We start from the raw sequence: 50195 nt of genomic DNA on the forward strand, positions 1-50195 counted from the left end.
CGCGACGGGTGCGATTGAGGAAGCGCGGCGCCCGGTAGCGGGTTTTGCGGTGGCGTCTCGCGCGACGGAAGTTCCGGCGGGTTGTCAGCGCCTCACGAATCCGGGCGCCACGATGGGTCAGTTCCGCCAACCACAGCACAGGCGCGTCTCGGTACACCTCACCCGTGTCGGGGTCGATACGCTCAACATCGCGCACCAATGCAATCCCTGTGGTCTTGCTGCCCGGATCGAGCGATAGGCGCAGCGGCTGAGTCTTACCGCCGATGCGATCCTTGAGCCGAATGGTGAAGGGAGCCAGACGCACCACCACGGCACGTCCGTGCTTCAGTAACAGCCGCGCGCGTTTCTCCGTGCACGGCATCAGCGGACGCTTCTGTTTGTCGAGGACGAAGACAGCCATTTCAATTCCTGCCCTTACGGGCCTGGTGACGGAGCCTGACGGCTCGCTCCCCTCGGGAAGGTCGGCAACCGGCTCCCGCCTGGCGGCGGCGATCAAAACCTTCGGCGCTTTGCCTTTCGCCCGCATGATCCTGATCTTCCAGAGTCCGGGACTGAGGAAGCATCCCGGAGTGGGTCTTGACGACCTGTTGCAAACGCAGCGGATTTTCACCGCTTTCCCTGGTCAACCCAGCTCTTTCAAGCTCCGGCCTTCAGGCCGGGGTAGTTGACCGATCCTCAGGGTGCATAACGCAGGGTGACGAACAGCGTTCGCCCCGGCTGATTGTAATAAGCCGCTGTTTCATACGACTGATTGAACAGGTTTTCAAGGCGCCCCTGCAACCACAGCGTGCGGCTAAAAGCATATTGAGCGCGCAGATCCACCAACGTAAAGCCATCGAGCCGGGTCTGGTTGGCAAAATCATCATAGCGGCGCCCAGCATAGGTCAAGGTACCGCCGACCGCGAAGCGCCCCAAGTCCCGATCCGCATCCAAGCGCAAACTCTGCTGCGGACGGCGCGCGAGCTGCTTGCCATGATTGGCACCCGGTGACGTATTAAGCGGATCGAGCAGGGTCAGATTGGCCATTAGATCCCAGTGGGCCAGGCGCGCGCTAGACCACAGCTCCAGACCCCGAATGCGCGCCGAATCGAGATTCGCCGGCGCCGAGGTGGTGGCATCAAAGGCAATCAGCTGATCGACATCGGTCTGATACAAGCTCAGCCCCCAGTCGCCCCAGGGATGCAAACCATTGAGCCCCAGCTCGCCGCTCCAGGCGGTTTCCGGATCGAGATCCGGATTGCCAAACCCCGGATAATACAGCTCATTGAAGGTGGGCGCCTTAAAGGCCGTGCCCCAGGAGGCGGTGAGCTGCCAACCATTGGCCAGCCAATAGCCCCACCCCAGGCTGCCGGTCGTGTAACCGCCAAAGGCCTGGTTGTCGTCATGGCGCAGGCTCAGGTGCAAATCCTGGGAGCCAAATTCGCCCAGATACTCGCCAAAGACCCCGAGATTGCGCCTGGAGTTCTCGGTATACTCAGGTTCGGTATCGATCCGATCACGCTGATAATCCAACCCAAATCCCAATTGTTGTCCGCTGGCCAGGCCGAGATGATTCACCCAGCTCAGACTGTCGCGGCGCGTGTCATAGTGGTTGACTTGATCCGCATCGAAAAAAATTCTCGAATTGTCCCAGGTGCGGGCCAGTGACAGCTGACTCGACCACGACGCCAGCGGACGCAGCGCCAGATTCACCCCCGCCACTTGCAGCAGAGTTCGGTTGTCATTGCCGGCATAGGGACTGCCGTCATACTGGGTATCGCCGGTGGAGCGCAGCGCATGGATGTCCACTTCCAATGCCTCTGAAAAGCGATAGCCCGCCCGCAGCGAGGCATTGTCGTTGCGATAGCCATCGCGATCCGGCTGATCGACAAAGCAGCCGGCGAGATTCGCGACGCCGGTGCAGGCATTAAAGCCTTCGCTGCGCTCAACACCCAGACCAGCATCGAACCAGACGCCGGCGTGGCCGCCCGACAAACCAAGATGCCCCTGCAGCGACTGATAAGTGCCGGCACCAACCGACAGGCGCGCCTGGAGCGGGCCCCCGGTGGTACCATCAACGCCCTTGCGGGTAAAAATCTGCACCACGCCACCAATGGCCTCGGAGCCGTACAGGCTGGAGCGCGGACCGCGCACCACCTCAATGCGCTCGATCTGTTCAACCGGGATGTTCTGCCAGGGCACCGACCCCAGGGTGGCGGACCCCACCTTGACCCCATCGATCAGCACCAGGGTGTGATCAGATTCGGTGCCACGCAAAAACAGCGACACCGGCTGGCCGGGGCCGCCGGAACTGCTCAGCGCCACCCCCGGCAGACCACGCAACACATCGGTCATGGTGCGCGACTGGCGCTGCTCCAACTCGGCACGCTCAATGACGGTGACCGAAGCCAATGTCTGCTGAGTGGTTTCCGGCATGCGCGTCGCCGTGACGACCAGCGGATCAAGCGTGGTGGGATCTTCGACCGCTGCAAGGGTCATGATGGGTAGGATCGTAGTGGGTAAAGCGCTCACCAGCGCAACGGGCAGCCAGCGCCCGCCAAAGGAATGATTCATGGAGTTTTGGTCCCGCCCCGCGCTCCCGCTGGGGCTTTTGATACCGACATGCCTGGACGGCATCACGCCTCAAGGGGACACAAAAACGCCGCCATACCCCGAATGCAGGCCGGTCTCCGGGCTCTCGAGCTGGAACAAGTCCGACCAGGACAAGTCCGGATGGCGACGCCTTCCCATCGCGCCGGTTGTTACACCGGCTACCACAGTGGCCTCGGTCACCATCGCTGCTCGACTACCGTTGCGGGGGCAGCGCCGGAGTCGCGACAGGTCATATCGCTGAACCGGCTTCCCGTTTCAATTCGCGCTGCAATGCTCTCAGCAGAGTGCGAATCACCTAGCATCCATAGGGTTTTAGCCTAAGCCTTGGGGGTGTTGGGCGTCAAATGCCCTGCCCCGCCAATCGCTGCAACCAGTACTCCAGCAAGGCCAGTTGCCACAGCTTGCTGCCCTGGATGCGGGTGTGATGCTGATCGGGGGCGTCGAGCAGTTCATCAATCATCGTGCGGCGGTAGAGTCCGCGCTCGCGACAACTCTGTGAGTGCAAAATATCGCGCATAAAGTCGAGGAACTCGCCGCGCACATATTTGAGCGCCGGCATGGGAAAATAGCCCTTAGGCCGGTCGATCACGGCATCCGGCAGTCGGCCGCGCGCCACCTGTTTGAGCAGGAATTTGCCGTCATCCTGCAATCTCAGCCCCGGTGGACAACGTGCGGCCAGTTCCACCAGATGATGATCCAGGAAAGGCACCCGCGCCTCCAGCCCCCAGGCCATGGTCATGTTATCGACCCGCTTAACCGGATCATCGACAATCAGGGTGGTCACATCCAGGCGCAGCACGGCATCAATGATTTCATCCGCGTCCGGTTCGGCGAGCTTGGCTGCCAACAGCGCCTCGGTGTAGTCATCCCCGGCATAGGGCGCGGTGACCAGGCGCAGATACTCGTCATGATCGCGGTCGAAATAATGCCGCCGCAGCCGATCAACCGCTGAGCCTTGCGTCTCGGCGGCGATGCGCGGATACCAGAAATAGCCGCCGAACACCTCATCGGCGCCCTGCCCCGACTGCACCACCTTAATCTCGCGCGACACCTGCTCGGCGAGCAGATAAAAGGCCACCGCATCCTGGCCGAACATGGGCTCGGCCATGGCATCAACCGCCTCGGGCAGCCGTCGCAGCACCTCGGCATTGGGCACCAGAAAGCGATGATGGCGGGTGCCATAGCGCGCCACCACCTGATCGGAATAGAGAAACTCGCTGCCGGCCTCCTCAGGTGTGTCTTCAAAGCCGACCGAGAAAGTCATCAGATCACGCGCGCCGGCCTCGGCCAGCAGCGCCACCAGCAGACTGGAGTCCAGCCCACCGGAGAGCAACACCCCAACCGGCACATCGGCGATCTCCAGACGTTTGCGCACCGCCTGCATGAGTTGGTCATAAACCGCCGCAACCCAGTCCGACTCGCGGCGCGCCACCCGCTCGCGGGTTGCATTCAGGCGCCAGTAACACGCACCCTGCTCGCGCCCCTCGGCATCGATTCGCAGCCAGTGCGCCGGTTCCAGCTTGCGCACGCCTTTGAGCACGGTACGCGGCGCGGGCACAACAGCATGCAAGGTGAACAGATGATGCAGCGCTACCGCATCCAGTTCAGTATCCACCTCACCGCCGGCCAGCAACGCCTGGGTGTTGGAAGCAAAGCGCAGGCGGTGCGCATCGCGCGTCCAATACAGCGGTTTAATCCCGAAGCGATCCCGCGCAAGGAATAGCACGCGCCGGTTGGCATCCCAGAGCGCAAAGGCAAACATGCCATCCAGGCGCGCCACACAATCCTCACCCCAGGCGTGCCAGGCTTTCAGGATGACCTCGGTATCCCCGCCGGAAAAGAACCCATAGCCCAGGTCGCATAATTGCGCCCGCAGGTCCGGGTAGTTGTAAATCGTGCCATTAAACACCAGCGCCAGTCCCAGGCACTGATCCACCATCGGCTGATTGGCGCGCACCGACAGATCGATAATCGACAGCCGTCGATGCCCCAATCCCAGCGCGCCATCGCTGTAACTGCCGCCATGATCCGGCCCGCGCGGCGTAAGCCGCTCCATCATGCGCGCAATGCGCCCCAGGTCCGCTGGCGCCCCGTCGAAGTTCAATTCACCACAGATTCCGCACACAATCAATCACCCGCAAAGCTCGATCCACCGATTTGTCCGCCCGACCCTTGAGTTCCCGGCAGCGATACCTACCTTGTCAGCACAAAGATCATTTCACCCTCTGGAGGTCTATCATGGCACACGAACTGCCCGCCCTGCCCTACGAGAAAAACGCCCTTGAGCCGGTCATCTCCGCCGAAACCCTCGAGTATCACTACGGCAAGCACCATCAGACCTATGTCACCAATCTTAACAATCTGATCGGCGGCACTGAGTTTGAAAGTCTGGCGCTCGAAGACATCATCAAAAAAGCCTCCGGCGGCATCTTCAACAACGCTGCCCAGGTCTGGAATCACAGCTTCTACTGGCAGTGTCTCAGCCCCAACGGCGGCGGTGCTCCCAGCGGCGCGCTGGCCGAGGCCATTAACGCCAAGTTTGGCAGCTTTGATGAATTCAAGAAGCAGTTCTCAGCCTCGGCGGCCGGCAATTTCGGCTCCGGCTGGACCTGGCTGGTGAAGAACGCCGATGGCAGCGTCGAGATCACCAACACCTCCAACGCCGCCACCCCCATGACCGAAGGCAAAACCGCCCTGCTGACCGTCGATGTCTGGGAGCACGCCTACTACATCGACTACCGCAATGCCCGGCCTAAGTATCTCGAAGCCATCTGGGACAAAATCAACTGGGACTTTGTCGCGCAGAATTTTGCCGGCTGATCCCTCTGGCACGCGCATGGCGACTGCGACAGCAGTTGTCATGCCCGCTGTCTCCTGCTGAACGGCGTGCCAAACGGGCGCGCTTCAGGTCAACTGCTCCACCAAGGGCTGCGGTCGGCCAAGCAAATACCCCTGCCCATAGTCTATTCCGATGGCTCGCAGCGCCGCGAGCTGCTCTTCGGTCTCAACAAACTCGGCAATGGTGCGCTGCTGGCGCAAGCGCGCAATCTGATGAATATAGCGCACGGTTTCGTGATCGACCGGATCGGTGAGCATGTCGCGAATGAAGCTGCCATCGATTTTGATGCGATCAAAGGGCAGCGACTTCAGATACTCAAATGACGACAGCCCGGTGCCAAAATCATCCAGCGCCACCTTGATCCCGGCCGCACGGCAGCGGGCAATAAAATCCGAGGCTTGAGGCAGATTGCCAATCGCCGAGGTTTCGGTCACCTCCACCACCAGTTTGTGCCAGGGAAAGTCCTGCTGCGCCAGCAGATCTCCGAACCAGGCCTGAAAATCCGGGTGTGTCAGCGTACTGCCGGAGAGATTGATGCTGGCGAATCCCAGCGCCTCCAGATGGGCGGGATGCTGTTCCATGGCGGCAAAAAAGGCCGCAAAGACGTATTGGTCGATTGCACTCATAAGCTGATACTGCTCCGCCGCCGGCAGAAACAGCCCAGGTGACATCAGCTCGCCAGTGCTGCTGCGCAGGCGCAACAGGATTTCGTAATTGTTCCCGGTCGGCTCAGTCAGAGGCACAATCGGCTGGGCAAACAGCTCGAACCGCGCCGGCCCCTGTCGCAAGGCTTCCTTGATAGCGCTGGCGGCGAGCCGCTCGGCACTTTCGCGCCGCTGGCGCTCGGTGTCCGCACGATGGCAATCGATCTGATTATGTCCGCGCAGCCGCGCCTGTTTCAGCGCCGAATTCACCACCGTCATCAGCCCATCGCGGTTGTATTCCAACGGCTGAAACACCACCACACCAGCACTCGCGGTCATATCAAAGGCGAAGGCCTCCCAGCGAAACCGCAACTCGCCAATGCGATCCAACAGTCGGCGGGTATCCTGCCGCGCGCGGGTTTCATCACAGTTGGGCAGCAGTGCGAAGAACTCATCGCCGCCGATGCGCGCCAGGACGTTCGGCGCCGGCCAGTGATCGCGACACAGTTGTGCAACCTGTTTGAGCAGATGATCGCCCGCCAACTGGCCAGCACTGTCGTTGACCAGCTTGAACAGATCCAGGTCAATCTGCACCAGCGCATGCTCACCCTCCCCTTCGCCCAGCAAAGGCTCCAGCGCCTGGTTGAAGCCATAGCGATTCAGCAATCCGGTCAGGGTGTCGTGATAGCTCAGATAGCGCAGTTCCTCCGTGGAGCGGGTGATCTGCCCGATCATGGTGTTATAACCGGCGTACAGCTCGGCAACCTCATTGCGCGCCACGGTCTGCGCGGTGGTGAAGCGATTGGCACGCGGGTCATTGCTGCGCATGGTGCGCGCCAGATCAATAAACGGCCGGGTATAAAACCCTCCCACCCACAGCGCCAATAACAGCCCGAGCAGCAGCGCCGCCGGATACAAGACCAGCAGCGTCAGAATGCGCTGCCGCAGCCCGGTGTGGTAACGCGCCAGATCAAGGGCATAACAGGCCGTGCCCAAGCGGGCGGCCTGGTTCAGATGACCAATGTCCAGCGCTTCGCACAGCGACAGATGCGTGCGACTGATCCGAGGCGCGGCGGCAGCGAATGGATGCGCGGGCAGAACCGAGTTCGCGTCTTCGCGCAGATAGCGATAGACCGGCTGGTCGGTGCGATCAAACAACATCAGCTCATCGAGCGGCTGAAAGCCAGCAAGACGAAAGCTCATGTTGGCATGCTGATCAACCGAGGAATCCAGCAGCACCTTGATCAGATCCTGGCGCAACGCCCGATGCAGGGTGGTCGCCTGCTCAACCGCCATGGCCTGGCGATCGCGCACATCCAGCGCGTAAGTCAGCCCCAACACCAGCAGGGTGACCAGCGTCAGCAACAGCCCCACCAGCAGCAGCAGCTGGGTGCGAATACTGAGCCTTTGCCACATCGCCTTAGGGATCCGGCTGCCCGTCCGGTCCGATAATCGGCAAGCTCGGATCGTTGCCCCACTCCAGCCAGGAACCGTCGTAGTTCACAACCTGATAACCAAGCTCACGCAAGGCAATATAGTTGACCGACGACACGCGACCAATGTCGCAATACAGCACCAACGCAGAGTCCTTGGGCACCTTCGCATAGAGCGCCGCGAGTGCATCAAGATCCCGCAGCGCCGAGCCATCCGGCGCCGTTGCCAGATGCTCATGCACCGGCACATTGATCGCCGATGGAATATGCCCATAACGCTGCGCCTTGGACACCTGCCCCTCATACGCCTCGGACGTGCGCGCATCAACGATCAACTGCGCGGGATTGGAGATGGCCAGCTGCGTGGTAAAGCGCGTCGCAATGCGGCGCGGGTCGAGTTCGGCGATGTATTGACTGCGCGCGGGCCTCGCCTCAGCGGTCGAGAGTGGATACCCACTCGCCTGCCAACCCGCAAAGCCCTGATCGAGTAGCTGCAAATCCTTCAGACCATAGACCTCAAGTGCCCAAAAGACGCGCGCCGCCTCCAGCAGTTTGCCATCGTCGTAGACAATGGTCGGCGCATCCCGGGTGATGCCCAGATCACGCAGCTGCTCCTGCATCACCCGCGGCTCAGTAATACGCCCGTTGCGCTGGCGATCACTGTAGGTCGCGCGCTCGGGGAAATTCACCGCGCCCGGAATATGCCCCTGCGCATAGTCCTTCGGGGGACGCGCATCAATGATCACCAACCCCGGCTGATCGAGATGCGCCTTTAGCCACTCAGGTGCCACACGCAAGGACTCAGCCAAACCTGGCGCGGCCCAGCACGCAAGCACCAGGGCAACCCCCAGCCAGACCGGAACCCGCGCCCCGCGCGCCATGAAAACAGATACTGATGGCAGCATACAGACCTCCAGCGTTGATTTGCGAAGACCGAGACCCTAACCTTTAGCCTACTATAGATTCCGGTCACGAACAGCCGCAAAACAATGGTCTGACCCAATGAGGAGTCCTCGAATGAAAGCTTTACCCACACTAACCGCCGCCCTCGCCATCAGCCTGCTCGGCCAAGCCACACTGGCCGCAGACGACCCCATGACCATCAGCGTCAAACGGCTCACGCTCGCTAGCGCCCAACAGGTTGCCCAGGGCGCCATTGAGGCCTGTCGCGACAAAGGCATTCAGATCGGTGTGACCGTGGTGGATCGCGATGGTGTCATTCAAGCCCAGCTGCGCGACACCATCGCAGCCCCGATTACCGTGCCGATCAGCTATAAGAAAGCTTACACCGCCGCCAACTTCAACGCCGCCACCTCCGCGCTTGAATCCCGCGCTGACACCGGCGTGGGCCGGCAGCCGTTTTTGATCATGTCCGCCGGTGGCCTCACCATCGAAGCCGGTGGCACCCTGCTTGGCGCCGTCGGAGTCAGTGGCGCCCCCAGCGGTGAAACCGACGAAGCCTGCGCCCGCGCCGGTATTGCAGCCATTCAGGACGATCTGGAACTGTCGCTCTGACCCGTTCGCACTCTGCGGTGACTACGGCTCATCTGTTGCCACGCCCGGCCAGGCCACCCAATAGATGCGCGGCCAGTTCTTGCCCGTCACATACAGGCGGCGCTGTTCGGCATCCCAGGCGATGCCGTTCAGCACAAAACGCGGCCCGGTCCGACCGCTGCGACGCACAGCCTCGGACAAATCCAGCCATAGACGCACCTCGCCGGTGTCGGGATCGATCACGGCAATGCGCGGACGTTGCCAGACATTCGCCAACAAGAATCCATCCACCCACTCCAGCTCATTCAGCCGCGTGATCGGGCGGCCAGCGTCCGTCACCTGCAGCGCGCGCTGCGGCTCAAAGGTGTTGCGATCACGAAACCGCAGCGTTGCACTGCCATCGCTGGTGACCACTTGATCCCCTGTGCAGGCAATCCCCCAGCCCTGCCCCTGGTAGTGGAACGCCCCCGTCGGCCGCAAACGCCCAGCGTCAGCACCAGAATCGGAGTCAGAGTCAGAGTCAGAGTCAGAGTCCGAGCCCGCAGCCCCAGTCTCCAGAAGCTGGTAGCGCAACGCCCGCCCACTGGTCCAGGTCAGCTGCACCACCTCCTGCCCACAAAGATCCGCCCCCTCAGCAAACAGCATCGGCGGCAGCCAATGCACCGCAAGCAACTGGCCGCTCTGCGGCTCCGTCACCCGCAGATGCGATTGACCACGCAGGCCAGCGCTCTCATAGAACCGGCCCTGATGCAGAAAAAGCCCCTGGGTAAACACCTGCTCATCATGCGGCAGCTCCCCCAGAATCTCCGGCGCCACCACCGACGCTGCATCCGCCTGCACACAGCTAGGTAGAAGCATCGCGAGCACAAGAAGGTTGGCGAAGACCGGGCGATAGACCTGAAACATTTTAGAACTTACGCATTGACAGATACTTTAGAGCGACAATACGTTTCCGATTATCATCGCTCAGAAGCGATACGCCAATCGCAGCCCACCGCCGTGCGCGAGATAGCCGTCGCCGGACTGCAAGCCATACTCGACGCGCGCCTCGAACCCGGCATTCTGATAGATCTGCAAACCGAGATCAAACGTCGCTAGCCGCGTGGGCAGTCGGCGCTCAGTGGTGAAAGAGCCGGCCGCAATTGACCCGCCCATGAACCGGGCCTCTCGCTCCCAGCTCGGGTCATCCAGCCAGGTCATCCCGCCGCGAAGGTACAACCTGGCGATCCAGTCATCTTGAAGATCGATGCGCGCGCCGGCCTCAAGCATCGGAGACATCGCCAGGGTCGTCTTGCTGCTGGACTCAATGTTGAGCCCGTACCAGTTATCTCCCGACTCCCGAAAGGATGGGCTGTCGCTCTGGATCATGTCCAGGTCGAGGTAGGGCCGCAAGTACCAGCCCTCCAACGGCAGCGTATACGCCGCGCGCAGGCGCCCGGCGATGACCGTGGCATCGCTGCTGCTCGTCAACTCCGCCTGCTCGTTGTGCCACTGGAACCACCGCCGATTGTCGGACCACTGCTTGCTCAGGTTGAGCGCCGCCGCGAACAGCCAACGCTCCCACTGCTTTTTCAGCGCAAGGCTGAAATCGAAGGCTTCGCCATTGCTACGCGACGCGATGTCGTGCATCTCGGTCGTCGTCTCGCGATAGGCACCGGAGGCACCGAGGAACCAGCCATTGCCGAGCCCGTACTGTCCGCCGATGCGCAGGCCAGAGCTTCTAATGTCGTACTCGGGGCTGTGGGCATCACCGTCACGATGGATGTCCTCGCCGATGACGCTAGCCCAGGTACAGGTGCCCTCGGTCAGCAGCGTGCCGTCACCGGCAAAACCTGGGCAGCTCAAGGACGCCGACAGCCCGGCACGGGCGCTTGCGGCCAGGTCGCTGGCATCGGCGGCGATGTTCTGCGACGAGAGCTGCGCGAGCAGGTTGCTATAGTCGGTGCTGTTGTTGATCCCGGCCAGCGTGCCGAACACCGGCGCCCAGGTCTGCTGCTCGCTGGTGCTCGCGCTGCTCATCGCGTTCCACTGGCTACTGAGATGGCTCGCAACCGCGCCATCGGAGCCCTTGATCAGGCCGCTCCCGCCCTGGAAGTTTGCCGTCGGGACCAGCGTCAGATTGGCGCCATCCACGTTCAGCGCCCACTCGAATAGCAGGCTGTCCGCAAACCCGGGTGCGCCATTGATGGCCGGCGTGCCGTCGCCCGCCATCACCTGACCAATCAGATAGGAGCCTGGCAGTAGGCTATTGGCCAGCGGCACAATGGTGCCGCCATCGATCACGAGCTGCCCGTAGACCTGCAGCAGATCCGCGGTCTGATCACCGAGCGCGTCAAGATCGACATGCCAGTCGCCTTGGTTGCTGAACTGCGCGAACTGAGTGCCGTCGTCACTGTATGTTTGCACCAGGTTGGTGAGCGTCGTGGTGGCAACGGTGCCATCACCGCCGATGCTGAGCTGGCCGCCAGACGCATTGGTCAAGCCCCAGACGTGATTCAACGACGACCCGGCGTTGAAGGTGCCTGAGTTGTCGATCGACCCGTTGAGGTTTGGAGCTGCGGAGCCGGGCGCACTCTGCGAACCCAGATCGACGGTGCCGCTCAGGGTGCCGCCGGCCTCGATCGTGATATTGGTCCGGCCAAGTACGCTCTGGATGGCACCGCCGTCGATGCCGTCGACATTCCCGACGACGCCGCTGGATGCGATGGTGACGGTGTTGCCGGTGCTCTCGGCGATGCCCATGCTGCCGCCGGCGACCAGGATGCCCCAGCCGTTGTGGCCGCCGGTGACGGTGCCGGCGACGGAGACAGTGATGGGCGACGTGTTGGTATGGTTTCCGCCGGTGCTGGCTTGGGCGAGGATACCGTGGGACCCGGTCCCGGTGGCCTTCACGACGCCGCCGGCGCCGACGCTGATATCGATGGCCCCGTTGACGCCCCAGTGCGGCGTGGCACCGTCCGGATAGTCGCTTTCAGCGAAGGTCGCTTGGCCAACGTACTCGCCGGGCGCGATCCCGCCGCCGCCAGCGATGGACTGCGCAACGACGCCATGCGCGTTATCACCTTGGGTGACTACCTGTCCATCGATGCTAATGCTCAGGTCGCCGGCGTTGGCATCCTGGGTACCGCTGGCCGTCGGGCCGCCATTGGCCCAGAGTGCGCTGGCATCGAGCGCCTGGCTGAGATCGCCGAGCAGGCCGCCGCTGCCGCCGATGGACTGGGCGACGATGCCCCAGGCCCCGTCGCCGTAAGTGGTCACACTGGCGCCGCTGTCGAGGCTAATATCGATATCGCCGCCATTGCCGCTGATTTGCCCCGAACTCGGTGCCAGCCATCCGGCGGCAGACTCGTAGCTTTCTTCGTAGAGGGCGCTGACCTGCCCGCCGCCGCCGCCGATGGACTGCGCCAGGATGCCGACGGCGCGGGCGCCAGTGGTCAGCACTTGACTGCTGTCTTGCAGCGTGACCGTCACCGTATTGCCGTCGCCATAGGCACCAAGGGTGCCGCCGATGGATATGGACAGATCGCTGCTGTCGTCCCAGATCTTCGACGGGTCGTTATTGCCGAGACAGAGGCTGGCACTGTTGCCGAGGTCGACGCTGGCGACCGAATTGGTGCAGCCGGCGCTCGCGCTGCCGCCACCACCGCCGATCGACTGCGCCAGGATGCCGAAGGCGTCATCGCCGGCGGTCCAAGTCAGCCCCTGGCCGGACTGAGTGATGTTAACGCTGCCGCCATCACCGCCGGCCCCACCATTGCCATCCCAACCCGCGCCCAAGCCGATCGTCGAGCTGTTGTCCACGGTCCCCTCGGCGCCGTAGCCGCCGCCACCGCCGATGCTCTGCGCGAGGATAGCGTGGGCGCCGTAACCCGCGGTCTGGATGGTACCCGGGTTGGCGATGCCGACCTGGCCGCCATCGCCGGCGCTGCCGCCACTTCCGCCGACGCTGACGGTGGCCGTGTAGGTGCCGGCCTTGTCGTCTGTCGTCGGCCCCAGGAAGACCGAGTTGGACGACGAGGTCGCGGCACCGCCGCTGCCGCCGCCACCGCCGATGGATTGGGCGAGGATGCCGTGCGCACGTGTGCCCAGCGTGGTGAGGGTTGCCCCGCTTGCATTGGTGAGGCTGACAACACCACCGTTGCCGCTGACACCGCCGCTTCCACCGACACCGACATTGGCGTTGTAGCTGTTGTCCGGGGGATTGAGCCAGTCCTCGACCTGCCCCGCCTTGCCGATGCTGGCGGCCGGGTCGGCGCTGCCGCCGCTGCCGCCGCCAGCGCCGATGGACTGGGCCAGGATGCCGACGGCATCGCCACCGGTGACCACCGTCTGACCGGCGCTATTGGTCTGGGTCGCGCCAGTCAGGATGCTGCCGTTGTTGGCCACCGTGATGCTGCCGCCATTACCGCCGCCGCCGCCGCTGGCACCCACCGCGACGTTCACTTGCAGCGTATCGCCGCTGGCTGCGGCGCTGCCGCCCGAGGCATCGCCGCCGCCGCCGCCGATGGACTGGGCATGCAGCCCACGCGCGGTGGAGCCGGTGGTGACGATCCGGCTTCCGGCGGCATTGGTCAGCGTGACCGATCCGCCGTCGCCGCCGTCGCCTCCGGAGCCGCCGACGCCGGTGGTTACATCAATGGCCGGTCCGGTCTCACCGCCGAGGTTCGGGCTCGATGCGCTGGAGCTGCCGGTGCCGCCGGTACCACCGCCGCCGCCGATCGACTGCGCCAGGATGCCCGTCGCATGCTGGCCGTGGGTCTGGATGCTGCCATCGCAGCCGGGGCAATTCGTCGTCGGCCCGTTGCCCACCGTGACGGTCCCGCCGCCGCCTGCACCGCCGCCGCTGCCGCCGAGACTGACCGCGAGCTTGATCGTCGGCATCTCGCCCTCGATGGCATAGGACGCTGCGGTGGCGTCGCCGCCGCTGCCGCCACCACCGCCGATGGACTGGGCCAAGACCCCGTAGGAGACGTCGCCGGCGCTCTGGATCTGCCCGGCATTGCTGACCGAGATGGCCTGACCGCTGCCACCGTCGCCACCGCTGCCGCCGATGGCGAAGTCGGCGGTGATAGTCGGGATGTCGTCCGCCGGCAGCCCGAGCGACTTGGCCGCAGCACTGCCGCCGGTGCCGCCGCCGCCGCCGATGGACTGCGCCAGGATACCGACCGCGTCGGCGCCGTCGAGCCGTGGGCCGATGGTCGGTCCATAGCCGCAGCTGCTGGCCGAGGTGCTACAGCCAGTCTGGATGATGCCGTCGTTCTCGATGCTCAGGGTGCCACCCTCACCGCCGTTGCCGGCGTTGCCGCCGACCGCGATCGCAAGGGTGATGATGCCGACGTCATAGGTCGATGCCGCGCCACCGTCGCCGCCGCCACCCCCAATGCTGTGGGCGAGCAATCCGATGGCCTGGTTGCCGCTGGTCTGCAAGCGGGTCTGATTGGTGATGTCGATGGCACCGCCGTCGCCGCCGCTACCGCCGGCCCCACCGATCGCGACCGATGCGAGCTGATAGAAGCTCGTGGCGCTGCCGCCGTTGCCGCCGCCCCCGCCGATCGATTGGGCATGTACCGCCTTGGAGAACAGGCCGGCGGTCGTGATAGCGCCGCTGCCATCGTCGCTCAGCGTCACATTGACCTCACCACCGTCCCCGCCGTTGCCGCCTTGGCCCCCAACCGCGGCCACCAAGCCCCAGGCATTGGCGCCATTGCCGCCACCGCCGCCGATGGACTGGGCCAAAATGCCCTGGGCGTTGTGGCCGTAGGTCGTCACCGTGCCGCCGCTTGTCGTGTTCACATTGACCGTCCCACCGCTGCCGCCGCCGCTGCCGTCGGCATCTTTGGCGCCGACGAAGACCGGCGGCGCATTGGAGCTGCCGCCTCCGCCGCCGATCGACTGCGCGACGATGCCGATGGCCGCATCGCCACCGCCGGATGCGGCGCCCGTGGTGACGCTGCCGCCATGGGTCAGGTTGACCTCGGCGCCGTTGCCGCCCGGGCTGTCGGCCGCCGCCTGGCTGCCGAGGTAGGCCGACTGGCCGTCGCTGTCCTGATTCAGCAGCCCTCCGCCACCGCCGCCGCTGAGGGCCAGCAGGCCGAAGGCGCTGTCACCGCTGGTCTGCACGCTGCCTGTGTTGGTCAGGGTCACCGCCTGTCCGGAGACCTGGTCGTCATAGGTCAAGGTTCCGACATTACCCAGGGTGTTCTGCGCATTGGCATCGGCATTGGTCAGAAAGCTGGCCCCACCAACGCTGAGCGCAGCCAGACCGATACCCATGCTGCCAGTCGTGGTCACCTCGCCTGCACTTTTCAGCGTAACCTGCCCCGGGGTGCCCGGGGCGACGGCGTTCGCGGTGGTGACCGAGAACGGATCGATATCGGACAGGGCGCCGGCACTGATCGCCAGCGCGCCGAGCGAGAGGCTGGTGCCTCCGTTGACGCTGATGCTGCTGTCGGCGTCGAGATCGATGCTGACTGCGCCACCGGTGCCACCGAGGCCGGGTTCGGCATTGCCGGCGGCGCTGGTTGCCAGGATGCCAAGGCCACCGTTACTGAGCATGATCGAGCCGCCGGTCAAGGTCACTTCGACCTCGCCACCATTGCCGGGGCCGGCGCTGTGATCGCCGGAGCTGTAGGTGTACGCGTTGTAGTCGGCGCCTAAGGAGATCGCACGAATGCCGACTACCTCGGTCGCGGACCCGCTCAGCTCAATCTGCCCCTGATGATGGACCTGAACGCTTCCGCCATCGCCGCCCATCGCACTCGTGATGTGCCAGCTCTGACCCTGGCCGCCCTGGCTTAAGGCATTGAGTCCATAGGTTGGATACTCGTAGCTCCCGATGTCCATTCCGATACTGCCACCGGCATCCATGGTGATGCTCACCGTGCCGCCGTCGCCGCCGTCGCCGGCCATGTCGTCGTCATGGGTCTTGTTGCCGACGCCCATGCCGCCGATGGAGTAAGCGCCGATGCCGGTGTAGGCCATCGGTGTGTAGGCCGCGCCACCGGGCGGTGGCGCCACGCCCGATTCGGAGTTGTTTTGAACCTTGAGCTGACCGGCGTTGGTGATCGTGACCGTGCCGCCGTCTCCCCCGTTGAAGTCGGCTTGCACCGTCTCATCGGCGGGATAACCATCGGGTCCAACAGACGCGGCGGCGAGCACCCCGCCGCCGGCAAGCGCGGGACCGCCCTCAGGATTGGCCGTTAGCGCGAGGGAGGACGGCGTCTGGATGTCAATGGTCAGCGCGGCCTGATTGGTCAGCGTGATGCTGGAGCCGTTCTGCTGCCCCTGCGCCGGGACGAACTGCGTCCCGCCGGAGGTCGCGGGATAGGGAGCGGCGGACTGGCCCAGGGAGCCCAGGGTCAGATACTGGGCGGTTGCACCGCCTGCAGTTGCACTGCCTTGCAGCGTCACGTCGAGCGGATACTGATCCTGGAACGGACTGACGTTGTAGGTGACCGGATTGATCCCGGTCACATAAGTGTTGGATGGAAAGGCTGGCAAGTTAAGAGTGCAGTTCAGCCCGGTACCGCTCGCTGGCGTTGCACAGGACCCCAGCGCCCCTTCGGCGTCTACGACGCTCGACAGGTCGGGACCGCCATTGGCATTCGTGACGGCGCCCCCTGGCTGATCGACCTGCGCGCTCGTATCCGCCGACGCGCTCGTACCCGCCGAGAAGGCCATGCAGGTCAGGAGCAGCTCCAACCCCAGCAAGGGCCGCCGATCGGAGATCCCGAACGGAAATCTGGCACAATGATCGCGACGGTTGGCGCTAGTTCTATTGTTTGTCATGGAGCTTGGCCTAAATTAGACTATACGGATCGGTCTATTCTAGACCAAACGACGCATTCCGCAACAGGGCGAGCGCGTATTAACGCTAGAATTTAATACGCGCTCGCCCTGGTTCAAGGTTGCTCTTACCCTGTGGTACCTCTCCGGACTTGTTTGAAACTCCTGACCGAGACGGGCTGGCTATGCACAAAGAGATTCGATTCGGTGCTTTCGTGCGCGAAATCACGGTTGATCAGCAACGCATCTCATACAACAGCATTACCCCGAAAGTGTGGCACGATGCCGATGGGCGGGAGATTCCCTATCGGGCGCCGGATATCCGGCTGCGACCCATTGACGGTTATCGACTCATTGCGCCCTATGTGAGTGTGCGCTTCATGGAGCAGTTTCGTGCTGTGGTGCCGTTGGCAGTGTATCTCATGCTGTTTCAACTGTTTATCCTCAAGCAGGGGCTGGCCGATGCCTCAGTCATCAGCGGTGGATTGCTGGCGGTTATCCTGGGGCTGATGCTATTTATGGAAGGACTGAAGGTTGGGTTGATGCCCTTCGGCGAAATGCTCGGGATTGTGTTGCCGGCTAAGGCCAATCTCAGTGTGGTGTTGCTGATTGCCTTTGTCCTGGGGATTGGCGTCACTTTCGCCGAACCGGCCATTGGCGCGCTGAAAGCCGCCGGGCAGATTGTCGAAGTCACATCGGCGCCCTATCTGTACGCTCTGCTCAACGACTGGGCCGAGGCGCTGGTGCTGGTGGTTGGGATCGGCGTCGGCTCGGCGGCAATTCTGGGCACCTTGCGCTTTTTGCACGGCTGGAGTCTGAAGCCGCTGATCTATCTGACGTTCATTCCCACCTTCGCGCTCACGCTCTATATTCTGCAGGATGCCGAACTGGCTAAGACGCTGGGGCTGGCCTGGGATTGTGGCGCGGTGACAACGGGGCCGGTGACGGTGCCGCTGGTGCTTTCACTGGGGATTGGGATCGCAGCAGCCGCCGGACATGGGCAGTCCTCGCTGTCGGGCTTTGGAATAGTCACCCTGGCGTCGCTGTTTCCCATTGTTGCGGTCGAGGCGTTGGCGATCTATGTGTCTCTAGTCAGCAGTCCGGAGGCCATTGTGGCGGCCGCCGCCGCCAGTGCCGAGGCGGTCAGCGCACCAAATTGGTATGCTCGCACCCCTTGGGTTGAGATCTTCGGTGGTCTGCGGGCCATTGTGCCCCTGGTGCTGTTTCTGTTTCTGGTGATGCGCCTGGTATTGAAGGAACGCATTGCGCATCCGCGCCAAATCACCTACGGCATCACCCTGACCGTGCTGGGCATGATTATCTTCAATCTGGGGCTGACCTATGGTCTGGCCAAGCTCGGGGCGCAGTCCGGCAGCCTGGTACCAGCGGCCTTTACCGACATCGCAGCCGTACACAATGATCCGCTTTACCGGCCGCTGATTGGTTTGATGATTGCCTATTCATTCGCCTGGCTGCTGGGCTTTGGCGCCACCCTGGCCGAGCCGGCGCTCAATGCACTGGGACTGACGGTGGAGAATCTGACCAATGGCGCCTTTCGCAAACAGACTCTGATGGTGGCTGTTTCGCTGGGGGTCGGCTTCGGGTTGACGCTGGGGGTGGCGAAGATCGTCTTCGGGTTTTCTCTGGCCTGGCTGTTGCTCCCCGGCTATGCGCTGGCGCTGTGCATGACCTATTTCTCGACCGAGGAATTCGTCAATATCGCCTGGGACAGCGCCGGTGTGACCACTGGTCCGGTGACCGTTCCGCTAGTGCTGGCGATGGGGCTGGGCTTTGGTCAGGCGATGGACGCCATTGAGGGCTTTGGCATCCTGTCCATGGCGTCCATCTGTCCGATTCTGTCCGTGCTGGCGACCGGGCTGTGGATTCAATGGAAGATCGACCGAAAGCATCGCCGTTATGACCAGGCCATGCATGTAACAGCGGCTCAGGAGACTCCCTGAACATGAGCACAAGAGAGATTGTAGTGCTAACCGATGTGGCACTCATTACCGCCAGCGTGCAGCGTGGCATGGCCGATGAGATCGTCAAGGCGGCGCAGGAAGCGGGCGCCCAGGGCGCCAGCATCCACTATGCCCACGGCCGCGGGGTGCGCGAACGCTTGGGCATTCTGGGGCTGGCAGTCGAGGCCGAGAAAGAAGTGATTAACATCGTGGTCTCGACCGATCAGGTGGATCGGGTGTTTGAGAAAATGTATCTGGCCGGCAAGATGGATACGCCAGGCATGGGATTTATGTGGGTGACGCCGCTGGAAAAGGCCGCCACCTTTGTGCCACCGGAGATCGTTGAGCGCCTGACGCGCAAACCGAACCGAGCCAATGGATGAGCCCGCCTGATGATCAGCGAGCAAGCGCAAAAAGTGATCACCTGCATTCTGCCCATGGGGCGAGGCATGGCGTTGCTGAATCGACTGGTCAAGGAAAAGGGCCTGACGGCGGTCGATATTCACCACGCGCGTGGCCTGGGACGCATCACCCCGCTGCGGCATCGCGGCATCGGCGAAATGGCGGAAAAAGAGATTCTGACGGTCTCGGTACCAGCGGCAGAAGCCGATGATCTGTTTGAATTTATCTACACCACCGCCGAAGTCAATCGCCCGCATGGTGGTTTAATTTTTATGCAGAAATTGCACACAGCAACCCATTTTACGCTGCCTGAGTTACCCGAGGAGACCGCATAAATCCCTGTGCGGGGAGCATAAAATAAACACTAAAAGTGTTTATTATAGCGCAAAAAAAGGCTGCGCAACGGCAGCCTTTTTTAGAGAATTTGGAGCGGGAAACGAGACTCGAACTCGCGACCCCAACCTTGGCAAGGTTGTGCTCTACCAACTGAGCTATTCCCGCGTTGGAAGTTGTGCATTATAGACCATCTTCGGTTTCTGTCAAGAACCTGTAGCGATTTTTTTACCGCTCACTGTTGGGCGACTCGGCAGGTACTTCCTGGCCCATGAGACTTGGCCAGGCGGCGCGGATGTAGAGCACCATGGACCATAGAGTCAAACCGGCGGCCAGGTATAGCAGCAGAATACCGATCAGTTCGATGGGCAGACCCAGCAGCGGGTCGCGCAGGGTCAGCAGCAGGATTGCAATCATCTGCGCAGTGGTCTTGAGTTTGCCGGCCATGGAGACGGCCACCTTGGCGCGACTGCCGATTTCTGCCATCCATTCGCGCAGGGCTGAAACAGTAATCTCGCGGCCAATGATCACGGCGGCGGGTAAGGCCAGGACTGGACTCGGATCGGCCTGGACCAGCAGCACCAGCACAATGGCCACCATCAGCTTATCGGCCACCGGATCCAGAAAGGCGCCCAGGGGCGAGGTTTGGTTCCAGCGCCGCGCCAGATAGCCGTCGAGCAGGTCGGTCAGGGCCGCTGCGCCGAACACCAGCGCGCAAACCAAGCGCGCCCAAGGCACGGGCAGGTAGAAAAGTGCCACAAACACCGGGATCAGCACAATCCGCAGTAGGGTTAGCAGATTCGGAATATTCGCCATGATTTCGCTCGCCCCTCAGCCGTCAACCGCTCTCAACCATCATGCCTAACTCGGCGCCTCTTGTTCGCGTCCATGGTATGCCGACTGCGCTCGTATAGAAAACGGTTTTTCGCATTGACTTGCGGTTAGACCGAATTCTGCTGCATGGCCTGGTGAATCTGCTCGGCCAGCGCAGCACCGATGCCATCGACGCGGGCGATCTCTTCCGCTGTGGCACGGCGCAGTCCGTGCAGACCACCGAAGGCTTTGAGCAGATTGCTGCGTCGCTTGGGGCCAACGCCGGGAATACCCTCCAGCACCGAGGTGCGGCGCGCCTTGTCACGCCGCTGGCGATGACCGGTGATGGCAAAGCGATGTGCTTCGTCGCGGATTTGCTGCACCAGATGCATGGCGGGCGAGTCCGCCGGGGCGATGATGGCGTGACGTTGATGCGGTTGCCACAGCTGTTCGGCCCCGGCTTTGCGGTCCGGTCCCTTGGCAACACCGACCAGGCGCACGCCCTGAATGCCCAGTTCTGCGAGTATCCCCAGCGCGGCACTGAGCTGCCCACGCCCACCGTCGATGAACAACAGATCCGGCAGCGGGATCTCGCCCTGCTTGATGCGTTGATAGCGCCGGCCGAGCGCTTGCGCCATGGCGGCATAGTCGTCGCCGGGGACGATGCCGTCGATATTAAAGCGGCGGTAGTCCGACTTGCGCGGTCCCTCGGCATCGAACACCACGCAGGAGGCGACCGTCAGCTCGCCACCGGTATGGCTGATGTCGAAGCATTCCATGCGCTGCGGCAGTTCATCGAGTGCCAGCAGCTCACGCAAGGCCTCCAGCCGCGCACTGTAACCGGCGCGGCTGCCCAGGCGCGTTTGCAGTGCCAGATCGGCATTGCTTTGCGCCATCTTGAGCCATTGCACCCGATCACCGCGCAGCCGATGCTTGATGACGACCTTATGCCCGGCGCGCTCGGAGAACGCCGCTTCAAGAAAGTCCAGCTCCTCGGGCTCGGCACTGAGCAACAATTCGGGCGGAATGTGCTTGTCGGCATAGAACTGAGTCAGGAAACCCGCCATCAGCGTAGCCGCACTGGCATCAGCCGGCGCTTGGGGGAAAAAGCTCTTATTGCCCAGATTGCGCCCGCCACGGATGAAAAACACCTGCACGCAGTGCAGCCCACCATCGGAAGCACAGGCGAGAATATCCAGATCACCCCCGTCTGCGGCGGTGACATACTGGCGCTGCTGAATGCGCCGCAGCATGGCGATTTGATCGCGCAGGGTCGCGGCCTGCTCAAACTCCAGCGCCGCAGCGGCGGCGTCCATGCGCTCGCCCAGTTCGCGGATCACCTCATCGGTGCGCCCATCGAGAAACTTGATGCTGCGCTCAACGTCTGCACCATAAGCCTCAGGCTCGATGTAGCCAACGCAGGGCGCGGTGCAACGTTTAATCTGATATTGCAAACAGGGCCGCGAGCGGTTGCGAAAGAAGCTGTCGCGACACTGGCGCACCGGGAAGATTTTTTGCAGCAGATGCAGGGTCTCGCGCACCGCCGAGGCACTGGGATAGGGGCCGAAATAGCGTCCCTTGCCCTTGCGGGGGCCACGGTAGAACGCCAGACGCGGAAAGCGCTCCTGAGTGCTGAGATAAATGAACGGATAGCTCTTGCCATCGCGCAGCAGCACATTAAAGTGCGGCTGATGCGCCTTGATCAGGTCCGCCTCCAGCAGCAGCGCCTCGCCCTCGGTGCGGGTGAGCGTGATTTGAATATCCGCGATGCGCGCCACCATGACTTGCAAGCGACTATTCAGCGAGCGGCTGAAATAACTGCTGACCCGTCGCTTCAGCTCCTTGGCCTTGCCAACATAGAGCACCCGGCCCTCGGCATCGAGCATGCGATAGACGCCGGGCTGGGCCGGGATGCGCGCGAGCAGCGCACGACGCGTCGCCTCACTCAGCACGCCTGGGCTCCACAGCCTCGGCGCTGGCGGCACGCTCGGCGCCCTCGGCGGCACTGACCGGATCGGTCAGCCAGGCTTTGCAGCGCGCCATCACCTGATCGAACATCGCCTCGGTCAGGCGGCGGGTCTGGGTGTTGTAGCGGCTGCAATGGTAGGAATCGATCAGCCGTTGCCCACCCGGCAGCGCATACTCGGCCCCATGTGCAAAGCGCAACGCCGACTGCTTGAGTCCACAGCCCAGCAGCACTGCCCGATGCGCAATCTGCCCCAGAGCCAGCACCACCGCTCCCGGTGGCAAGGCGGCCAGTTCGGCGCTCAGATAGCCATTGCAGGTGCGCATTTCCGCCGGCAGTGGCTTGTTGGCCGGTGGTAGACATTTCACCGCATTGGTGATGCGACAATCCTTCAGCACCAGCGCATCATCGGCGCTGACTGACTCGGCACAACTGCTCAAGCCGTGCCGGAACAGGCTGGCATAGAGCAGAATCCCAGCATAGTCGCCGGTGAACGGTCGCCCAGTGCGATTGGCGCCATGCAGACCCGGCGCCAAGCCGACGATCAACAGGCGTGCCTGCGCATCGCCAAAGGGCGGCACCGGCGCGGCATGGTAGTCGGGATGCGCCGCCCGCACCTCGGTGAGAAATTCCGCCAAGCGCGGACAGGCGCGGCAGTCGGGGTTAAAGTGCGGCTGCGAGCGAGCCGGTGGGTGGGGAGTGGAAACCAAAGCAGACATGGGCGTACAGAGACCATTCAGGGCGTAACGGTCTTGCTATGATAGCCGCCATGGCTGTTCCTAAAAACCTAAACAAAATTGCTTATGCAGCTTTTAGGCACTTCGCTCTCCGTTGATAACACCCTCGCGGGCGAGCAACTGGAGTCCTGGTTGAGCAGTCCCAACCGAACGGCCGGTCAACACCGGCAACATAGGCGGTTTCAGCCGTCGAAACCCAACTTACGCCGTAAAAATTGCCTCGGCGTTCATCCTGAGCAGAGAACAACTTTGCGATTCGACTTCGATCCCGACCATGGAACGCGAAACCTTCGCGCTTGTAGATAACCTATCTACGGTAGGGAATTTTGATGAAAAATAAAGAAAAAATCAAGAACTGTTTTTTGCTCCTGCGCACTGCGGTCAACTACCCCCGCCTGAAGGCGAGAGCTTGTGAGGCGACTCACGAGCCGGGTTGACCAGGGTCAGCGGTGAAAATCCGCTCCGTGTGTCACGGGTCGTTAAAACTCACCGGCGGAGGTGGGAGCCGGTGAGACACATACCCGAGGGGAGCAAGCCGCAAGGCTCCGTCACCAGGCCCGTAAGGGCACGTATTTGGAGAAACGACATGGCCGTTTTCGTCTTGGACAAGCAGAACAAGCCGCGCAAGACTGATGACAATCAGTATGGAAATCCCTGACGGCCTGATCAAGCCCGACTATGCCGGGGGCGGAATCGTCAACCTGATGAGTTCGCTGCTGCGCGCACGCGGTGCATCCAGCGACTGGCCGGACGCCCGGCTGCTGCCCGCCTCGGAGCTGACTGACTACCGCCATCTGGTGCTAATCGTGATCGACGGCCTGGGTGCGGACTGGCTGGCACGACACTCACCCACCGGCCTGCTTGCGCGTCACCAGCTCGGCGCACTGACCAGCGTCTTCCCCTCCACCACAGCGGCGGCCATTGGCAGCTTTCTGACCGGCGTGCCACCGGCGCAGCATGGCATCACCGGCTGGTTCACCTGGCTGCGCGAGCTGGGTTGTGTGATGAAACCCTTGCCAGGGCAGCCCCGCAGCGGAGGCCAAAGCGACTGGGGCATGATCAAGGATCTGCGCAGCCTCTTCCCCCGCCCTTCGGTGTTTGAACGTATACAGACGCCCTCGACCCTCATCAGTCCGCAGTCCATCATTCACTCGGCCTTCAGTCGCGCCCATAGCGGCCCGGCGCGCCTGCGCCCCTTTCGCAACCTGAAAGACTGTTTTCGCCAGATCGAACAAGCGGTCAAGCTCACCCGTCAGCCAAGTTATATCTACGCCTACTGGTCGGAGCTGGATCATCTCGGGCACAAGCATGGCATCGACAGCGGCGCCGCCATTGAGCATCTGCATGCGCTCGAACAGGGGCTGGAACACCTCAAAACACGGCTGGCTGGCCAGGATGTTTGTGTACTGATCAGCGCCGACCATGGTCAGCTCGATGCTTCCCCGGCCGAGCAGACACGGATCAACACCTTTCCGGCACTGGCCGAGCGCTTACAGCTGCCGCTGTGCGGTGAGGCGCGCGCGGCCTTTTGCTATCCCTGTGCCGGTGAGCTGGAAGGCTTTATTGCAGCGGCCGAGGCAGCGCTCGGCTCCCGCTTTGCAATCATCCGTTCCCGCGATCTGCTGGCGCAGGGCTATTTTGGTCCCGGCACGCCACACCCGGAATTGACGCACCGCAGTGGCGATGTCATCTTGATTGGCCGTGATCACAACGTCATCATTGATCAACTGTTGACGGAACCAGACTTCACGCCCATCGGCGTCCATGGCGGCCTGAGTCGCGCTGAAATGCTGGTGCCCTTGTGTCGGTTTACGGGTGCTATTTCACCCATCAGCGTGGCAGGGGTTCGTGCTTAATTACTACGAACACGAAATTTTCGTCTTGCCGGCCTAGCAACGGGATCGGCATACAACGTCATCACAGAGGCATTGATGTCACAACAAATCGGAGTCATTGGCAGCGGCATCGCTGGTATGGCCAGCGCCTGGCTGCTGGCTGATCGTCATCAGGTCACCCTAATTGAGCGCAACGACTATATCGGTGGGCACACCCATACCATTATGGTGGAGGAGGACGGTCAGTCGATTCCAGTCGATACTGGCTTTATCGTTTACAACGAGGCGAACTACCCGTTGCTAACCCGTCTGTTTGAGCGCCTGCAGGTTGCCACGCGCGATGGTGATATGTCCTTCGCCGCGTCCATCGGCCCCGGTGAGATCGAATACTCGGGCGATAGCCTGCGCACCCTGTTTGCGCAGCCCAAGCATCTATTCAGCCCTAGCTATTTGCGCATGCTGGCCGACATTCTGCGTTTTAACCGTCGCTGCCGACGACTGTTGGATGGGGACGGTTTCGCTGGACTGAGCCTGGGGGACTTTCTGCAACGCGAGCGGCTTGGCGAGGCTTTTCGCGATCACTATCTGCTGCCGATGGCCGCTGCCATCTGGTCCTGCCCGCCGCGCACCATGATGGACTTTCCGGTCGAGAGTCTGGCGCGGTTTTTCGACAATCACGGACTGATCCACATTATGCAACGCCCGCTATGGCGCACCGTGGTCAATGGCAGCCACAGCTATGCACAGAAAATCATCGCTGATCTGGGCACGGAGAATATCCTGCATGATCCGGCGGTCAGGGTGCGGCGTCTAGCCGCTGCGGGCCAGGGCGGACTGAGTCAGGGACTGGAGCAGAGTCCGGGCGTGGAAGTCACGCTGGCCTCAGGGGCGACCCGTCGCTTTGACGCCGTGGTGCTGGCCTGCCATGCCGATGAAGCCCTGGCGCTGCTGGAGCAGCCGACGGAAGACGAAACCCGGCTGCTGGGCTGTTTCCGTTATCAGCCCAACCAAACCTGGCTGCATACGGATACGCGCCTGATGCCACGCCGGCGTCAGGTGTGGTCAGCTTGGAACTATCTCGCAGCACGGCAGCCGGAGGGCCGCCAGGCGGTGTCGGTCAGTTACTGGATGAACCGCTTGCAGGGCCTGAAGACCCACAAGGACTATATCGTCTCCCTCAATCCGCTTGAAGCGCCCCGCCCCGAGACGCGCATCACTGACATGATCTATCATCACCCGGTTTTTGATCAGGCCGCTATGGATGCTCAGCCGGCATTGCAGCGGCTGCAAGGTCAGGGCGGCCTGTGGTTCTGCGGCAGCTATTTTGGCTACGGCTTCCACGAAGACGGCCTGCGCGCAGCGGTGCAGGCCGTCACCCACATGGGGATAGACACCGCCTGGCTGACGCAGGCAGGCCACTAAACAATGACCACACAGACAGCACAGACAGCACAAGCGGCACAAACAACGCAGACCACACGGAAACCTCCGACACCCATGCCTGATTCATCCCCGGGGCCGCATCGCATTTATTTCACCAAGGTCATGCATCGGCGGCTGTTTCCGGTCGAGTATCGCTTTATCTACAATGTCTTCAGTCTGATGATCGACATTGACGCGCTGGAGCAGCTACCACGCGGCCCGCGTCTGGGCAAATTCCAGCTGGTACGCTTTAATCCCGCCGATCATGGCCCGCGCGATGGCCAGCCCTTGCGCCCCTGGGTGGAAGCCGTGCTGCGCAGCCGGGGCATCGAGTTGGACGGTGGTCGCATCCGGCTGCTCTGCTTCCCGCGCGTGCTCGGCTTTGGCTTTAATCCGCTCAGCCTGTGGTATTGCGAACATCGCGACGGCAGTCTGCGTGCCGCCATCGGCGAGGTCAGCAACACCTTCGGCGGCAAGCACTTCTATCTGCTCGCCCAGGACGGCGCGCCTATTGACTGGCCACTGCGCGCGCGCGCCACCAAGTGCTTCCACGTCTCACCCCTGATGGATATGGCCGGCGATTACCGCTTTCGCCTGTCCAAACCCGATGAGCGCCTGTCGGTGATGATCCGCCAGTTCCATGACGATGGCCGCCTGAAGCTGGTCGCCAGCCAGGCCGGTACTGGCGAACCCCTCACCGAGCGCAGCCTGAGACGGGCCTTGCGACGCATGCCGCTGATGACCATTAAGGTGATTGCCGCCATTCACTGGCAGGCGCTAAAAATCTGGCTGCGTGGCGCACCCCTATGCCCCACGCCCCCGGCTCCTGAACACGAGGTAACCTGATGGCACGCGAGAAGTCAGCTGAGGCAACGTTGCCTTGGCATAAAGGGCTTTGGCACAAAGGGCTGGCGTTGCAGCCATTCAGCCACATCCTGGATGGTCTGTTACAACGCCAGCTTCAGGTCGGACAGCTCAAGCTGTTCTTGAGCCAGCGCCTGCACCGCATTGATGGACAGACCGCCGGCCCCCAGGCCGAGATGCACCTGCACCGCCCGCTAGCCTTCGCCCGGCGCATCGCCACCCGTGGTCTGCTCGGGCTGGGCGAAAGCTACATGGCGGGCGACTGGGACAGCCCTGATCTGACCGGCCTGCTGTATCTGCTGGCCGTCAACGAGCCATCCTTCGCCAATCTCCAACACGGCAGCTGGCTCGGGCGTCTCGGCGCTCTGCTGCATCACCACCGCCGCCCTAACACCCGGCGCGGCAGCCGCAAGAACATTGCCCATCACTACGATCTCGGCAATGACTTCTACCGTCTGTGGCTGGATGCGGGCATGACCTATTCCTCAGCGCTGTTTGATAACCAGTCGCCGGAGGACGATGCGTCTCTTGCTCAGAATCTGGATCTGGAGCAGGCCCAGAGCCGGAAATACCAATCCCTGCTCGCCATGCTAGGCGCCGAGCCCGGCCAGCATCTGCTGGAAATTGGCTGCGGCTGGGGGGGCTGCGCCGCTCAGGCGCTGACGGATGGCCTGCGGGTCACCGGCATCACCCTGTCGGCTGAACAACTCGCCTGGGCGCGCCAGCGCCTGGCCGCACCCATTGCCGCCGGCCAAGTCGATCTGCGCCTGTGCGACTACCGGGATCTGGATGAATCCTTCGACCAGATTATTTCCATCGAAATGTTCGAGGCGGTGGGCGAGCGTTACTGGCCGGTCTACATGGAAACCCTGCGCCGTCTGCTGCGCCCCGGCGGACGCGCCGCCCTGCAAGTCATCACTATGGCCGAGCAACACTTCGCCGGCTATCGCGCCAGCCCGGACTTTATTCAGCACTACATTTTTCCCGGCGGCATGCTGCCGACGCCGGAGCGTTTTGATGCCGCTGCGGCTGACGCTGGCCTGCGTATAACCAAGCGGCGCTGGTTTGGGCCGGACTACGCTCGCACCCTGGCGCTGTGGCAACAGCGGTTCCTCGCGCAACGCGAACAGGTGCTAGCGCTAGGCTATGATGAGCGCTTCCTGCGCATGTGGCGTTACTACCTCGCCTACTGCGAAGCCGGTTTTCGCGATAGGCGCCTGGATGTAATGCAAGTTGTGCTGCATGCCTCCTGACCCAGCACTTCCCCCCCAGGAGCGCCTGCGCTACCCGCTGGAACGCTACGATGCCCAGTTTAATTTGCGCATCCCGGCCACGCTGTGGCTCATCATGGTGCTGCTGCTCCGCCATGGACTCCTGCTGATCATCACCTTCATGCCCACCACCGGCAAGGAGATCACCGTCCTGCGCGACCTGATCCGGCCCGAATTTCTGCTTGCCGATGCCCTAGCGCTGCCGGTTTTCATCAGCGCCATTCGGCGTAACGCCAAGCGCACCCCGGCCTGGATGCCTCGCGTCTGGCGCCACGCCCGCACCTTGCTCAGCCTGTCGCTGTTGCTGTACCTCGGCCTGCTAAGCGCCCCGCTGGTCGCAGGAACCGGGCCGCTGGTGCAACGCCTGTCCGAGGCCGCCCTGCTCTCCGCGCTGCTCAACCTCGCCGCCCTCGCCTACCTGTGGCGCTCGCCGCTGCTGCCCGACCTGTTTCGCGACTGGCCCCAGCCATTACCCAGCGCTCTATGGCATGAAAACTGACCAGATGGCCTCACGAATGCTACCTCCGTGTTTCACATTGATTAATATCCACTGAGAAAAGTATAGTCTCTTAATATGATATCCGGACATTTTAAAGGAACTTAATATAGTGGACCCCATGTCCAGGACAAATTTAGCTCGAATTTAAGTTAGTTTACTCACCAGCCGCAGCGGTTTGGCGCTGCCCCAAATCTTTGCCAGACGAAGCCGTAGCGGCGCAACAGGCCTCCTCCAACGTCTCTGCTCCATCAACCTTGAAATGGTCGACAACCACAGCTCCACCTCCCTGAGCGCTGTGATGCACCTCATCGGGGGTGCAATACCCCAAACTCTGATGCGGTCGCCCGCTGTTGTAGAAAGAGAAATACTCCGTCAACCAACTTTTGCCTTGAACGCCGCCGTGAAGGTCTTACGCTGTCTCTCGCTCATCTCGTCTCTCCAAGCTTCTTCAGTCGGGCAAGGACTAACTTAAATTGGTGTCCTGATTTTGGGGTTCACTATACAAGGCGGGATTCCATGTGCCATACAAGCGGGTGGTCTAAAGTTAATGGCATTGCTTCTATCCTGACACTGAGGGGAATAAGAGAGCGGAGTTTTATGTTTGCGCCCGCGCCGCGCGGCAAAATGCACTCAATGTTCGCTATTCCCCCAAAAGACGTCTGGTATTTTTCAACGCGTTCCTATAATCTCTTAATTCCGGTTTGGCTTAGCCAAACTTGTTAAAACCCCCTAAAACTCTGGTATGGAAAACTCCAATGCGTAAACTACTGATTTTAGCACTCACTGCTTTGATGACGATTACGATTAGCCTTAGCGGCTGCGTTGCAACCACCGGCGGCACAAATGAAGAGAAAGGAACAGCGATAGGAACGACCGGAGGCGCTCTCCTCGGTGGCATCATTGCAAATAATGCTGGTGGGAATACAGCTCTTGGTGCCATCATCGGTGGCGCGGTCGGCGGCCTAATAGGCAATCGTATCGGCGCCGCTCTTGATGAACGTGAGAGACAGGAGTTAGCACGATTGACGAAACGTGCCGCACGAGCAAAGACCAATCAAAAATTTGTCGCTGAAGTTGCGCCTCCGCCACAAAAAGTCGCTAAAACTTCGTCCTCAAAATCGAGTTCTTCGTCTGCAAAAGCGAAACCCGCAGCAGCACCGAAGCCGACTAAACTCGAGGTAACGCCAGGCGAAATATATACAAAATCAGACGGTCAGCAATGTCGCAACATCGCACAAGTCGCGATTAAAGACGGGAAAACTTATAAGGATAACACAACCATGTGCAAGTCCGGTTCCAACTGGACCGCAACGGCTGTCTAAACAACAACTTGCAACCGACCGCTAAAGTCGGGAAAAAGGGCAAGGATGCCCTCCACAACAGTTAGAAGTTATTAATTTCGTCCATCACTGCAGAATTCGTACCTGCATCAGTCGTATTCTCAAGAAAAGCAACAGCAGCAGGATTTACAGCCTCTACTTTTTTGAGCGTTTCGTCATTCTGCGCAACTTGTGCGATCCTGGCGGGTGATGCGTTCGCGAGTGATGCTGGTGGCTTAGTATTGAATTCTTCAACAAGTTCGGCTTGATTCTTCTCGGATTGAAACAACAAAGTGACAACATCCCGAGTGAGGGATTCAACACGGTAAACATTCTCTCCAAACTTGGCGTTTAGCGGCTTTATGACTGCAGAATTGATAGTCTGCGCAAAATCGGCCTGGCCGCCTGCAAAGTTCACTTCGTATAAAGTGAGTCCGCTCGTTGTGTAATTTCTTAGCGAAACATCAAGAAAAGGACGCAGACCAATCATTTCCTTCTTGAGCAATACCCCGATGTCATAACTCGGCAGACCAACAACACGTAACTCAAAAAGGTGGTTGGGTTGAACCAGATGTGACTCGAAAAAATCTTTTGAAAATTCTTGACCGATCATACGACCAACATCTTCAAGTGCTTGATCCTCAGTCGACCAACTATTATGCCTTGGAACCTTATTATTGAAGTAAATTTCTTCCCCTGTATTGTTGTTAACACACTTAACCGTCCAGGAGGTAATCAGATGTTTCTTGAGTCGGATTCCAGATGAATTCAGTTTGACTTCCCTAACATCGAACCTGACACGACCCAAGATCGAGAAATCAGCGGCCTTGAGATGAGAAACAGAGACCGTGGTCTGAGTCTGATTGGAAAGCGCTGAGGATTCCATCATCTCGGTCTTCAATGCTTGTGTTGCATCCTCTGACCAGACGCGATAACCAAATTCCAAGATACGCTCTTTTAGTAGATTCTCTGCGATATCTGATCGTGTCTGCCAACTCCCGCGATCAGCGTCCTGTGCATAGACAGCCACTGAGATACGGGGATTGCCATAGTCGCGGATATAGCTGATGCGAGACTGACGCGACATCGTGCGCAGCGCATCCTGAACGCCAGTAAGATAGACTTCGGCTTTGATCATCATATGCGCGAAACCATCATCTGCCACCCAAGGTTTGCTTTCCTTGATCACCCGTTTGATCAGTCCCTTTGTTTCACTAAGAACTCGATCATCGATTAATGTGTAGTTCTCAACCAGAGTACTTCCCTCAACAAAAACACCAACGGCTTTCTCGATCGCTTGACGCCTTGCATCTCGCCTCAGATCATCTATCAAGAGGCCTTTGTCCCTTGCGTATGTCTCAGCATTTGGATCGGCCAAACCCTCGGCGGTCACCATGATCGTATTTTGAGCAAATGCCGGACTTAAAACACTGAAGAGAAGACAGACCACACCGAGCAGTAATCCTCGGCGAGCTAAAACCTCTGACTTCTTAACCATCATTGCCCTCATTGAGCCGCATGAAAATTTCTAATTGCATTCCGCATCCCGAACCGAAGGTGCTTGCCGCTATCTGGCATGTGGCATAGCCATCCCTGGCGCTGTCTGTTTTATCAGTCGAGCATCCTAGCGGAGCAGGTCAGTTCCCCCGCCGGCACCATTGCTGCTCTGACCTTGACCGCTAGAGCTGGCACCGATCGGCACGTCGATCATGCCTTCTCGGATCTCCGCGCCACGACGGATACTTGTGGCGGTCATTCCGGCACTGCCACTTGAAGATTCACTGAAATCATCGACCTGTGCGCCAACGCCTTCAACTTCGATGACCTCATCGTCGTAGTTCAGCTTTTGGTTCAGAACATCCTCTACCTCACCAAACCGGAGACGCATCTTTACAAAGGCATCGCCGTTCTCATCCCAACGGTAATCGACAAGATCGGCGCCATAGATCGCAGCCATCATGCGCGCGCGAACATCATCGGACTGCAAAAGGTAGTCACGCACCGAAGTGTTTGAATTGATTTCGAATCCCACGATGGTTTTTGCAAGTTGCTTATAAGAATCGAGTTCGGCGGCACGAAGTGCTTGCAACGGTCCAGCCATTGCAGGTGTGGATGTGGCAAAACCGAAGCGCTTGATCGTCTGACCACCATAGTCAATATTCTTGCCGACGATGTTGCTGACTTTACCAAGTTTGATACTTGCTTCGACTTGGGCGATATCCTTATCCGGATCATAAAGAATGTCGGTGTACTCGATTCCCTTTATCGCAGCGGCCGTCTTTGCGTCAATACGAACTTCTTGAGCAACGAGATCCTCGACGCTCTCGCGGCTTCGTATTTTCAATCCGACCACACTTTCAACCACGGCACGTTCTGCGATGACCTTCGCTGCATTGACGGTCATTAATTTTTTGTTTCCGGCGACCCCCTGCGCAGAAAAAACGATCAACACAACCGTGAATATCGCCAATAACACCCGATTTTTCTTCACAGCAACCTCCTAACACCTTAGCCTCGTTCAATTTTAACCCAGTAGCGCTGCGTCACAAATCGATGACGCCATCACATTCGATCACGCCTTAGACTGATCGGACAGCGAATGAGTCGCCTCTTTTACCAAGAGTCCAACATATGCCCTCCATCGGGAAAAATGACTGGAATCTCAAGTTTTTGTTCATTCACTGCCTTAGTTTCGGTACCGCTATTTACGGAAACCACCCTTCGCCAGATATTTTGGCGAATGCCAATCTCCATAATGGGGGCTGGAATGGTTCCCAATCTAATTAAACTTTGATACCTATCGTTCATGCTGAGAACCGAAGGTACAAACAAAAAAGGACGTATCAATGGTTGCCCCCCTTTCTCTTTACGGCGACTGTTCGCAGAGATTTCTCGTGCAAGGCGGCTAAGCCGACGCACGCCGCCGATTTGGACATCGCGGATTGAATTATCTCCAACTACCCGCCCAGAGAATCGGTAATCCCCCTCGGCATCTGAAGGCAGCACGGACCCAGCGATTTCATCACTGAGCTGCAATAGCCCATTTGCATTTTCGGCCATTAACGCGCTGTTGCCTCCAATGCTAGCAATAGCATACACGATTAAACCGAGCCCGAGCAGGTGCCTCCAGAAACTTTTTTTCACGATTTATTACCAATCACTAGGTTTTAGTGCTCGACCACCACCAGTAAAGGTATCTGTCTTTTGATAGGTCGGACGCGTTGATGTTTTTCGTGAGCCAGAAGAAGAAGACCGACAAACCTCGCGCTGAGTCCGTCTTAGCCCATCTTTAGCGTCGAGTAGGCTCGGATCAATTGCGAGTGCTTTTTTATACATGTAAACGCTAAGCTTACATTTTCCTTGCATGCGATAAATCTCGCCAAGGTAATAATAGGGGTAAGGGTCAGCCGGTACGAGCGTCGTCGCTCGTTCCAAATAGGGCTTGGCGAATCCGTAATCTTTGCGCTCAAAATAGAGCTTTCCAGCGCTAGCTTGGGCTTTACCAAGATTTGGCTGAACTGCGATAGCATCAAGATAGGCATTCAATGCAAGCTGATCACGTCCCGTCGCTTCGTAAGCCTGGCCTAATCCATAGAAGGCTTCACCATATCTTGGATCCAAACGGACGGCTTCCTGGAAATTTTCGATTGCTTGGCTGAAGTTTTCGGCCGCTAATGCCGATATGCCGCGTTGGTAATAGTCGGATGCCGCGCCTGGTCCCACAGGAATTGTCTGCTGACAAGCTGTAAGGGCCAGCATCACCGGGATAAAAAAAATCAGTTTACGCATCAATTAGTCCCTCTTTAAGTTTAACCAATTCATTCACAAAATGTGAGGTTGGTTTTCCGCTGCAAATCGCGGATCATTGGCTCGCCTCATCGATTGTTTTAGTATTTGGCTCAGTTGAGCACGACTTGAATCTTCAGGCTTTATCGCGATGGCAAAATCTGAAATCGTGGAAGGCATTTTAGTCACTGGTGTTTGTTGATTCTCAGTTAGCTTGCTAACCTGATTACTAAGAAAGAAGTCAAGGCCTTTAATCGTAATCTTGCCGTCGTTTGCAAGATCCGCGTCACCATTTAACCCATTGACCAGTACTTCGGTAAAAGCTCCATTTTCCCACATCGGATTTTCAAGCGAGGCCTGATTGCCACTAGAGCTGCTATAAACCACGATCCCGTTTTCAGCCGCAGTCAAATCATTGACAACACCATTGATATCTGCAACCCCAGTCATGAGACTTCCAGAATGGCAGGTATCAAAGAAAGCGATGACCTTGCCCGGTAGGGTAGCGAGTGATTTGCGAATGTCATATTGCGGAACTGCCGTTCTTGCAATGCGCTCTGGATTGGCATCACTGACGAGAAAATAATAATCGCCATCTTCATCATTAACGCCGTGGCCAGCAACAAACAACATGGCAACATCCTCTTCGGTCACCTTCTTGTTAAGCCAATCGAGGCCATCGAGAAAGGTTTCGCGATTGGGATTGCTCAATACTTCAACGATGACGTCCTTATAAAGGCCATTGTGTTGCTGCTTGATGACTTGAGCGAAGTCTTGAGCATCCTTCGCCGCGTAGTTTAGATCATCCAGCCGATTATCTTCATACTCTGAGACGCCGATCGACAAGACATAGAGTGTTGGATTGTCACGAGATTCAGCAAGTTTCTCTCCGGCCCAGTGCAACTTAACCGTACTTGGCGGCGAGGCACCAAATTGATTTTCTGCAACCACAGTGACAGAGACGTCCCGTGCTGGCAGTTTGATCGTCATCGATTGCTGCCCTTTGGAATCATCCGTTTCGTCGGTACTTGACTTGGCATCAGGGGTTCCCGTGATGCGTTTAAGCCCACGCGCTGAATCGAGCGGACGACCATCGACGAGGATCTGCACTTTGCGAGCCTGCTCACCGCCCGGATTTCGGATCAAGTAGCGGACTGTCACCTGTTCGCCATCAAAGTTATCGCCGTCTTCGGGTGACAAAATATCGACAATCGGTGGCAACGAATCTGAGACCTTTACATCAGCAACTGAACGCGAGCCACGCACATTGGACGCAGCAATGGCGTCAGATTCGTCGAGCGTTTGCAACACCATCTCGACGACCTTCGGCCTATAAAAGCGCTCGCGAAAGACGTTCACCGGGAAAAAGTCCGATGCTTGCACGCTGCTCAGTGCCTTGCCGACAACTGCCCCCAGACGCGGCGGTCCACCTGGTTGCACCGCAGCGAGCAGAACATCGACGTCCTCTGACGCGCCCTCGCGCAAGACCAGAAAATTCAGTGAATCTCCAGCTGAAGCTGTTTGCAACAAAGCGACTAAATCAGCCCGCGAGTTGATCGGCTTGTCATTGATCGCCTGAATGACGTCACCAGCACGCAGTCCGGAGAGATCTGCTGAAGATCCTGGCACGACATACTGAATCGCCAAACCGGGTAATTCGTCGTACCGATTGAGCTGCCAACCGATCAAGCGATCACCGCCGGGGCTTGCGTCGTAGTAGCCCTTAGGGGTCCAGGCTACCCATTCATGGCTGCGCTTATTGATGTAGACCGCGAGCAGCTCCACGCCATCAGCATAGCGATACCAACGCAGGGTGCCATCCCCCAGGGCTGCTACCAAAACCTTTCCGTCGGCACTGATGTTAATGCCCCATGCAGCATCTGGAACGGGTATGGACCAACGTGGCTCCCCCGACTGATAAAAAGCACGAAGATACCAGCTAGTCCCGAGAACAAAGCCTTGTCCATGCGGCGCGATCGCAAAGGCTTGTGACCGCTCGTAGGGATCAAGCGGCAAAGGCTGACCGTTCAGTGCGGGTTCGGTCGCTTGCTTCCAGTGTTTAACGGTCATACCAGCAGCGGTTGTGCGCGCAGGTGTCAACGGGCTGAGTTCAAGACGGGCTCTGACTTGCTCATTGAGGCCACCAGGACCGAGACCGGCATCTGATCGCCAAGCGCTAAGCGCTCCAGCGGTTGCACGACCATACTGACCATCGAACGGACCAGGATCATAGCCGAGCGATTGGAGCTTGCGCTGCAGCAACCAAGTCTCATTAAGGTTACCTTCAAACAGGCGGCGCTCCTTAAGATCAAGTAGCACCATATCCTGCGCCGAGTAGCCGAGACCAACGGCTACGCGCCTGCCATCGGCGGAGATCCTGAGAGCATTTCCGAGCTTATCGCGAAAATCCGGGACGGCACCCTGACGCCGATCGAGGTGATTGCCGCTAGCGCTCAATTTTAACCAAGCTGGGTAGTCCGTGCTGACCAGCAGGCCACCATCAGGTAGCGCCTGCAGATCAGTGACAATATTGGCCGTTCCTTTCCAAAGTTCCCTTCTTCCTGCACCAGCATCTGCCCATGCAATAATCGGGAACTGGCCCTCAGTTTGGTAACGTCCAGCCGCAAACAGCCGGCGGCCATCCTGAGACCAGGCAACCTGACTGAGGCCGCCCTTGGTCAGTCCACGCGTGTTCGGAGGTAGCAGTTCACTCAAGTCTTGCGTCGAGACCAGAGATACCCTTGGGGTATCCGCAAAACCAATGGCGATACGGTCGCCAGCGGGGGAGAAAGCGGCACCGAACGGCTCGTCGCCAACCGACAGACGGGATTTTTCAAGCAAACCAAAGGATGCGTTTTTGTAAAGACGCACATACCCGTCGAGTGAGGTTGTTACGAGCTGACCGCCCGGCGAAAAATCACAGCCATGACTGGCACCTTGGTAAGCCTGATCGATTGCGATCAAGCGCCAATTCTCAGTGGACCAGACGCGCACTCCATCACTGCCAAGGGTTGCGGCGAGATAAGCCCCATCATCCGACACGCACAGATGATTGACGACGTCGGGCAAGCTGGCAATGAAGCTGGTGAGTCCCTTGCTGGCCCGGTCGAATAAATAAATGTGGTAGTTGCCACGGCCTTCTGTGACCGCCTGTGTCATGCCACCAGCGGCCAACCAGCGGCCATCAGGAGACGCAGCGAGCGCATAGAGTCGCCCTTCATCGCCTGCTCCGGCTGGAACCCGGAAAATATCAACCAAGCGTCCATCGACTAAATTCCAGGCGCGAATCGTCTTGTCGTCAGAAGCAGTAAAGAATAAGCCAGCGGACCGATCCACCTCCAAGGCACGAATCGACGCCGTATGCATCCCGGTCTCGATTCGCAGTAAAGGATCAGTGGAGAGCGTGGCAAGCGCGGATTGGCTCAAGGCGACTAAAATCAAAGCAAACATGCCGCCACGTCGCGATGCAAGGCTTGGGAGATTCATCGATCCATACCCTCCTCATCAATGCTTAAATCTGCCGGCAACCAAGCTGGCAGCAGGATTGCCGCCTAGCAGGGTTCGAGCTACACCCATTGAAGTATAGCTGCCAAAACAACGCAAGACATTGCGCGTGGTCAGGTTGTAGCCTCGACGGTTTCAGCCGATCTAGACAAGAGTGGACGCAAAAATGACAGATTCTGGCATACTAAGTGGGCTTTTTCATCAACTCGGCAGGCTTTCACTCAACAATCTGTCCGTCAATTATCGGATCTGACTCGATTAGGAGCAGCATGATGATTCGCTCAGTTTTTCTTCTCGTCCCTGTTGCGATGACCTTCTCGGCAGCAACCCTTGCGGATTGTAAGTCCCTCGCAAAAACCATACAGGGCGCAGCGCAAGCTGGTGATCTCGAGACGATCTCCAGGCAAGCGGAACAGATCGCAACGGAACCGACCTGTCCCGACTCCTATCGGCCAAAGCTGTCACGCATGGCCGCCTACGCTTATCTTCGTACTGCGAACAAGCGCATGGAAGCAGGCGCTAGCCTGCAAGCGCAAGGGGACCTCCTGCTCAAGTCATTAGACTTTGCGCTGACCTGGCAAGCCTTGGCAATGCTCGGCGATATCGAACACGAAGAAAAGCGTTATGAGCGTTCATCGCTCTATTATCAGCAGGCACTTTCGGTCATCAATGATCCGGTCGCGACCGAAGCCGAGCCTCCGCAAGCGGTGATTGCCACCATTCATCAAAAGGCGGCCGAAGCCCGTATGCTTGCGGACAGGTACGTGGCAACCCCTATCAATCATCGCTCTGGAGTCGCTGAAGGGCTGGCACTGAGTTCGGTGCGCAGCTTCACCGTCAAGCGTGTTCCATTGCCTGTCACCTACGAGAGCGGTTCGACACGATTTACTCCCAAAGGGGCTGAAGCGGCCGAAGACCTCGCAACTATGCTCCTGAAACGTACTCCAAGTTCAATCTCTATCATTGGTCACACCGATGATCGGGGGACGGAAGCCGAGAATCAGCGCCTCTCACAAAAACGTGCCGATGCACTCGCGGAGTTTTTGCGCACTCGAGGTTACAAGGGTAAGATTATTACCGAGGGAGCAGGCGAATCGCAGCCCGCCGCCATCAGTGATCCGAGCATTTACAACCAAGAGGAAATCTGGCAACTCAATCGTCGTGTTGAGCTCGTTTGGCCAGAGAATTCCTGATGTTTTTCGAAATGAGGCACATCCGACACTATACGGGGCGGATGCTGAGCATCCGTATGGGACAAGCGTGTAAGACGCTGCTAAGCCTAACTGCTCTCTTAGCGTTGACAGCAGTCAGTGCGCAAGCTGAGATTCGGGCGCTGGTTGTTGGTATTGATCAGTATCAACATGCCGACCCACTTCATGGCGCCACCTCGGATGCCGAAGACATCGAACAGGCGCTGCGCAAAATCGGCGTCAAAGACCTGACCAAACGTCTTGACGCCGAGGCCACACGTGAACAACTCAGCAAGGATTGGGAACAGCTGCTGGCACGTTCCGAGCCCGGCGATATGATCGTCTTTACCTACGCCGGTCACGGTGCACAGGAAGATGAGCGCATTGCCGGTTCGGAAGCCGATAGTTATGACGAGGTCTTACTTTTGTTCGACTTCAATCCCGCTAATCAACGTCCAGCAGGACGCCTCTACGATGACGAACTGCATGAATGGTTTGCAAAGGCCGGCGAACGTGACATTGACGTGCTCTTCATCGCCGACGCCTGCCACTCTGGCACCCTGACCCGAGGTGTCGATCCACGCGCGGTCGGTTTGAGCTACCGCAACTACGCTTATGCAATCCCCGACGATCAGCTCGCGCTAGACTTGCCTTCCGACTTTTCGGCAGGAGAGGTTGAGGAGTTGGACAATGTGACCTTTTTTGCCGCCGCGCAAGAAAATGAGAAGGTTCCGGAGTTTTCGCTCTACGATGCAAACTGGCAACCCGCCCAGCGCGGCGCACTCAGTTGGGCCTTTTCACGTGCACTGGAAGGCCCGGCGGACGAAAATGCAGACAAGCAGCTGACCCTTGATGAATTAAAGCATTTTCTGCGTGCCAATGTTCGCGCAATTGCCAATTCCCGCCAAACACCAAACTTGCTTCCGGACAGCAATGGTGATCGAACGCTGCTTCCCATCGCAAAGCTGCCAGCAACCTTGACACGGTCGAATTGGCCGCAGCCGCGCATCAAGCTATCGGGCGATCCCTTTGCTGCTGAGAGGATCGTTCGAACCCTCGGGGATGTGATCGACTCTAGCCCGGCCGAAACAACGGATATCACCTTCGACCTCAATACCAGGGAAGCAATCTCGAGCGAGGGCGACGTCATTGCAAGTAATCTGAAAATCAGCGATATCCGTGCTGTTATCGAAAAATGGCAAGCATTGCAGCGACTCAAATATGAACGCTATGGTGACCGACTTACCACCAAAATCATCCCCGACGATGGCACGCATCGGCGTGGAGTGCAAGTTGGCTTCTTTTTTTCCAGGATCGAGCAACCCTACTTCACACTTTATAGTTTATCCGGTGATGGCACCCTGTATTTCCATTACCCGCTTGATGGTGATTCGGAAACTATCGACGCGACAGTTCCGTTCGAGCTTTTCTTCGAGGTGACACCACCTTATGGCGCTGATCATATGATTGCAGTGACCAGTAGCGAGCCTTTGGTTGAACTAAACAAGCGACTGCGTAAACTGGACGGCACGCAAAACGCGCGAGCCGCCGCTGAAGCGACACTCGAGGTTTTGCGCAGTGGCCGCCGGCAACTTGGAATGCAAGGGCTTTTTACCGCACCATGATTGCTGTTCTTTTGTTGCTTTTTCCTTTGAGCACCGGTTTATTGTTCGCCGATGAAATTGCATCGGACGTCGATGTCACCGGAGGCGCAATCATCCTCGATCCTGACGCGGCCTTGGACGAGTTTTGGAGCGAAGAAGCAGATGCACCCGAAAAAATTGACGAACCCGCGACCTCAGGTCCACTAGGTACAGTCGAGACATCCAAAACCTTATTGGAAACCGACGAATCTGAACCAACGGATGAGAAGACGGGGGGGGCAACAGCCGGGCAAACAGATGACCTCTCGGCGTCGGCCACCAACACGAAACCACGCATCGCTGTTCTCGACTTTGAGGTTCGAGGTGATCTTGGCATAGCAGACGCTGGTTCAATTATTGCTGAATGGATGACCCGTGCACTTGAAAAAACGCAGACATTCATACTCACTGAACGTGTTTTATTGAGTAAGATTCTGGAGGAGCAAGAGCTTCAATCCAGTTACCTTGTTGATCAATCCAGTCAAGCGGCGCGAGCAGGTGAGATGCTTGGTGTCGACGCTATTATTACTGGGACTGTCATTAAGTGGGCTGGAACTATCTCAATCGTCGCGCGCTTGGTCGACACTAATACAAGTGAGATTCTTGCAACCGCCGAAGTTAAAACCAAAAATCTAGACCACATTCCTGATCAGATTAGCCTGCTTGCACGTCAACTTGCTGATCCCTATCAGTCGCCAGACGATGAGCAGCCTCTAGAATTTCAACCGATTGCAGAACCAAGCCACCTGTCCGGAAATCCAGCGCAATTACAGCTCGAATTCTTGCCCAAACCTCGATTTCGGGTTGGTGATAACATTCGGTTTCGAATTCGGACAGCGAAACCCGGATATCTTCTGGTTTTCCATGTCGACGTCACTGGGGAACTCTCAAAACTCTACCCCTTCTCTGATTCTGAACAGAATCGCAATGCTGTACATCTTGCACCAGAGCACCCGATTACAGTTCCAGGTACCTACGATGGCATTCAATTGACTGCAAGCGAGCCTTCTGGACGTGGCTATCTGATCGCAATCTTATCGAATCGGCCTATTTCTGAAGAAGATATCGCGCTGGCTCCAACAGAAGGCCAAATGGATGTGAAATTGCGCTGGGCTGAACAAGCACATCCGCCGACGGACTATTCGCTGGCAACTGAATCCTATGTCATCACACTAAAATAAGAGGCTCCGTCAGGGAGGGGAGCGACGTGAAGAGTCCTTGTGCGGAATGCACCGAGCCGCTGGCGGTTTGGTTCATCTGCTCCCAGACCTTCGGGTACAATAGGGATGGGAACCTCCTCTACCGCCACATCGCCTTCACCCCCGTGATCGTCGCCCCCGGTCAGTCGCGGGTGGTACCCCTGGCACCGGAATTTGTCCAACCCCAAGACGGGGCCGACAAGCAGGATTGTGAACTCAATGCCGCCAAGCGCTGGCCTGCCGCCTGGGGCGATCGCTACGCTCCCTGGGGCGTGACACTGTTGGGCGACGATCTCTATTGCCATCAGCCATTGTGCGAGGATGCCTTAGCCAGAGGCTTGCAGGTGCTGTTTGTTTGCAAGCCCGATTCCCATGGAACGCTCTACGAATGGGTAAGCGACTTTGAACGCAGCGGCGATTTGCAGACCCTGGAGCGCACCACATGGAATGTGGCGCCAACGGCTCACCGAACGCTATCCCTTCATCAACCAAGTCCCTCTGCGCAACCATGACGACGCTTTGCACCTGAATTGGTGCGAACTCACCGTGACCGACACCAAAGGTAAAGTGGTGTTTCGCAAGGCCTGGGTGACTTCCCACCACCTGCATGCCGGCACGGTCGTGGTTATTGCCACTGTCGGGCGCACCCGCTCAAAAATCGAGAACGAAAATAATAATGTGCTGAAAAACCAGGGCGATCACTTCGAGCATAACTTCGGTCACGGCAAACAGCACTTGGCCAACTTGCTGGCCACGCTGATTGTGCTAGCGTATCTGATACACACCACGCTTGACTGGATTGATGTCTACTATCGCACCGTGCGCGGGTTATTGCCCTCTCGTCGCACTTTCTTTGAGCATCTGAGAGCCTTGCTGCAATATCTGTGGTTCGAGAGTTGGGATCATTTGCTGAAATTTATGCTCAATGAACTGGAAGGCAAAATCCCTGACACTGGGTAGGGGCTTAAATTGAGAACTGCTGGGGGATAGCAGCGGATCTTATCTCTGGGGCGGGCTTGCGCTATGCTTGCCGGGCTATGAATCAAGCCCAATGCACTGAACTCTTCCGCCGCTTGCGCGCGGCCAATCCCCAACCCACAACAGAACTGCAGTACAGCTCGACGTTTGAGTTGTTGATTGCGGTGATGCTCTCCGCCCAGGCGACGGATCGGAGCGTCAACCGTGTCACAGCCAATCTGTTTCCGGTGGCCAATACCCCGGCCGCGATTCTGGCCCTTGGTGAGGAGGGGCTGATCGCACATATTCGCACCATCGGGCTGTTTAACAGCAAGGCCAGAAATATTCTCAAGACCTGCGCCCAGCTGCTTGAACGCCATCAGGGCCAGGTGCCGCACGAGCGGGCAGCGCTCGAAGCCCTGCCTGGTGTCGGACGCAAGACGGCCAATGTACTGCTGAACACCGCCTTCGGCGAGCCAACCGTGGCGGTCGATACCCACATTTTTCGGGTCGCCAATCGCACCGGTCTCGCGCCTGGCGACACGCCGCTGGCGGTGGAGCAGCACCTGCTGCGGCGGATTCCAGAGGAATTTTTGCTAGATGCCCATCACTGGCTGATCCTGCATGGTCGCTATCTGTGCACGGCTCGGCGGCCGCGCTGTGATGAATGCCCAATTGCCGATCTGTGTGATTATCGGGCCTCGGCGGCAACCGCATAATGTCAACGGCCAACCACATTCAGCTGCGCGGTCTGCGCCAGCACAATCTCAAAAATCTCGATCTCGACCTGCCGCTGGGTGAGCTGATTCTGGTCACTGGCGTGTCTGGCTGTGGCAAGTCGTCCTTGGCCTTCGACACCCTCTATGCCGAAGGCCAGCGGCGTTATGTCGAGACCTTCTCGCCCTATGCGCGCCAGTTTCTTGATCGCATGGATCGCCCAGCGGCGGATCGCATTGAGGGCATTCCGCCGGCCATTGCCATTGATCAGACCAATCCGGTGCGCAGCTCGCGCTCCACCGTCGGCACCATGACGGAGCTGAATGATCATCTCAAGCTGTTGTTTGCACGGGCGGCGCGCTTGTTCTGCCCCGGATGTGGGCATGAGGTGCGGTGCGATACACCGGCAAGTATTTGGGCCGACCTGCGCCATCGCGGCGGTGATGATCCGCCCCGCGCCTTGATTACGTTCGCCGTCGCGGTGCCGGAGACCCTCACCCCGGCGCAGGTTAAGGAACTGCTGGCGCAGCAGGGCTACGCCCGCATTCTGAACACATCGACACAACAGATTGAGGTTATCCAGGATCGGCTGCGACTGACGGAGGATAACCGTGAACGCGCGCTGGAGGCGATCGAAGCCGCGCTGGATCAGGGGCGTGGGCAGCTCAAAGTGTATCCACTTGATGCTGAACGCCAACCGTTGGCGCCCTGGCCTTTTTCGGCTGCGCGCCATTGTCCGACCTGCGATCTCCGCTGGCAGGCGCCGCATCCCGGGCTGTTTTCGTTCAACTCCCCGGCCGGCGCCTGCTCGCATTGTCGTGGCTTTGGCCGGGTGATCGGCATCGACTGGACGCTGGTGATTCCAGATCCGCACAAATCGCTGCTCGATGGTGCGGTGAAGCCCATACAGTCGGCCAGCTATGCCGAGGTGCAACAGGATCTGATCCGCTTCGCCGATCAACGAGGTATCCCGACCGATATCCCCTGGTCCGCTTTGAGCGCTACGGAGCGCCGTTGGGTCATTGAAGGCGAAGGCGACTGGGAGAGCGGCGTCTGGTATGGGCTGACCCGCTTGTTTGACTGGCTGGAAAGCCGGGCATACAAGATGCACGTTCGGGTGCTGCTATCGCGCTATCGTAGCTATGAGCGCTGCCCGGAGTGCCAGGGAGCGCGCTTGATCGATGAAGCCCTCGACTGGCGTCTGGGTGATCACGCTTTGGCGGATCAGGCCCTGGAACGGTCGGCACGTTTCCGTCATGGACGCGCCACCCTGCCCGATCTGGCCTGGCTGGGACAGCCCGGGCTGAATCTGCATGACCTGATGACCTTGCCCATCGCTCGCCTGGCGGCCTTCTTTCAGGGGCTTGAACTGCCGGGTGCCATGGATCAGGCCATGGGGTTATTGCTGGAGAACATCCGCAAGCGGCTCGATTATCTGGTCGCAGTGGGCCTGAACTACCTGACCCTGGATCGCCAGTCCCGCACCCTGTCGGGCGGTGAAGTGCAGCGCATCAACCTGACTACGGCCTTGGGCACCTCGTTGGTCAACAGTCTGTTTGTGTTGGACGAGCCCAGCATCGGCTTGCATCCGCGCGACCTTGAGCGAGTGCTGGGGATTCTTACTCGGCTGCGCGATCAGGGCAACACGCTGGTGGTGGTGGAGCATGATCCACAGTTGATCCGTGCGGCGGATCGGGTTCTGGATCTGGGGCCCGGTCCTGGTGAGCGTGGCGGGCAGCTGTTGTTCAATGGACCACCGGCAGCGCTGTTGGAACAGCCGCAGTCCCTGACCGGAGACTATCTAAGCGGCCGCCGCCAACTGAGCGGCCTGCGCACGCCCTGCCCGCCCGAGCTGCATGGCCCGGTGCTGCGGGTGCGCGGCGCGACCCAGCACAATTTGCAGGGCATTGATGTCGAGTTTCCGCTGCGCCGTTTGGTGGTGGTAACAGGCGTGTCCGGCTCGGGCAAATCAACCTTGGTGCATCAGGTGCTCTATCTGGGCCTAAGCCGCAGCAAAGGCCATGCGGAGGCTGAGCCTGGCCAGTGTGAGACGCTTGAAGGGGCCGAACTGATCGAAGACGCCATTTTGATCGATCAGGCGCCGATTGGACGTAGCGCACGTTCCAATCCGGCCAGCTTTGTTGGTGCGCTCGATCCACTGCGCAAACGCTTTGCTGCTACGCCGCAGGCGCGTGACCAGGGATTCACCGCCGGACACTTTAGCTTCAATTCCGGCGCGGGGCGGTGTCCGAGCTGCGGCGGCTCAGGCTTCGAGCAGGTGGAGATGCAGTTTTTGTCTGATGTCTATCTGCGCTGCCCTGACTGCGACGGCCAGCGCTACCGCCCCGACGTGCTCGACATCCGCCTGCCGGCCGACAGCCCCCGCCCCGGGGCTAATATCGCCGAGATTCTGGAGCTGACGGTGGCTGAAGCTCTGGCGATCTTTGACCAGGATCGGGAGGTCGTCCGCGCCTTGCAGCCGCTGCAAGCGGTCGGACTTGAATATCTGCGCCTCGGCCAGCCGGTGCCGACCCTGTCGGGCGGCGAAGCGCAGCGTCTCAAACTGGCCGGTCATCTGGCCAAAGCGGGTCGGCGGCGCAAGGGTCGTACAGCCACAGCCGGTGGTTTGCTGTTCCTGCTGGATGAGCCAACCACCGGTCTCCATTCCGCTGACATTGCCACCCTGCTGGGAGCGTTGCAACGCTTACTGGAGGCGGGCCATTCGCTGATTGTCATCGAGCACAATCTGGACCTGATGCGCGCGGCCGACTGGATCATTGATCTCGGCCCCGAGGGCGGTGATCAAGGCGGAACGCTGGTGGCAACTGGCACGCTAGCCGCACTCGCCCAGCATCCCAGCAGCCACACCGGCCGTGTGCTGCGTGACGAGGCGGCCGCGAGTGCTGAGCTGATGCGGGCATTGGACCGGGTGGCTGAAGCGCCGGGGCCGGACTATGCCGCCACGACGGTGGCCGAGCATGCCGGTGACCAGATGGGCAACCAGATCGGCATCCGCCATGCCCGCGAACACAATCTCCGCGATCTGTCGCTGGACATCGAACGCGGGCGTTTGGTCGTCATCACTGGCGTGTCCGGCAGCGGTAAAAGTACCCTGGCCTTTGATGTGCTCTTTGCTGAAGGACAGCGGCGCTATCTGGAATCACTGAATGCCTATGCGCGTCAGTTCGTACAGCCGGCTGTCAAAGCCGAGGTCGATGCCATTGTCGGCATTCCGCCAACCGTGGCCATTGAACAGCGTACCAGCCGGGGCGGGCGCAAGAGTACACTGGGCACCCTCACTGAGATTCATCATTCGCTGCGCCTGCTCTATGTCAAGCTGGGCGTGCCACATTGTCCGGACTGCCAGGTGCCGGTCGCGCCCCAGAGTCTCGACGCCATTCTCAAGCAAGTATTCGATGCCTTTGACGGTCAGACGGTCGAATGGCTTGCCCCCCAGGTAATCGCGCGCAAGGGGCTGTATAACGACCTAGCGGCCTGGGCGGCCAAGCAGGGCTATGAGTATCTGCTTGTTGATGGCGCGCCAGTGCCAACCCAGGCTTGGCCCAAGCTGGAGCGCTATCGCGAACATTCGATTGATCTGCCGCTCGGATGCCTCCATCTGGACCCCAACACGCCAGCCGCCGCTCACTCCCAACTCGAACAGGCACTGCAACTCGGCCAAGGATTGGTACGAGTGCGTCCGGCAGCGGCGCCTTACTCAAGCGCACGCAATTTTTCCACCCAGCGCACCTGCCCCAGCTGCGGACGTGGCTTTGCCGAACCCGATCCGCGCTTGTTTTCCTACAACTCACGCCACGGGTGGTGCCCCAGCTGTTTCGGCACTGGCGTGCAATTGAGCGGTTTTGATGCGGAACACAGTGGCGAGGAGCGTCAGTGGCACGCGGTTGAGAGCGCCCCGACCTGCCCCAGTTGCCAGGGCCAGCGACTAAACCCCGAAGCTCTGGCGGTGCGATTTCGTGATCAGTCGATTGGCGCGCTCTCAGCCCAAACCGTCACTCAGGTCGCGGCCTTTCTGGCCGGGCTTACACTTAGCGACCGCGAGGCCGCCATCGCCACTGATCTGCTCGCCGAGGTGCGTGGCCGACTCAACTTTCTCGAACAGGTCGGTCTTGGCTACCTGACCCTGGATCGCGCCGCGCCCACGCTGTCTGGCGGGGAGGCCCAGCGCATCCGCCTCGCTGCGCAGCTGGGCTCCAACCTGCGCGGGGTGTGCTACATTCTCGACGAACCCAGCATTGGCCTGCACCCGCGCGACAACCAACGACTGCTGGCAACGCTGGAGGATCTGCGTGACCGCGGCAATACCGTGCTGGTGGTCGAGCATGATCAGGCGTTCATGCACCGCGCTGAGGAGATTATCGACTTGGGACCTGGTGCAGGTGTGCAGGGCGGCCAACTGGTGGCGCGCGGCACCGCCGCTGAGCTGATGGCAAATCCAGCATCCATCACCGGGCGCTATCTGGCGCGCGCCCCTGCCCATCCCAAGCCAAGTTCCCAGCCCCAACGCCAGCCCCAGCCCGACCCCGAGGCTCCCAGGCAACCGCTGCGCATCCAGGGTGCCACCCTGAATAACCTAAACAACCTGGATGTGGAGATTCCGCTGGCGCGCCTGGTGTGCGTGACCGGCGTCTCCGGCTCCGGTAAATCCACCCTGGTGCGGGATTTGATCGGTGCCTCGCTGCGCAACCTGCTCAGCGGCGCGGAGGTAATCGGTTGTCGTTCCCTTAGTGGCTGGCAACGCCTGGCTCGGGTGCTGGAAGTGGATCAAACCCCGATTGGCAAAACCCCGCGTTCCTGTCCCGCCACCTATGTCGGCTTCTGGGATAAGATCCGCCGCCTGTTCGCCGCCACACCCGAGGCACGCATGCTCGGCTGGGGACCGGGTCGTTTCTCTTTTAATACCAAAGGTGGGCGTTGCGAAGCCTGCGAAGGCCAGGGGTTTCAGCGGCTGGAAATGAGCTTTTTACCTGATGTCACTCATGAATGCGAACACTGTCGGGGCAGCCGTTTCAATGCCGAAACCAATGCGATTCGTTATCTGGGCCACCGCATCGGCGAGGTACTGGCCATGCCGGTGGATCAGGCGGTCGAGGTCTTCCAGGCCCATTCCGCCATCCGCCAGCCGCTCGAACTGCTGCAAGCCGTCGGCCTTGGCTACCTGACCCTCGGCCAGCCCAGCCCCACCCTGTCGGGTGGTGAAGCCCAACGCATCAAGCTGGTCAGCGAACTCGGCAAGGCCCGCACCAGCCCCACCGGCACCGCCATTCGCCCAACGCTCTACCTGCTTGATGAGCCCAGCGTGGGTCTGCACATGGCCGATGTCGAGCGCCTGATCGCCGTCTTGCGCCGCCTGGTCAGCGTCGGTCATTCTGTGCTGGTGATTGAGCATGATCTCGATCTGATCGCCGCCTCCGACTGGATCATCGACCTGGGGCCGGAAGGCGGCGATGCGGGGGGTAAATTAGTGATGGCAGGAACACCCGAGCACTTCACCGCTGCTGGCACTGGCATCAGCAAAACCGCTGAAGCATTGCGGGAGCGCCGGACTCACTGATGGAAGCGCAGACGCGTCTGCCGCTGTTGTGCCAGGGCTTCCCAGTTGGCATAGGGGGCTGGTGGCTGATAGCCGTGGGTCTGTGCATCATAGTGCCCTTCCACACCGGTGATGGCACGCATCAGATCGCTGGCGGCGGCTTTAACACCATCATCGGTGATGCGGGCACCGGCCCAGAAGTCATTGCCCGGCCAGGAGACCGGATCCCAGGCCACCAGGCTGTAGAGTCGGCAGTGGCTGAGGTCATCGCCCGGCTCCGCGTAGCGTTCGGGCGGGCATAGCTGTGTCTTGTCTGCATTGCCCTGTAACAGCGGGCGTACCAGCAACGACAGCGTGCCAAACTCATGGCGCTGGTTGCTGCATTCGGTATAGGGATCATAGTAGATCATGCGTATCTGGGGCAGGTGTTCAGCCTGCTGTTCCAGCAGCGCCATCAGTGCCTTTTTAAGCGACTCGCCAAGGGTGCCGGCAAAGGGGCCGGCAAACTGTCCGCATCCCAGACCGGGAATCGTGATCACAGCGCCCTGCCCTCGTGCGAGCGCATCAGCGTTGACATAATCCAGCAAGGGCTGCAAGCGCCTTGCATAGAGCGCATAATAACCAGCAGGATCCAACTGCCTATCGCGCGTCACAGCAGCCCAGTCAGCGGGTACGCAGCCGCGCCCATTGCGTAGCAGTGCACCGGAGATAAACAGCAAAGTGGCATCCAGTGGCTGTGCATGCAAAGCCGGGCTGTGATGGCGGCCATCGTCAAACACCCATACCGGAACGGCGACACCAAGATCTCCGAGCAGGGACAATTCCGTCTGATTCCAGTCGCGTCCATCGCCATAGACGGCGGATTCGGCAAAATACTGCGGTCGTTTGGTGTTGATCAGTCGCTCCAAAAACTCAGCCTGGCTCAGTTCACTGACCACCGCCCGGCCCCCTGCGGCACCATTAGCCTCTTCGCCCTCTTTGGTTTCCTCGGTTTTTTCGGTTTCTTCGGATAGGGCGGCTTGCAAAAAGGCTCCGGCCTCGGCTAATCCATTATCGATCAGGTGCTGACGATAAGCCGCTAGCGCCTGGATGCTGTGTGCCGACAACAGCCATTGATACGCGGGCTGCGCGCCTGCTGCGGCGCTGGTTAGCGTCGCACCGCTCAACCGGTTGACTCCCTGCTGCATCTGCAAATCTGCTGCTCCGAATTTCATGCGCAAAAGTGCATATTCGGTAATTCGCTCTCCGTTGATAGCACCCGGTTAAAGCTGGGCGAGCAACTGGAGTCCTGGTTGAGCAGTCCCAACCGGAGGCGCTCAGTCCGTTCCAACAAGATCGCCTTGACCCGTTTGAACGGGGTGAACCGCTCAATGTCCGGGTCAGTCAATCGGGCTAAAACGTTTCGCGCAGCGTTCTCGTCAGCCTGCAACACAACC

The 50195-nt window shown here is 59.6% G+C and carries 34 protein-coding genes, 1 tRNA gene, 2 pseudogenes and 1 riboswitch; of the genes and pseudogenes, 18 read left to right on the forward strand and 19 right to left on the reverse strand.

What is annotated here, in order from left to right:
* From CKO36_RS09260 to CKO36_RS09270, 3 genes are all read right to left on the reverse strand, one after another.
* Positions 1–400 (reverse strand): RRXRR domain-containing protein (locus CKO36_RS09260; RefSeq protein ID WP_200283773.1); only part of this gene is annotated, 400 nt, incomplete at its 3' end.
* Between the two features lie 275 nt (positions 401–675).
* Positions 676–2553, reverse strand: coding sequence for a TonB-dependent vitamin B12 receptor (gene btuB / locus CKO36_RS09265; RefSeq protein WP_200283774.1), 1878 nt, complete (start codon positions 2551–2553; stop codon positions 676–678).
* A gap of 90 nt (positions 2554–2643) precedes the next feature.
* Positions 2644–2907: riboswitch (cobalamin riboswitch) on the reverse strand.
* A 25-nt stretch (positions 2908–2932) separates the two neighbouring features.
* The gene (locus CKO36_RS09270) at positions 2933–4717 is read right to left on the reverse strand and encodes an N-acetylglutaminylglutamine amidotransferase (RefSeq protein WP_200283775.1); all 1785 of its coding nucleotides are present in this window, start codon (positions 4715–4717) and stop codon (positions 2933–2935) included.
* Positions 4718–4830: 113 nt separating this feature from the next.
* Between CKO36_RS09270 and CKO36_RS09275 the strand changes: the two genes are divergently transcribed.
* Entirely contained in the window at positions 4831–5412 is a 582-nt protein-coding gene (locus CKO36_RS09275) for a superoxide dismutase (RefSeq protein ID WP_200283776.1), read from the forward strand.
* Positions 5413–5496: 84 nt separating this feature from the next.
* Here CKO36_RS09275 and CKO36_RS09280 read toward each other — a convergent pair whose 3' ends face one another.
* Positions 5497–7491, reverse strand: a complete 1995-nt coding sequence (locus CKO36_RS09280) for a putative bifunctional diguanylate cyclase/phosphodiesterase (protein WP_200283777.1) — start codon at positions 7489–7491, stop codon at positions 5497–5499.
* A 4-nt stretch (positions 7492–7495) separates the two neighbouring features.
* Complete coding sequence (locus CKO36_RS09285; protein ID WP_242469495.1) at positions 7496–8413, reverse strand: sulfurtransferase; 918 nt, start codon at positions 8411–8413, stop codon at positions 7496–7498.
* A gap of 112 nt (positions 8414–8525) precedes the next feature.
* Here CKO36_RS09285 and CKO36_RS09290 point away from each other — a divergent pair, with 112 nt between their 5' ends.
* Positions 8526–9023, forward strand: coding sequence for a GlcG/HbpS family heme-binding protein (locus CKO36_RS09290; RefSeq protein WP_242469496.1), 498 nt, complete (start codon positions 8526–8528; stop codon positions 9021–9023).
* 21 nt (positions 9024–9044) lie between these two features.
* Here the strand turns inward: CKO36_RS09290 and CKO36_RS09295 are convergent, their stop codons facing one another.
* Both CKO36_RS09295 and CKO36_RS09300 read right to left on the reverse strand, forming a co-directional pair.
* Positions 9045–9860 (reverse strand): glutaminyl-peptide cyclotransferase, encoded by an 816-nt coding sequence (locus tag CKO36_RS09295; RefSeq protein WP_200283779.1) that lies wholly within the window; start codon positions 9858–9860, stop codon positions 9045–9047.
* Positions 9861–9968: 108 nt separating this feature from the next.
* Complete coding sequence (locus CKO36_RS09300; RefSeq protein ID WP_200283780.1) at positions 9969–16790, reverse strand: autotransporter outer membrane beta-barrel domain-containing protein; 6822 nt, start codon at positions 16788–16790, stop codon at positions 9969–9971.
* A 182-nt stretch (positions 16791–16972) separates the two neighbouring features.
* Here CKO36_RS09300 and CKO36_RS09305 point away from each other — a divergent pair, with 182 nt between their 5' ends.
* The 3 genes from CKO36_RS09305 to CKO36_RS09315 are packed head-to-tail and all read left to right on the forward strand — an operon-like array spanning position 16973 to position 19485.
* Positions 16973–18748, forward strand: coding sequence for a DUF1538 domain-containing protein (locus CKO36_RS09305; RefSeq protein ID WP_200283781.1), 1776 nt, complete (start codon positions 16973–16975; stop codon positions 18746–18748).
* A gap of 2 nt (positions 18749–18750) precedes the next feature.
* Positions 18751–19131 carry a P-II family nitrogen regulator gene (locus CKO36_RS09310; protein ID WP_200283782.1) on the forward strand — a complete coding sequence of 127 codons (381 nt, stop codon included), beginning with the start codon at positions 18751–18753 and terminating at the stop codon, positions 19129–19131.
* 9 nt (positions 19132–19140) lie between these two features.
* Positions 19141–19485: a hypothetical protein gene (locus CKO36_RS09315; RefSeq protein WP_200283783.1), complete on the forward strand. Its 345-nt coding sequence runs from the start codon at positions 19141–19143 to the stop codon at positions 19483–19485.
* 90 nt (positions 19486–19575) lie between these two features.
* On the opposite strand, the gene CKO36_RS09320 is transcribed toward CKO36_RS09315, so the two are convergent.
* The 4 genes from CKO36_RS09320 to CKO36_RS09335 form a co-directional block, all read right to left on the reverse strand.
* Positions 19576–19651 (reverse strand) — tRNA-Gly (locus tag CKO36_RS09320).
* Positions 19652–19711: 60 nt separating this feature from the next.
* Positions 19712–20299: a CDP-diacylglycerol--glycerol-3-phosphate 3-phosphatidyltransferase gene (gene pgsA, locus CKO36_RS09325; RefSeq protein ID WP_200283784.1), complete on the reverse strand. Its 588-nt coding sequence runs from the start codon at positions 20297–20299 to the stop codon at positions 19712–19714.
* 125 nt (positions 20300–20424) lie between these two features.
* A complete protein-coding gene (gene uvrC / locus CKO36_RS09330) occupies positions 20425–22248 on the reverse strand; it encodes an excinuclease ABC subunit UvrC (protein WP_200283785.1) in 1824 nt (607 codons plus the stop codon).
* A complete protein-coding gene (locus CKO36_RS09335; protein WP_200283786.1) occupies positions 22238–22981 on the reverse strand; it encodes a uracil-DNA glycosylase in 744 nt (247 codons plus the stop codon). Before CKO36_RS09335 ends, uvrC begins: the two co-directional genes overlap by 11 nt.
* 662 nt (positions 22982–23643) lie before the next feature.
* Here CKO36_RS09335 and CKO36_RS09340 point away from each other — a divergent pair.
* The 5 genes from CKO36_RS09340 (at position 23644) to CKO36_RS09360 (ending at position 28890) form a co-directional block, all read left to right on the forward strand.
* Positions 23644–24855, forward strand: coding sequence for an alkaline phosphatase family protein (locus CKO36_RS09340; RefSeq protein WP_200283787.1), 1212 nt, complete (start codon positions 23644–23646; stop codon positions 24853–24855).
* A gap of 75 nt (positions 24856–24930) precedes the next feature.
* Positions 24931–26256: an NAD(P)/FAD-dependent oxidoreductase gene (locus tag CKO36_RS09345; protein ID WP_200283788.1), complete on the forward strand. Its 1326-nt coding sequence runs from the start codon at positions 24931–24933 to the stop codon at positions 26254–26256.
* Positions 26257–26331: 75 nt separating this feature from the next.
* Positions 26332–27102 (forward strand): DUF1365 domain-containing protein, encoded by a 771-nt coding sequence (locus CKO36_RS09350; protein ID WP_200283789.1) that lies wholly within the window; start codon positions 26332–26334, stop codon positions 27100–27102.
* On the forward strand, positions 27102–28373 hold the full coding sequence (locus CKO36_RS09355; protein ID WP_200283790.1) for an SAM-dependent methyltransferase: 1272 nt from the start codon (positions 27102–27104) through the stop codon (positions 28371–28373). The genes CKO36_RS09350 and CKO36_RS09355 overlap by 1 nt, the downstream gene beginning before the upstream one ends.
* Positions 28363–28890 (forward strand): DUF2919 family protein, encoded by a 528-nt coding sequence (locus CKO36_RS09360; protein ID WP_200283791.1) that lies wholly within the window; start codon positions 28363–28365, stop codon positions 28888–28890. Before CKO36_RS09355 ends, CKO36_RS09360 begins: the two co-directional genes overlap by 11 nt.
* Positions 28891–29146: 256 nt before the next feature.
* On the opposite strand, the pseudogene CKO36_RS19710 reads toward CKO36_RS09360, so the two are convergent.
* A pseudogene (locus CKO36_RS19710) lies at positions 29147–29266 on the reverse strand (integrase core domain-containing protein); the annotation flags it as partial.
* 379 nt (positions 29267–29645) lie between these two features.
* On the opposite strand from CKO36_RS19710, the gene CKO36_RS09370 reads away from it, so the two are divergent.
* Positions 29646–30212, forward strand: a complete 567-nt coding sequence (locus CKO36_RS09370; protein WP_200283793.1) for a glycine zipper domain-containing protein — start codon at positions 29646–29648, stop codon at positions 30210–30212.
* A 61-nt stretch (positions 30213–30273) separates the two neighbouring features.
* On the opposite strand, the gene CKO36_RS09375 is transcribed toward CKO36_RS09370, so the two are convergent.
* From CKO36_RS09375 to CKO36_RS09395, 5 genes are all read right to left on the reverse strand, one after another.
* Positions 30274–31710 carry a hypothetical protein gene (locus CKO36_RS09375; RefSeq protein WP_200283794.1) on the reverse strand — a complete coding sequence of 479 codons (1437 nt, stop codon included), beginning with the start codon at positions 31708–31710 and terminating at the stop codon, positions 30274–30276.
* A 123-nt stretch (positions 31711–31833) separates the two neighbouring features.
* Positions 31834–32700 (reverse strand): hypothetical protein, encoded by an 867-nt coding sequence (locus tag CKO36_RS09380; RefSeq protein ID WP_200283795.1) that lies wholly within the window; start codon positions 32698–32700, stop codon positions 31834–31836.
* 122 nt (positions 32701–32822) lie between these two features.
* Positions 32823–33353: a hypothetical protein gene (locus tag CKO36_RS09385; RefSeq protein WP_200283796.1), complete on the reverse strand. Its 531-nt coding sequence runs from the start codon at positions 33351–33353 to the stop codon at positions 32823–32825.
* A gap of 6 nt (positions 33354–33359) precedes the next feature.
* Positions 33360–33998, reverse strand: a complete 639-nt coding sequence (locus CKO36_RS09390; RefSeq protein ID WP_200283797.1) for a tetratricopeptide repeat protein — start codon at positions 33996–33998, stop codon at positions 33360–33362.
* 33 nt (positions 33999–34031) lie between these two features.
* On the reverse strand, positions 34032–37481 hold the full coding sequence (locus CKO36_RS09395; RefSeq protein WP_200283798.1) for a caspase family protein: 3450 nt from the start codon (positions 37479–37481) through the stop codon (positions 34032–34034).
* A 287-nt stretch (positions 37482–37768) separates the two neighbouring features.
* Here CKO36_RS09395 and CKO36_RS09400 point away from each other — a divergent pair, with 287 nt between their 5' ends.
* The 7 genes from CKO36_RS09400 to uvrA all read left to right on the forward strand — a co-directional run bounded on the left by CKO36_RS09400 (position 37769) and on the right by uvrA (position 48780).
* Positions 37769–38692, forward strand: a complete 924-nt coding sequence (locus CKO36_RS09400) for an OmpA family protein (RefSeq protein WP_200283799.1) — start codon at positions 37769–37771, stop codon at positions 38690–38692.
* The gene (locus CKO36_RS09405) at positions 38692–40314 is read left to right on the forward strand and encodes a caspase family protein (RefSeq protein ID WP_200283800.1); all 1623 of its coding nucleotides are present in this window, start codon (positions 38692–38694) and stop codon (positions 40312–40314) included. Before CKO36_RS09400 ends, CKO36_RS09405 begins: the two co-directional genes overlap by 1 nt.
* The gene (locus CKO36_RS09410) at positions 40311–41513 is read left to right on the forward strand and encodes a DUF4384 domain-containing protein (RefSeq protein ID WP_200283801.1); all 1203 of its coding nucleotides are present in this window, start codon (positions 40311–40313) and stop codon (positions 41511–41513) included. The genes CKO36_RS09405 and CKO36_RS09410 overlap by 4 nt, the downstream gene beginning before the upstream one ends.
* Before the next feature lie 26 nt (positions 41514–41539).
* Positions 41540–42043: a hypothetical protein gene (locus CKO36_RS09415; protein WP_200283802.1), complete on the forward strand. Its 504-nt coding sequence runs from the start codon at positions 41540–41542 to the stop codon at positions 42041–42043.
* On the forward strand, positions 41979–42491 hold the full coding sequence (locus tag CKO36_RS09420; protein WP_200283803.1) for a hypothetical protein: 513 nt from the start codon (positions 41979–41981) through the stop codon (positions 42489–42491). Before CKO36_RS09415 ends, CKO36_RS09420 begins: the two co-directional genes overlap by 65 nt.
* A gap of 77 nt (positions 42492–42568) precedes the next feature.
* Entirely contained in the window at positions 42569–43207 is a 639-nt protein-coding gene (gene nth, locus CKO36_RS09425; protein WP_200283804.1) for an endonuclease III, read from the forward strand.
* Positions 43207–48780: an excinuclease ABC subunit UvrA gene (gene uvrA, locus CKO36_RS09430; RefSeq protein WP_200283805.1), complete on the forward strand. Its 5574-nt coding sequence runs from the start codon at positions 43207–43209 to the stop codon at positions 48778–48780. Before nth ends, uvrA begins: the two co-directional genes overlap by 1 nt.
* Here the strand turns inward: uvrA and CKO36_RS09435 are convergent.
* Together CKO36_RS09435 and CKO36_RS09440 are read right to left on the reverse strand one after the other, a co-directional pair.
* On the reverse strand, positions 48774–49973 hold the full coding sequence (locus CKO36_RS09435) for a hypothetical protein (RefSeq protein ID WP_242469497.1): 1200 nt from the start codon (positions 49971–49973) through the stop codon (positions 48774–48776). The genes uvrA and CKO36_RS09435 overlap by 7 nt on opposite strands.
* Positions 49970–50195, reverse strand: a pseudogene (locus CKO36_RS09440) (RNA-guided endonuclease TnpB family protein); the annotation flags it as partial. The pseudogene CKO36_RS09440 and the gene CKO36_RS09435, both read right to left, overlap by 4 nt.

This window comes from Rhabdochromatium marinum, assembly GCF_016583795.1.
GTDB classification, from domain to species: Bacteria; Pseudomonadota; Gammaproteobacteria; order Chromatiales; family Chromatiaceae; genus Rhabdochromatium; species Rhabdochromatium marinum.

Bases quoted from the DNA above. Each gene is read 5' to 3' on its own strand.
- CKO36_RS09350 (WP_200283789.1), top strand. From the start codon at position 26,332: ATGCCTGATTCATCCCCGGGGCCGCATCGCATTTATTTCACCAAGGTC.
- CKO36_RS09370 (WP_200283793.1), top strand. From the start codon at position 29,646: ATGCGTAAACTACTGATTTTAGCACTCACTGCTTTGATGACGATTACG.
- CKO36_RS09290 (WP_242469496.1), top strand. From the start codon at position 8,526: ATGAAAGCTTTACCCACACTAACCGCCGCCCTCGCCATCAGCCTGCTC.
- CKO36_RS09345 (WP_200283788.1), top strand. From the start codon at position 24,931: ATGTCACAACAAATCGGAGTCATTGGCAGCGGCATCGCTGGTATGGCC.
- CKO36_RS09410 (WP_200283801.1), top strand. From the start codon at position 40,311: ATGATTGCTGTTCTTTTGTTGCTTTTTCCTTTGAGCACCGGTTTATTG.
- CKO36_RS09375 (WP_200283794.1), bottom strand. From the start codon at position 31,710: ATGATGGTTAAGAAGTCAGAGGTTTTAGCTCGCCGAGGATTACTGCTC.
- CKO36_RS09340 (WP_200283787.1), top strand. From the start codon at position 23,644: ATGGAAATCCCTGACGGCCTGATCAAGCCCGACTATGCCGGGGGCGGA.
- CKO36_RS09435 (WP_242469497.1), bottom strand. From the start codon at position 49,973: ATGAAATTCGGAGCAGCAGATTTGCAGATGCAGCAGGGAGTCAACCGG.
- btuB (WP_200283774.1), bottom strand. From the start codon at position 2,553: ATGAATCATTCCTTTGGCGGGCGCTGGCTGCCCGTTGCGCTGGTGAGC.
- CKO36_RS09300 (WP_200283780.1), bottom strand. From the start codon at position 16,790: ATGACAAACAATAGAACTAGCGCCAACCGTCGCGATCATTGTGCCAGA.
- CKO36_RS09395 (WP_200283798.1), bottom strand. From the start codon at position 37,481: ATGAATCTCCCAAGCCTTGCATCGCGACGTGGCGGCATGTTTGCTTTG.
- CKO36_RS09285 (WP_242469495.1), bottom strand. From the start codon at position 8,413: ATGCTGCCATCAGTATCTGTTTTCATGGCGCGCGGGGCGCGGGTTCCG.
- CKO36_RS09400 (WP_200283799.1), top strand. From the start codon at position 37,769: ATGATGATTCGCTCAGTTTTTCTTCTCGTCCCTGTTGCGATGACCTTC.
- CKO36_RS09420 (WP_200283803.1), top strand. From the start codon at position 41,979: ATGTGGCGCCAACGGCTCACCGAACGCTATCCCTTCATCAACCAAGTC.
- CKO36_RS09355 (WP_200283790.1), top strand. From the start codon at position 27,102: ATGGCACGCGAGAAGTCAGCTGAGGCAACGTTGCCTTGGCATAAAGGG.
- CKO36_RS09275 (WP_200283776.1), top strand. From the start codon at position 4,831: ATGGCACACGAACTGCCCGCCCTGCCCTACGAGAAAAACGCCCTTGAG.
- CKO36_RS09315 (WP_200283783.1), top strand. From the start codon at position 19,141: ATGATCAGCGAGCAAGCGCAAAAAGTGATCACCTGCATTCTGCCCATG.
- CKO36_RS09310 (WP_200283782.1), top strand. From the start codon at position 18,751: ATGAGCACAAGAGAGATTGTAGTGCTAACCGATGTGGCACTCATTACC.
- CKO36_RS09295 (WP_200283779.1), bottom strand. From the start codon at position 9,860: ATGCTTCTACCTAGCTGTGTGCAGGCGGATGCAGCGTCGGTGGTGGCG.
- pgsA (WP_200283784.1), bottom strand. From the start codon at position 20,299: ATGGCGAATATTCCGAATCTGCTAACCCTACTGCGGATTGTGCTGATC.
- uvrA (WP_200283805.1), top strand. From the start codon at position 43,207: ATGTCAACGGCCAACCACATTCAGCTGCGCGGTCTGCGCCAGCACAAT.
- CKO36_RS09280 (WP_200283777.1), bottom strand. From the start codon at position 7,491: ATGTGGCAAAGGCTCAGTATTCGCACCCAGCTGCTGCTGCTGGTGGGG.
- CKO36_RS09335 (WP_200283786.1), bottom strand. From the start codon at position 22,981: ATGTCTGCTTTGGTTTCCACTCCCCACCCACCGGCTCGCTCGCAGCCG.
- CKO36_RS09360 (WP_200283791.1), top strand. From the start codon at position 28,363: ATGCCTCCTGACCCAGCACTTCCCCCCCAGGAGCGCCTGCGCTACCCG.
- nth (WP_200283804.1), top strand. From the start codon at position 42,569: ATGAATCAAGCCCAATGCACTGAACTCTTCCGCCGCTTGCGCGCGGCC.
- CKO36_RS09390 (WP_200283797.1), bottom strand. From the start codon at position 33,998: ATGCGTAAACTGATTTTTTTTATCCCGGTGATGCTGGCCCTTACAGCT.
- CKO36_RS09405 (WP_200283800.1), top strand. From the start codon at position 38,692: ATGTTTTTCGAAATGAGGCACATCCGACACTATACGGGGCGGATGCTG.
- CKO36_RS09305 (WP_200283781.1), top strand. From the start codon at position 16,973: ATGCACAAAGAGATTCGATTCGGTGCTTTCGTGCGCGAAATCACGGTT.